Source organism: Streptomyces afghaniensis (assembly GCF_044327915.1).
Lineage (GTDB): Bacteria > Actinomycetota > Actinomycetes > Streptomycetales > Streptomycetaceae > Streptomyces > Streptomyces afghaniensis.
Genome location: NZ_JBIRGJ010000005.1, coordinates 422,149 through 478,099, shown reverse-complemented (window position 1 = coordinate 478,099; position 55,951 = coordinate 422,149). Strand labels below are relative to the sequence as shown.

The 55,951-nt window shown below is 71.5% G+C and carries 52 protein-coding genes (1 of these 52 cut by a window edge); 17 read left to right on the top strand and 35 right to left on the bottom strand.

The window, feature by feature from the left end:
* The first annotated feature begins 165 nt into the window (after nucleotides 1–165).
* Complete coding sequence (locus tag ACH4G3_RS20845; protein ID WP_397625892.1) at nucleotides 166–666, top strand: hypothetical protein; 501 nt, start codon at nucleotides 166–168, stop codon at nucleotides 664–666.
* Nucleotides 667–685: 19 nt separating this feature from the next.
* Here the strand turns inward: ACH4G3_RS20845 and ACH4G3_RS20840 are convergent, their stop codons facing one another.
* From ACH4G3_RS20840 to ACH4G3_RS20825, 4 genes are all read right to left on the bottom strand, one after another.
* Nucleotides 686–973: a DUF3040 domain-containing protein gene (locus ACH4G3_RS20840; protein ID WP_397625891.1), complete on the bottom strand. Its 288-nt coding sequence runs from the start codon at nucleotides 971–973 to the stop codon at nucleotides 686–688.
* Between the two features lie 276 nt (nucleotides 974–1,249).
* Nucleotides 1,250–2,542 (bottom strand): cation:proton antiporter, encoded by a 1,293-nt coding sequence (locus ACH4G3_RS20835; RefSeq protein ID WP_397625890.1) that lies wholly within the window; start codon nucleotides 2,540–2,542, stop codon nucleotides 1,250–1,252.
* A gap of 252 nt (nucleotides 2,543–2,794) precedes the next feature.
* Nucleotides 2,795–4,258, bottom strand: a complete 1,464-nt coding sequence (locus ACH4G3_RS20830) for an arabinose isomerase (RefSeq protein WP_397625889.1) — start codon at nucleotides 4,256–4,258, stop codon at nucleotides 2,795–2,797.
* Between the two features lie 31 nt (nucleotides 4,259–4,289).
* Nucleotides 4,290–5,549 (bottom strand): MFS transporter, encoded by a 1,260-nt coding sequence (locus ACH4G3_RS20825; RefSeq protein WP_397625888.1) that lies wholly within the window; start codon nucleotides 5,547–5,549, stop codon nucleotides 4,290–4,292.
* A 219-nt stretch (nucleotides 5,550–5,768) separates the two neighbouring features.
* Between ACH4G3_RS20825 and ACH4G3_RS20820 the strand changes: the two genes are divergently transcribed.
* Entirely contained in the window at nucleotides 5,769–9,740 is a 3,972-nt protein-coding gene (locus ACH4G3_RS20820) for a glycosyl hydrolase (RefSeq protein WP_397625887.1), read from the top strand.
* Between the two features lie 229 nt (nucleotides 9,741–9,969).
* Here ACH4G3_RS20820 and ACH4G3_RS20815 read toward each other — a convergent pair whose 3' ends face one another.
* From ACH4G3_RS20815 to ACH4G3_RS20795, 5 genes are all read right to left on the bottom strand, one after another.
* Nucleotides 9,970–10,989 carry a LacI family DNA-binding transcriptional regulator gene (locus ACH4G3_RS20815; protein ID WP_397625886.1) on the bottom strand — a complete coding sequence of 340 codons (1,020 nt, stop codon included), beginning with the start codon at nucleotides 10,987–10,989 and terminating at the stop codon, nucleotides 9,970–9,972.
* A gap of 114 nt (nucleotides 10,990–11,103) precedes the next feature.
* Nucleotides 11,104–11,880, bottom strand: a complete 777-nt coding sequence (locus ACH4G3_RS20810; RefSeq protein WP_397625885.1) for a carbonic anhydrase — start codon at nucleotides 11,878–11,880, stop codon at nucleotides 11,104–11,106.
* Between the two features lie 122 nt (nucleotides 11,881–12,002).
* Nucleotides 12,003–12,494: a pyridoxamine 5'-phosphate oxidase family protein gene (locus tag ACH4G3_RS20805; protein ID WP_397625884.1), complete on the bottom strand. Its 492-nt coding sequence runs from the start codon at nucleotides 12,492–12,494 to the stop codon at nucleotides 12,003–12,005.
* 108 nt (nucleotides 12,495–12,602) lie between these two features.
* Nucleotides 12,603–13,871, bottom strand: coding sequence for an MFS transporter (locus tag ACH4G3_RS20800; RefSeq protein WP_397625883.1), 1,269 nt, complete (start codon nucleotides 13,869–13,871; stop codon nucleotides 12,603–12,605).
* A gap of 117 nt (nucleotides 13,872–13,988) precedes the next feature.
* The gene (locus ACH4G3_RS20795; RefSeq protein WP_397625882.1) at nucleotides 13,989–14,453 is read right to left on the bottom strand and encodes a helix-turn-helix domain-containing protein; all 465 of its coding nucleotides are present in this window, start codon (nucleotides 14,451–14,453) and stop codon (nucleotides 13,989–13,991) included.
* Nucleotides 14,454–14,539: 86 nt separating this feature from the next.
* Between ACH4G3_RS20795 and ACH4G3_RS20790 the strand changes: the two genes are divergently transcribed.
* Genes ACH4G3_RS20790 through ACH4G3_RS20780 form a run of 3 tightly spaced genes read left to right on the top strand, consistent with a single transcriptional unit; the run spans nucleotide 14,540 to nucleotide 17,253 of the window.
* Nucleotides 14,540–15,400 (top strand): class I SAM-dependent methyltransferase, encoded by an 861-nt coding sequence (locus ACH4G3_RS20790; RefSeq protein ID WP_397625881.1) that lies wholly within the window; start codon nucleotides 14,540–14,542, stop codon nucleotides 15,398–15,400.
* Between the two features lie 51 nt (nucleotides 15,401–15,451).
* Nucleotides 15,452–16,162: a ThuA domain-containing protein gene (locus ACH4G3_RS20785; protein WP_397625880.1), complete on the top strand. Its 711-nt coding sequence runs from the start codon at nucleotides 15,452–15,454 to the stop codon at nucleotides 16,160–16,162.
* On the top strand, nucleotides 16,132–17,253 hold the full coding sequence (locus ACH4G3_RS20780) for a Gfo/Idh/MocA family protein (protein ID WP_397625879.1): 1,122 nt from the start codon (nucleotides 16,132–16,134) through the stop codon (nucleotides 17,251–17,253). The genes ACH4G3_RS20785 and ACH4G3_RS20780 overlap by 31 nt, the downstream gene beginning before the upstream one ends.
* Before the next feature lie 19 nt (nucleotides 17,254–17,272).
* Here the strand turns inward: ACH4G3_RS20780 and ACH4G3_RS20775 are convergent, their stop codons facing one another.
* Nucleotides 17,273–18,751 carry a glutamate-cysteine ligase family protein gene (locus ACH4G3_RS20775; RefSeq protein WP_397625878.1) on the bottom strand — a complete coding sequence of 493 codons (1,479 nt, stop codon included), beginning with the start codon at nucleotides 18,749–18,751 and terminating at the stop codon, nucleotides 17,273–17,275.
* Nucleotides 18,752–18,871: 120 nt separating this feature from the next.
* Here ACH4G3_RS20775 and ACH4G3_RS20770 point away from each other — a divergent pair, with 120 nt between their 5' ends.
* From ACH4G3_RS20770 to ACH4G3_RS20760, 3 genes are all read left to right on the top strand, one after another.
* Complete coding sequence (locus ACH4G3_RS20770; RefSeq protein ID WP_397625877.1) at nucleotides 18,872–20,041, top strand: MFS transporter; 1,170 nt, start codon at nucleotides 18,872–18,874, stop codon at nucleotides 20,039–20,041.
* Nucleotides 20,042–20,204: 163 nt separating this feature from the next.
* Entirely contained in the window at nucleotides 20,205–21,083 is an 879-nt protein-coding gene (locus ACH4G3_RS20765) for an SDR family oxidoreductase (RefSeq protein ID WP_397625876.1), read from the top strand.
* 88 nt (nucleotides 21,084–21,171) lie between these two features.
* Nucleotides 21,172–21,900 carry a maleylpyruvate isomerase family mycothiol-dependent enzyme gene (locus ACH4G3_RS20760; protein WP_397625875.1) on the top strand — a complete coding sequence of 243 codons (729 nt, stop codon included), beginning with the start codon at nucleotides 21,172–21,174 and terminating at the stop codon, nucleotides 21,898–21,900.
* A gap of 62 nt (nucleotides 21,901–21,962) precedes the next feature.
* On the opposite strand, the gene ACH4G3_RS20755 is transcribed toward ACH4G3_RS20760, so the two are convergent.
* Complete coding sequence (locus tag ACH4G3_RS20755) at nucleotides 21,963–22,358, bottom strand: MarR family winged helix-turn-helix transcriptional regulator (RefSeq protein WP_354740422.1); 396 nt, start codon at nucleotides 22,356–22,358, stop codon at nucleotides 21,963–21,965.
* A gap of 85 nt (nucleotides 22,359–22,443) precedes the next feature.
* Here ACH4G3_RS20755 and ACH4G3_RS20750 point away from each other — a divergent pair, with 85 nt between their 5' ends.
* Together ACH4G3_RS20750 and ACH4G3_RS20745 are read left to right on the top strand one after the other, a co-directional pair.
* On the top strand, nucleotides 22,444–23,925 hold the full coding sequence (locus ACH4G3_RS20750; RefSeq protein WP_397625874.1) for an MFS transporter: 1,482 nt from the start codon (nucleotides 22,444–22,446) through the stop codon (nucleotides 23,923–23,925).
* Nucleotides 23,926–24,060: 135 nt separating this feature from the next.
* Entirely contained in the window at nucleotides 24,061–25,308 is a 1,248-nt protein-coding gene (locus ACH4G3_RS20745; RefSeq protein WP_397625873.1) for an ABC transporter substrate-binding protein, read from the top strand.
* A gap of 16 nt (nucleotides 25,309–25,324) precedes the next feature.
* Here ACH4G3_RS20745 and ACH4G3_RS20740 read toward each other — a convergent pair whose 3' ends face one another.
* Genes ACH4G3_RS20740 through ACH4G3_RS20725 form a run of 4 tightly spaced genes read right to left on the bottom strand, consistent with a single transcriptional unit; the run spans nucleotide 25,325 to nucleotide 28,929 of the window.
* Nucleotides 25,325–26,065: an ABC transporter ATP-binding protein gene (locus tag ACH4G3_RS20740; protein WP_397625872.1), complete on the bottom strand. Its 741-nt coding sequence runs from the start codon at nucleotides 26,063–26,065 to the stop codon at nucleotides 25,325–25,327.
* Nucleotides 26,066–26,067: 2 nt separating this feature from the next.
* Nucleotides 26,068–26,940, bottom strand: coding sequence for an ABC transporter ATP-binding protein (locus ACH4G3_RS20735; protein ID WP_397625871.1), 873 nt, complete (start codon nucleotides 26,938–26,940; stop codon nucleotides 26,068–26,070).
* Nucleotides 26,930–27,922: a branched-chain amino acid ABC transporter permease gene (locus ACH4G3_RS20730; RefSeq protein WP_397625870.1), complete on the bottom strand. Its 993-nt coding sequence runs from the start codon at nucleotides 27,920–27,922 to the stop codon at nucleotides 26,930–26,932. Before ACH4G3_RS20730 ends, ACH4G3_RS20735 begins: the two co-directional genes overlap by 11 nt.
* Before the next feature lie 11 nt (nucleotides 27,923–27,933).
* Nucleotides 27,934–28,929: a branched-chain amino acid ABC transporter permease gene (locus ACH4G3_RS20725; protein ID WP_397625869.1), complete on the bottom strand. Its 996-nt coding sequence runs from the start codon at nucleotides 28,927–28,929 to the stop codon at nucleotides 27,934–27,936.
* 115 nt (nucleotides 28,930–29,044) lie between these two features.
* On the opposite strand from ACH4G3_RS20725, the gene ACH4G3_RS20720 reads away from it, so the two are divergent.
* Nucleotides 29,045–29,965 carry a class I SAM-dependent methyltransferase gene (locus ACH4G3_RS20720; protein WP_397625868.1) on the top strand — a complete coding sequence of 307 codons (921 nt, stop codon included), beginning with the start codon at nucleotides 29,045–29,047 and terminating at the stop codon, nucleotides 29,963–29,965.
* A gap of 39 nt (nucleotides 29,966–30,004) precedes the next feature.
* Entirely contained in the window at nucleotides 30,005–30,289 is a 285-nt protein-coding gene (locus tag ACH4G3_RS20715) for a DUF6332 family protein (protein WP_397625867.1), read from the top strand.
* Here the strand turns inward: ACH4G3_RS20715 and ACH4G3_RS20710 are convergent.
* The 4 genes from ACH4G3_RS20710 to ACH4G3_RS20695 form a co-directional block, all read right to left on the bottom strand.
* Complete coding sequence (locus tag ACH4G3_RS20710; protein ID WP_397625866.1) at nucleotides 30,250–30,915, bottom strand: response regulator; 666 nt, start codon at nucleotides 30,913–30,915, stop codon at nucleotides 30,250–30,252. The genes ACH4G3_RS20715 and ACH4G3_RS20710 overlap by 40 nt on opposite strands.
* Nucleotides 30,916–30,948: 33 nt before the next feature.
* On the bottom strand, nucleotides 30,949–32,172 hold the full coding sequence (locus ACH4G3_RS20705; RefSeq protein ID WP_397625865.1) for a sensor histidine kinase: 1,224 nt from the start codon (nucleotides 32,170–32,172) through the stop codon (nucleotides 30,949–30,951).
* A 53-nt stretch (nucleotides 32,173–32,225) separates the two neighbouring features.
* Nucleotides 32,226–32,399 (bottom strand): hypothetical protein, encoded by a 174-nt coding sequence (locus ACH4G3_RS20700; RefSeq protein WP_397625864.1) that lies wholly within the window; start codon nucleotides 32,397–32,399, stop codon nucleotides 32,226–32,228.
* A 67-nt stretch (nucleotides 32,400–32,466) separates the two neighbouring features.
* A complete protein-coding gene (locus tag ACH4G3_RS20695; protein ID WP_397625863.1) occupies nucleotides 32,467–33,168 on the bottom strand; it encodes a TetR/AcrR family transcriptional regulator in 702 nt (233 codons plus the stop codon).
* A gap of 182 nt (nucleotides 33,169–33,350) precedes the next feature.
* On the opposite strand from ACH4G3_RS20695, the gene ACH4G3_RS20690 reads away from it, so the two are divergent.
* The gene (locus tag ACH4G3_RS20690) at nucleotides 33,351–33,800 is read left to right on the top strand and encodes a nitroreductase family deazaflavin-dependent oxidoreductase (RefSeq protein ID WP_397625862.1); all 450 of its coding nucleotides are present in this window, start codon (nucleotides 33,351–33,353) and stop codon (nucleotides 33,798–33,800) included.
* Here the strand turns inward: ACH4G3_RS20690 and ACH4G3_RS20685 are convergent.
* Complete coding sequence (locus tag ACH4G3_RS20685; RefSeq protein WP_397625861.1) at nucleotides 33,784–35,028, bottom strand: geranylgeranyl reductase family protein; 1,245 nt, start codon at nucleotides 35,026–35,028, stop codon at nucleotides 33,784–33,786. The two genes, ACH4G3_RS20690 and ACH4G3_RS20685, sit on opposite strands and share 17 nt — an antisense overlap.
* 134 nt (nucleotides 35,029–35,162) lie before the next feature.
* Here ACH4G3_RS20685 and ACH4G3_RS20680 point away from each other — a divergent pair, with 134 nt between their 5' ends.
* The gene (locus ACH4G3_RS20680; RefSeq protein ID WP_397625860.1) at nucleotides 35,163–36,518 is read left to right on the top strand and encodes a dipeptidase; all 1,356 of its coding nucleotides are present in this window, start codon (nucleotides 35,163–35,165) and stop codon (nucleotides 36,516–36,518) included.
* 65 nt (nucleotides 36,519–36,583) lie between these two features.
* Here the strand turns inward: ACH4G3_RS20680 and ACH4G3_RS20675 are convergent, their stop codons facing one another.
* The 13 genes from ACH4G3_RS20675 to ACH4G3_RS20615 form a co-directional block, all read right to left on the bottom strand.
* Entirely contained in the window at nucleotides 36,584–37,669 is a 1,086-nt protein-coding gene (locus tag ACH4G3_RS20675; protein WP_397625859.1) for an ABC transporter ATP-binding protein, read from the bottom strand.
* 26 nt (nucleotides 37,670–37,695) lie between these two features.
* Nucleotides 37,696–38,796 (bottom strand): ABC transporter ATP-binding protein, encoded by a 1,101-nt coding sequence (locus ACH4G3_RS20670; RefSeq protein WP_397625858.1) that lies wholly within the window; start codon nucleotides 38,794–38,796, stop codon nucleotides 37,696–37,698.
* A 27-nt stretch (nucleotides 38,797–38,823) separates the two neighbouring features.
* A complete protein-coding gene (locus tag ACH4G3_RS20665; RefSeq protein WP_397625857.1) occupies nucleotides 38,824–39,816 on the bottom strand; it encodes an ABC transporter permease in 993 nt (330 codons plus the stop codon).
* 74 nt (nucleotides 39,817–39,890) lie between these two features.
* Complete coding sequence (locus tag ACH4G3_RS20660) at nucleotides 39,891–41,567, bottom strand: ABC transporter substrate-binding protein (protein WP_397625856.1); 1,677 nt, start codon at nucleotides 41,565–41,567, stop codon at nucleotides 39,891–39,893.
* A 76-nt stretch (nucleotides 41,568–41,643) separates the two neighbouring features.
* Nucleotides 41,644–42,675, bottom strand: a complete 1,032-nt coding sequence (locus ACH4G3_RS20655; protein WP_397625855.1) for an ABC transporter permease — start codon at nucleotides 42,673–42,675, stop codon at nucleotides 41,644–41,646.
* A 306-nt stretch (nucleotides 42,676–42,981) separates the two neighbouring features.
* On the bottom strand, nucleotides 42,982–44,025 hold the full coding sequence (locus tag ACH4G3_RS20650) for an NUDIX hydrolase (protein WP_397625854.1): 1,044 nt from the start codon (nucleotides 44,023–44,025) through the stop codon (nucleotides 42,982–42,984).
* A 147-nt stretch (nucleotides 44,026–44,172) separates the two neighbouring features.
* Nucleotides 44,173–44,403: a hypothetical protein gene (locus tag ACH4G3_RS20645; protein ID WP_397625853.1), complete on the bottom strand. Its 231-nt coding sequence runs from the start codon at nucleotides 44,401–44,403 to the stop codon at nucleotides 44,173–44,175.
* Between the two features lie 89 nt (nucleotides 44,404–44,492).
* On the bottom strand, nucleotides 44,493–44,717 hold the full coding sequence (locus ACH4G3_RS20640) for a hypothetical protein (protein WP_020276176.1): 225 nt from the start codon (nucleotides 44,715–44,717) through the stop codon (nucleotides 44,493–44,495).
* A 50-nt stretch (nucleotides 44,718–44,767) separates the two neighbouring features.
* On the bottom strand, nucleotides 44,768–45,043 hold the full coding sequence (locus ACH4G3_RS20635; protein WP_397625852.1) for a hypothetical protein: 276 nt from the start codon (nucleotides 45,041–45,043) through the stop codon (nucleotides 44,768–44,770).
* A 142-nt stretch (nucleotides 45,044–45,185) separates the two neighbouring features.
* Nucleotides 45,186–47,579, bottom strand: coding sequence for an ATP-binding cassette domain-containing protein (locus tag ACH4G3_RS20630; protein ID WP_397625851.1), 2,394 nt, complete (start codon nucleotides 47,577–47,579; stop codon nucleotides 45,186–45,188).
* A 117-nt stretch (nucleotides 47,580–47,696) separates the two neighbouring features.
* Complete coding sequence (locus ACH4G3_RS20625) at nucleotides 47,697–48,110, bottom strand: VOC family protein (RefSeq protein WP_397625850.1); 414 nt, start codon at nucleotides 48,108–48,110, stop codon at nucleotides 47,697–47,699.
* Nucleotides 48,111–48,120: 10 nt separating this feature from the next.
* Nucleotides 48,121–48,594: a helix-turn-helix transcriptional regulator gene (locus tag ACH4G3_RS20620; RefSeq protein WP_397625849.1), complete on the bottom strand. Its 474-nt coding sequence runs from the start codon at nucleotides 48,592–48,594 to the stop codon at nucleotides 48,121–48,123.
* A 324-nt stretch (nucleotides 48,595–48,918) separates the two neighbouring features.
* Complete coding sequence (locus tag ACH4G3_RS20615; RefSeq protein WP_397625848.1) at nucleotides 48,919–49,872, bottom strand: ROK family protein; 954 nt, start codon at nucleotides 49,870–49,872, stop codon at nucleotides 48,919–48,921.
* A 238-nt stretch (nucleotides 49,873–50,110) separates the two neighbouring features.
* On the opposite strand from ACH4G3_RS20615, the gene ACH4G3_RS20610 reads away from it, so the two are divergent.
* Together ACH4G3_RS20610 and ACH4G3_RS20605 are read left to right on the top strand one after the other, a co-directional pair.
* Nucleotides 50,111–51,097, top strand: coding sequence for a LacI family DNA-binding transcriptional regulator (locus ACH4G3_RS20610; protein ID WP_397626174.1), 987 nt, complete (start codon nucleotides 50,111–50,113; stop codon nucleotides 51,095–51,097).
* Nucleotides 51,098–51,134: 37 nt separating this feature from the next.
* Complete coding sequence (locus ACH4G3_RS20605) at nucleotides 51,135–51,950, top strand: hypothetical protein (protein ID WP_397625847.1); 816 nt, start codon at nucleotides 51,135–51,137, stop codon at nucleotides 51,948–51,950.
* On the opposite strand, the gene ACH4G3_RS20600 is transcribed toward ACH4G3_RS20605, so the two are convergent.
* Together ACH4G3_RS20600 and ACH4G3_RS20595 are read right to left on the bottom strand one after the other, a co-directional pair.
* Nucleotides 51,896–53,791 carry a serine/threonine-protein kinase gene (locus tag ACH4G3_RS20600; RefSeq protein ID WP_397625846.1) on the bottom strand — a complete coding sequence of 632 codons (1,896 nt, stop codon included), beginning with the start codon at nucleotides 53,789–53,791 and terminating at the stop codon, nucleotides 51,896–51,898. The two genes, ACH4G3_RS20605 and ACH4G3_RS20600, sit on opposite strands and share 55 nt — an antisense overlap.
* Nucleotides 53,792–53,930: 139 nt before the next feature.
* Nucleotides 53,931–55,232, bottom strand: a complete 1,302-nt coding sequence (locus ACH4G3_RS20595) for a DUF6986 family protein (protein ID WP_397625845.1) — start codon at nucleotides 55,230–55,232, stop codon at nucleotides 53,931–53,933.
* Between the two features lie 194 nt (nucleotides 55,233–55,426).
* On the opposite strand from ACH4G3_RS20595, the gene ACH4G3_RS20590 reads away from it, so the two are divergent.
* Nucleotides 55,427–55,951, top strand: partial view of an endonuclease/exonuclease/phosphatase family protein gene (locus tag ACH4G3_RS20590; RefSeq protein ID WP_397625844.1) — the 5' portion only. Its footprint extends 381 nt past the window's final position; only the first 525 of its 906 coding nucleotides appear in the window; the start codon lies at nucleotides 55,427–55,429; the stop codon falls past the right edge of the window.

The window sequence follows — 55,951 nt, the reverse complement described above, 5'->3', positions numbered from 1 at the left end:
CCACCATCCAGGGCGTTCACACGGGTTACAACCACACCCTGACGGCGGTACTCGCCCCGGCCGGTCCGGCCAGGAAGATCGCAACCTCTCGCCCGTCACACCCGTCTCCTACGGCGACACGGGGGGCGAGGTCCGCTCTCCCCCGACCAGCTGCGGGAGGCGTTCATGGCCATGGTCGGCCTGTTCTGGATCGGCGAGGACTCGGTGTACGTGGGTGCCGAGCCCGTGGGAGCCGCCTGCGGGGTGCGGCTGTCCGAGGACGGCGTCGAGACGCTGGGGGCCGGCCGGGGCAGGTTCTGGACGTGGGACGAGGTGGTCAGGGTCGAGCCGCACGACGTGCCCGTACGGTCCGGGGTGCGGAGACTGGCGTCCATGGCTTTCGACGCCGCGCTCGTCGTGGTCACGGGGGACGGCGAGCTGCCGCCCGCGTTCTGCGTGGAGGTGACGACGGCCGAGGAGACCGTCCGGGCGGATGTGCTCGCGGCTGTCGCGGGAGGGATCTACCTGCCCTCCGAGTACGAGCTCTCCGTCACCCTCCTCCAGCGGCTCGCCGACGGCGGCGCCGAGATCGGCGACCTCCTCGCCTGGGGCCGTGACCACGCGGCCGAGGGCACGCCGCCCCGCGAGGAACGCGAGGCGCTGCTGCGGAAGTGGGCCGGGGCGTAGGGCCTGCCTGCCGGGAGAGTCACCATCGCCTCTGCCGCTGACGGCTCAGGCGGCTCGGGTCCGGGTCGACCAGTTGGGCCGCCATGCCGACGAGGACCAGCCCGGTCGCGATGAGCAGCCCTTGTGCCAGGGCGATGCCGGAGCCCAGGACGGCCACGCCGAGGGCCAGGGCCCACCAGGCTCCGGTACGCCGGTACTCCCGGGGCCGGGCCGGGCGGCCGGCTCTCATGGCCCGGGTGAACCTGGGGTCCTCCCGCTCGAGTCGTGCTTCGAGGTCGACGAGAGGTGCGTCTTCGGACTGGGGCACGGCTTCTCCTTCCCGGAACCCGACAGCGCTTCGAGGCAGGGCACGGCCGAGGCCATGGCAAGTCCTGGGGTGTCGGACCGCGTGACGGTGCGGAGGGAGACAGCCCGCCGGCGCGCGGCGCGGCCGGTCTCACCAGGGCTTCGGCTCCTCCCCCCTCCAACGGCGTCCGCCATGGGGCCCACACCTCATCCTTCCCGGTGGCCGCACCGTACGAACGCCGTGCCGTAAGGCGGATGTTCGGTCCGGGGAACGAGAACCGCGCGTGCGGAGCATGCGTCAACGTGCCCTGCTCGCCGACGCCGGCCCGGGCGAGGGCCCCGCGGCGGTGGCGGACGACGGAGTGCTGTCGTCCGGGGAGCGCGGCTCGGTGTCGTACGACGGGGCCGTGCGGACGGGCAGCAGGTCCTGGGCCGCCCGGAGCGCGCGGGCGAGCAGGTGGGCCCGGCCGGCGGCGATGGGGCCGAGGATCGCGAGGACGAGGACGTACCCGGCGATGAACGGGGCGAGCCGGGTGTCGAGTCCCGCGCCCGCGGCCATGGCGGCCAGGATCAGCGCGAACTCCCCGCGGGCCACGAGGGTGGTGGCGATCTCGGCAGCGGGCTTGGTGCCGTAGCGGTACACGCGGGCGACGAGGAGGCCCGCGGCGACGTTCATGACGACGGTCAGGAGCGCCGCCGCGGTGACCGGGCCGACGACGGAGACGATGTCGCCTGGGTCGATGGAGAGCCCGAAGGCGAAGAAGAAGATCGCCGCGAAAGCGTCGCGCAGCGGATGCACGAGCTCCCGGATGCGCGGGCCGGAGGGCGTGCCGGCCAGGATCAGGCCGACCATGAACGCGCCGATGGCGTCGGCGACTCCGAGGACCTCGGCGACTCCCGCCACGAGGACGGCCGCGCCGAGGAAGCTGATGACGAGCAGTTCGTTGTCGCGGGTGGCGATCAGGCGGCCGGCCGGCTTCGTGCCGTAGCGGGCGGCCGCGGCCAGCACCAGCAGGAAGCCGAAGGCCTTGGCGCCCTGGAGGACCATGTCGCCGACGCCCTGGGCGCCGCTGATGACCGGCTGGAGCGCGGCGAGATAGAGGGCCAGGAAGATGTCCTCGACGACGATGACGCCCAGGATGAGACGTGTCTCGGGGCGGCCGATGCGGCCCTGGTCGATGAGGATCTTGGTGACGATGGCGGACGAGGAGATCCCCAGGACACCGGCGAGGACCAGCGCCTCCCGGACGCCCCAGCCCAGGGCGAACCCGAAGGCCAGGCCGGCGCCGACGTTGAGCAGGAGGTAGATGCCACCCGCCGTCAGCAGGCGTCGGCCGCCGCTCTTGAGGTCGTCGAGGTGGAACTCCAGGCCCAGATAGAACAGCAGCAGCACCAGTCCGAGTGCGGAGAGCATCTCGAAGTCGTGTGCGTCCTCGACGATGACCAGGCCCGGTGTGTGCGGGCCGAGCAGGATGCCCGCGAGCATGAACAGCGGGATCGTCGGGAGGCCGATCCTGCCGCCGAGGCGGGCGAGGAAGGCGGCGGCCAGGAAGGCCCCGCCCATGGCGAGGAGGCTGTCAGCGTGTCCCACGGGTCACCGCCTTCGCGGATGCGCGGCGGGCGGATCGTTTCACCGTGCGGGGATGGATAGGGGGTCCTCCTTCGTGGGGCCGGTTCGGACGGCGTCGTGCGCGTCTCGGCGCCGGCCGAGACCGCGGCCCTGACAACCGGCGCGAGCCTCGGCGACTCCGCCAGCCTCACACGGGCCCCGGGCCCGTCACCATCGGTGCCCGCACCCATCTCCGGGCGGGGGCGACACCCATGTCCGAGACCCGCCTCCCGGTCACACGTGGCGGTGGTCGATGCCCAGCAGGCTCGCCGCCGCCCTGAAGTCGGCCGCGTGGTGGCCGACCGCGAGGGACCAGTGGTGGCCGACACCCGTGGCGCTCCACGCGTCCACCCATTCGCCGGGATCGCGGCCGAAGTCGACGCGGCTGGTGGTGTTGCCGATCTCCAGCACGGGTCCCGGTACGACGGTGCCCTCGGAGGTGACGAAGGACAAGCTGCCGTCGGCGTCCTGGCCGAGGCCGAGCAGGGTGACGGGCCCGTGCTGGACGTCGAACTCGACGCTCACGCCCCAGCCGCGTTTGCCGTGGTAGACGCCGAGCCCGCGCAGCAGCGGGTCGCGGGCGCTGACGGCGAGGTGGGCGGGTCCGTCGTGGCCCATCTCCACGACGCCGTCCTCGAAGTTCAGGGCCTGGATCTCGGTGAAGGAGCCTCCGGCGCCGACGCTCTGGGAGGCGAGCTGGGCGACGCTGGTGCGCAGTTCGTACTCCCCGGCCGCCGGCACGCCCCGGGCCGTGAGCAGGGAGGCACCCAGGATCATGCCGGCGCCGAGCCGCTCGTGCAGCTCCCCGTCGAGGCCCCGGTGGTAGTACGCGAGGCTGTCGAGCTGGAAGTCCGCCACGAGCCGGTCGAGGGCGACCGACACGGTCGCGCCCCAGGCGAAGTCCTCCTCCACCACGCTGTCGTCGAGGGTGAAGACCTGCCGGGCGAGCGCCATTCGCTCCCGGGTCTCCTGCTCGGTCACGCGCTCCACCCGGTGGCGCAGGTCGTCGAACTCCAGCACTTCCACGTGGGAGCCGAACGTCGTGGACAGCAGCGTCGGATCGGTCTGCACGTCGAGCATGCCGGGGTACACGTGCCCCATGAGGCCGTGCCGGGCGTGCCGGAGCGCGGCGCGGATGTGCGCGGCCCGGATCCACTGTTCGATGCGCCGCCAGGCGGACTCCTGCCGCAGCCAGCCCGAGACCGACCGGAAGGGGATGCCGGCGCGCCGGAAGACGTTGCCGACTTCGGGGACAGGGCACTGGCCGCAGTAGGCGAGCCAGGCGCCGGTGTCGAAGGAGGCGTGGTCCATCTTCTCGGTGGGCTGGAGGTCGATGACCAGGACCGGCGTGTTCGAGCGCTGTGCGATCGGCAGCACCATCGAGGAGGTGAGGTACGTCGTCAGGAACAGCACGATCAGGTCGCAGTCGGCCTTGCGCAACTGCTCGGCGGCGCGCGCGCCTTCCCGGGCGTCGGAGACGAACCCGGCGTCGGTCACCTCCGCGTCCATCCCCCGGAAGCGCTCGGCGACATAGGCGGCCGACTCCTTCAGCTGCGGGAGGAGCCCGGGGAACTGCGGCCAGTACGTGCCGAGTCCGCCGGCGACCAGCCCGATCCGGGTGCGTCGCCGGGTCACCGGCGGGAGCAGGTCGTGCAGGGCGGCGGCCCGTACGGCGGCGCGGTCCGCGGTCGTTGCCATGGTCGGTGCTCCTTGTCGGGTGTGCTGCGGCTCAGGTGCTGGGGACGCGCAGGTCGGCTCTGTCCCGCGCGGCGCCGGTTGCACGGGGGACCAGGACGCGGATGATGAACACGCCCGCGACCGCGGCCGCCGTCATGCAGGCGGTGATCGTCCAGAGCAGGACGGCCGGGCTGTGGTCGGCCAGGGCGGGGGTGAAGAACGCGGCGACCGCGAAGACGCCGCGCGACAGGGCGTAGGTGAAGCCCTGGGTGGTGCCACGGGTGTCGGCGGGCAGCGTGAGCTGCGACCACACCTTGTAGTTCGCCTCTCCGGCGAAGGGGTTGGAGAGCTGGTAGAGCACGAAGAAGACGAGCATGCCGACGAGCGCGCCCGCGGTCAGGGACGCGATGACGAAGGCGAGGATCTGTACCACCGCGGCCACGTGGAACAGCCGGTCGCGCCACGGGCTGTCGGCGACGCGGACGAAGGCGAAGGTCAGCAGCACCCCGATCGGGATGAAGGCCAGGTTGATCCCGGTGGCAAGGCTTTGGGAGGCGTCGCTGACGGTGACGAGCAGATAGGTGCCGAACTGTCCGAAGGTGTTGGCCCCGAGGCCCCAGGTGACGTAGAAGACGAACGTCGCCGTCATGGGCAGCAGGGCGGCGCGCGTCCAGATGTTCTTCAGGGCGCTGCCGGGCGGGGCGGCCACCGTCTCCTCACCCGTGTCCTGTTCGGCGGACAGCTTCAGGCGGGAGCGGAGGGCCCAGGTGACGAGTGCGGCGACGGCGAGCTGTCCGGTGATGAGCCGGGCCCCGGTCATGCCCGTGGTGGACAGGACGAAGCCGAGGAAGATGGCGACGGCGATGCCCAGCATCCACATGACCTGTGTGAAGGCGACGAGCCTGCCCCGGGCCCAGGAGGGCGCCGCGTCCGAGACCACGGCCAGGGACGTCGGCAGGTCGGCGCCGGCCGCGAGTCCCGCGACGAGGACGCCGATCAGCAGCGTGATGTCGTCGGGCGCCAGCGTGATGACGATCGCCCCGAGCGCGAAGCAGAAGATGTCCCAGTTGTAGACGCGGCGGCGGCCGAAGAGGTCGGCGAGCCGGCCGCCGACGAGGGAGCCGACGGCGATGCAGCCGGTGACGATCGCGCTGATCGCACCGGCCATCCACACGCCCATGTCGTAACTGTCGCGGTAGATGGCCAGGTTGACGGAGATGCTCACGATCAGCCCGGCGTCGAGGTAGGAGGCCATGCCCGACAGGGCGGCGGCCTTCCAGAGGTGCTTGGGGATGGGGCGGGTACCGGCCATGATGCGACTCCGTCGTCTGGTGACATCGCGGTTCCGGGGGCCTGGTCGCAGCGAATATAGGGCGGGAAAAACGTTGCAACAAGGTGTCGCGCAGACATCGGTGGCGGCGTGTCGCTTCCGCCGTGCCGTCCGGGGATATGGCGTGACCGTTCCAGGTCGCCTACGGTGAAGGTGGCCTGAAAACGTTGCAAGGCTCTCCCTAGGGGAAGGACCGCGTCCGTGATCTCCCCCGCGCTCCGGCAGCTGTTCGAGGACCCGCCCCGCGATTTCGGCCCCGCTCCCCTGTGGTGGTGGTCGGGCGCGAAGGTCACCCGCGAGCGACTCGCCTGGCAGCTGCGGGCGTTCGCCGAGGGCGGTGTCCACAACCTCGTCGTGATCAACCTGGCCCCGGCCGGCCCGACGTTCGGCGCCCGGGCCGACGATCCGGCGTGGTTCGGCGAGGAGTGGTGGGCGCGCTTCACCGACACCTGCGAGATCGCCGCGGAGTTGGGCACCCGCCTGTGGTTCTACGACCAGATCGGGTTCTCCGGCGCCAATGTGCAGGGCGGTGTGACACGACGTCACCCCGAGGCCAGGGGCTGTGCGCTGCGCTGTCGCGACGTCACCGTCGCCCGGGGCAGGGTGGCCCTGCGGGACGCCGAGACCCCGCTCGCCGCCTACTCCCCGCAGGGCCGACGTCTCGACGTCGCCGCGGACGGCCCGGACGCCCTGGCCGTCGACGCCGCCGACGGAACCGCCGTGCGGCTCGTCACCACCGTGCCCACGGCGTTCGACTACCTGGACCCGCACGCCGTCGGGATGTTGATGGACGCCGTCCACCACGAGTACGACCGTCGCGTGCCCGAGTACCTGGGCACCGTCATCGCGGGCAGCTTCCAGGACGAGCTGCCGGGCACGAACGCCTGGAGCCACCGCTTCGCCGACGAGTTCCGCTCCCGGCGCGGCTACGACCTGCTCGACCACCTGCCGGCCCTGTTCGGCACGGACGCCGCAGTCCCGGAGACGAAGATCCGCGGCGACTACTACGCGGTCCGCGCGGAACTCACCGAAGAAGCCCTCTTCCGGCCGCTGGCCGCATGGCACCGCGAGCGCGGGATGCTGCTGGGCAGCGACCAGAGCCACCCCGCCCGCGCCGGCTACCCGGCCCAGTCGACGCAGATCTACACCGACTACTTCCGCACCCACCGCTGGTACGGCGCCGCCGGCAGCGACCACCACGGCGACGCCAAGGTGCACTCCTCCATGGCCCACCTCTACGGCCACGAGCGGGTGTGGATCGAGGCGTTCCACTCCTCCGGCTGGGGCGGCACGCTGGAGGACACCTACCACTGGCTGCTGCCGTTCCTGCGCAGCGGCGCCAACCTGTACAACCCGCATGCCAGTTACTTCGGCACGGCGGGCGGCTGGTTCGAGTGGGCGCCGCCGTCCACCGACTGGCGCCAGCCGTACTGGAAGCAGTACCCGGCGTTCTCCCGGGCCGTGGCCCGGATCTGCTCGATCATGTCCTGGGGCGGCTACGCCGCCGACGTGGCGGTCCTGTACCCGACCTCCACCATGCAGGCCCTCGTCCCGCTGGACGCGCCCGTCCGGCACTTCGGCGACGGCAGGCTCGGCGACGGCCACGCCGACGCCGACGAGACGCAGCGCCACTACCTGGACCTGTGCGGCACGAACAACTGGCTCGCCCCGCACGCCGGCGCCCTGGATCGGCACGGCATCTCCTTCGACGTCGTCGACGACGACTCGGTGCAGCGCGCCAAGGCCGTCGACGGCGCCCTGCGGATCAGGGACCTGGCCTACCGCGCGGTGCTGCTGCCCTCGGCGAGCGTGCTGGAGGAGGAGACGGCGCGGCGGCTGACCGAACTGCTCGACGCGGGCGGCCGCGTCGTCGTCGTGGGCCGTCCTCCTGCCACGGCCGCCGGCCGTTCCGGCGACGACTCGGTGGTGGCGGCCCTGCCGGCGCATCCCCGGCTGGAGCGGGTGCGCGACCCGGAGGCCGGCGCGGCGGCCGTGACCGACGCGGCCGGTCACGCCACGGGCGACGTGCCGCTGCTCGTCCGGCGGACGGGGAACGAGGCGGTGGCTCTGGTCACGGCGGCCTTCCCCGAGATCGGCGCGCATCCGCTGCGGACCGGGTCCTCCCCGAAGGGTGATGCCCGGGGCACCTCGTCGGTCACCGTGCGGGCCGCCGTGGCCGAGGCCGAAGTCTGGAACCCGGCGACCGGTTCCCGCGCCCCCGCGCACGTCACGGTCTCCGGCGACGGCAACGTCTCGACCATCGACGTGCCGCTGGACGGCGCACCCGCGGTCCTGGTCGTGTGGCGCGAGGGCCGACCGACGCCCACGAGCCCTCAACCGGAGGCGCCCGCCCAGGTGCTCGACGTCTCGACCGGCTGGCACGGCCGCCTGGTCCCCACCATGGACAACACCTGGGGCGATCTGGCCCTGCCCCCGGGGTCGCCGGTGGACGAGCCGCAGATCTGGACCATGGAGTGGACCGAGGGTGGCACTTGGGAGCGGACCCGGGTCACGTACGGCAACCGGGTCCGTGTCCTGCCGCCACGGCCGCCCGGTCAGGTGCCCGAGCCGCTGGACGCCGTGTCCGTGGAGCGGATCCTGGCCGGTGAACTGCCGCTCGTGCCGCCGGGCGCGGGCTGGGACGTCGCCGTGTACTCGTCGAGCCGAGGCATCCCGGACCCGGGCGGGCTGCTGGGCCTCAAGGGGCTGGTGAACGAGGAGTTCGTACGCGTCCCGGTGCCGGGCGACGCAACGGCCGCCCGGGTCCGGGGGATCGTGGAGACCGGCAACCTGGGGCCGGCCGAACTGCACGTCGGCGCGGAGTGCGTCAAGCGCGTGTGGTGGAACGGCGAGCTGCTGGAGCCGGAAGGCGCCGGCTATCTGGCCTCCGCCCGGGTCACGGTGGTCGGGGAACGCAACGTGCTCGAGTACGAACTGTCCGGCGCCCAGAGCCGCCCCTCGACGATCTCGGCCGCCGAGGGCACTCCCTTGGGCAGCTTCTTCTGTCTGTCGGAGCCGGGCGGGCTCGGGCCGCGTCCGCGGTTCATGCGGCCCCCGGACGGGGTGCGGCCGGACGGCCGCGTCGCCTACCGGGCGCGGCTCCAGGTGCCGGGCGGCGACGCCCGGGCGGTACTCGTCGTGGGTGCCGCCTCGGCGGTCACCGTGCTGCTCGACGAGGAAGTCGTGGCGCGGCAGGAGAAGGTGGAGTACTACGAGGCGGACTGGGGCGCCGTGCCGATGTTCTTCCGCCACGAACCGGAGCTCGGGGCGGGCGAGCACACGCTGGAGGTCGTGGCCGACGGTGCCGACGCCCGGGACGCGGTGTTCGTCGACCTGGTGGTGCGGTCCGGGGCCGGGGTGACGGCCCTGGTCAGCGGCGCCGGCTGGGAGGCCGAGTCGGGTGACTGGCGGGGGCGGACCGTCGAGGACGAGCGCAGGCGGGGCGAGATGCAGCACTGCCACGCCGTGGTACGGCCGCACCCGCTGCCGGGCTCCGGGTGGCTCACCGGCCGGCCGGTGCTCGGCGGCACCGTATGGCCGTCGCGGTCCACCGACGATGTCCACGCGATGCCGCAGCGCTTCCGGTTCACCGTGCCGGCGGGAACGGTGTCGCTCGCCCTGCCGTTGGCGCTCCGTGCGAGCCTGCGCGTCGGAGACGGGCCGGAACTGCCCCTGGACAGCGATCGGCTGACACTCGGTCAGCCACTCCAGGAGCCCACGCCTGTCGAGGTGGTCACGGAACCCACGGCGGTCCTGCGGGGCGGCTCCGCCTGGCGGGGGCCGGTGCGGGTGCGTGCCGTGCCGGCGCCGCTGCCCCTGGGGGACTGGCGGGAGCTGGGGCTGGGCAGTTGGAGCGGAGGCCTGACGTACGCGCGGGTTCTGGACGTGCCGTCGGGGCCCGATCCCGTGCTGGATCTCGGGCGGGTGCGGGGCAGCGTGGAGGTGTCGGTCGACGGGGAGCCGGCCGGTGAGGCGTTCTGCGCGCCGTACCGTTTCCCGTTGCGCGGTGCCGCCGGGCGTACCGTGCGGCTGGAGGTGACCGTCCGGGGCACGCTGGCACCGTATCTCGCGGAGGCCACGCCGACGGCCTGGGCGTTCGACTCCCAGCTGTCGTCGGGGCTGCTGGGGCCGGTGACACTGCGGATCCCGTCCGGCCCGGAGGGCGGACCCTAGGGCTCGTCCGGGTCGTGATCAATCTGGGGCCTGTGCCTTCGTGACACGGTCCGATCCGATGGACCGTCTTGTGTGACACGAGTGCAATCGTCGTTGGTGCCTCGTCACCCTCGCCGCAGCCGTGACAGCAACCGTCACCGCCCTTCTCACCTGAACACCCGGCGGTGCAGGGCTGCGGGAAGACTTCTCACCGGTCCCCCGTCGGGAGGATCACGACTCGATACGCGCCCTAGTCGTCGGCCGGCGGTCGGGTGGAGTCGCGCACGACGAGGCCGGGGGCGAAGACGCGGGTCTCGTGGACGTGGTCCGCGCGGGCCTCGATCTCGTCGAGGAGCATCTCCACGGCGGCCCGGCCGAGGTCCTCGACCGGCTGCCGCACCGTCGTGAGGGTGGTGGCGCCGAAGGTCGCGACGTCGAGGTCGCCGTAGCCGACCACCTGGACCTCCTCGGGGATGCGCACGCCCCGGTCGGTCAGCCCGCGGCACAGGCCCGCGGCGAGGAAGTCGTTGGTGCAGAAGACCCCGTCGGGCAGGTCCCCGAGGTCGTGCGCGATCCGGGTGCCGTACGCGACGGTCATCCGCTCGGCGACGACCTGGTCCAGCCGTGCCTCGCGCCGGCTGCGCACGGCCTGCCGGGCGCCCTGGTAGCGGTCGGCGCACTGGCGTATGCCGCGCTCGCCGTTGACGACGAGGATGTCGCGCGCCCCGCGGTCGAGGAGGTGCTGTACGGCGATCCGGCCGCCGGCGATGTCGTCGACGGAGGCCGAGCAGCCCTCCCGGTCGGGCATCGCGCGGTCGGCCAGGACGAGCGGGATGCCCCGCTCGCGCAGCCGGGCGAGCCGGCCCGGGTCGGCGCTGAGCGGCACGACGACGACGCCGACGGCCCGCTGCTCGACGAGCATGCTGAAGTAGCCCTGCTCCCGTTCCGGGTCGTCTCCGCTGTGGCAGAGGACGAGGGAGTAGCCGTGGTCGTAGGCCGCGTCCGCGGCGCCCCGGGCGATGCGCGCGTAGAAGGAGTTGGTCACGTCGGGCAGCACCAGGCCGATGGCCGAGGCGCGCCCGGTGCGCAGTCCGGCGGCACCGGGGTGGGGGACGTAGTCCAGCGCGGCGACGGCGATGCGGACGCGCTCGGCGGTCTGTGCGGTGACGCGCTCGGGCCGGTTGAGCACGTTCGACACGGTGGACACCGAGACGCCGGCGGCGGCCGCGACGTCCTGGATGCGGGCGGGGCGTGCCGGAACGGCGTCCACCCCCTCGCTGTTGCAGCCGTGCGACCAGGCACGACCGTGGTCTTCTCGGGCGCCGCAAGTATAACGTGACCGGGCGTGGAACGTTTTTCCCGCCCGGTCGTCGCGGTCTCCGGGTCAGGCGGAGGGCGCGCCGGTGAGGACCTCCACGCGGCCGGTGTCGAGCGAGTAGTAGGCGCTGACGACGGCCAGGTCGCCCTTCTTCACGAGCGGGGCGAGGTCCCGGTTGGTCCGCAGCTCCGCGGCGGTCTGCTTGATGTGGATCCGCACCATGGCGTCGACCGGGTCGGTGTGCTGCTGCCTGGTGGTCTCCCGGTAGGCCGGCCGCAGGGCGTCGGAGATCGCCTGGAGGTTGCCGGGGAGCTTCTTGCCGTCGCGCATCGCCTCGTAGGCCGCCTTGATCGCACCGCAGCGCTGGTGGCCGAGGACCACGATCAGCGGGGTGCCTGACGTCATCGGCCCGTACTCCACTGAGCCGACGACCACCGGCCCCACGACCTGCCCGCCGGTGCGCATCACGAACAGGTCGCCGAGGCCCGTGTCGAAGACCAGCTCCGGCGGGACGCGGGAGTCGATGCAGGAGAGGATGACGCCGTAGGGGTCCTGTGCCTCGGCGACGAACTCGCGCCGCTTCGGGTCGCGGTCGGGGTGCTGGAGCTTTCCGTCCACCCAGCGCTTGTTGCCGTCCATCAGCCGCGCGAACGCCGCCCAGGGCGAGTCCGGTCGAGGGCCGGCCGCGGATGAGGGTGAGGGGGTCTTCGCCGCGCCCACGGCCGACGTCTTCTCCCCGTTCGTGCTGTCCGAGCTCGACGAGCAGGCGGTGAGCATGGCTGCGGTGGCAGCCAGCCCGCCGGTGAGTATGGCCCTGCGCTGCGGTGTCCTGGCGGTACCCATGTGGCCGTCCCTTTCGGTCTCCGCTCTCCCGGGCGGGAGCGGTGATCCAACTGTCGTGGGCGGCCGGTTAGCGCTCGTACAACGCTGATGCAGTGCGGGAGAAGCGCTGTTCCAAGACTCGGTTACAGGACGACTGTGGTGCGGTGCTCGTAGTCCAGCCCGTGTTCGGCGCAACGCCCCGCACCGCGGGGGCAGATCATCGAGTACTCGCTGACCCGGGCCCGGTACACCCGCCACGGGGCGGGCGGGCGGACCTCCTCCGGGGCGAGGGGACGGCCGCCGCGGCCGGCGGGGCGGGGAATCACCCGCAGGCCCTCCAGGGCCGCCTCCCCGTGGAGTTCCTCCGCCATGGCCTTCAGGTACAGGGCGAGGGGACTCGCCGTGCCCACCGGGGCCCGGGAGTCGTGGAGGACGATGCCGATCCGGGGTTCGTGGGCGATGTTGCGGGAGTGCGTGACCTCGGGGGACGAGACCCAGTACAAGTCCCGCCCGTCCTCGGTGGAGTAGAAGACGGGCGAGGCCCAGGGGGCGCCGTCCGCGCCGACGGTGGCCAGCACCATGTACAGGTTCCGGTCGATGATCGCGCGCGCCGCGCTGCGGGTGTCCTCACTCATGCGTTCCCCGTGCTTGCCGTGCTTCCGATCCGATGCCTGTCACCCTAGGTCGTGTCCGCATCGTGGCGGCGGAGTAGACGGCTCGGCCCGACCGCCCCCACTGGTCCGTCAGGGCTGGGCCGTGCCCGTTGCCGCCGTGCTCGGGGCCTGTGGGCCGCTGGTTCCGAAGTGGATGCCCTTGGCCTCCTTGCCGATCGCGCTCAGCAGGATCACCACGGCCAGGGTGGGCACGACGGTCCACGCCATCGCCGACGGATATCCGTGGCGCTCGGCGATGGCCTCCTGGATCGGCAGGTTCAGCGCGGCGATCAGGTTGCCGAGCTGGTAGGTGACGCCCGGGTAGAAGCCCCGGACGGCGTCCGGGCTCATCTCGGTCAGGTGGGCCGGGATGACCCCCCAGGCTCCCTGGACGCACACCTGCATCAGGAACGACGACAGCATCAGCCAGCCGACGGTCGTGGACAGCACGAAGAACGGCACCACGACCAGGCCCCCGGCCGCCGCGATCATGATCGTCCGGCGGCGGCCCAGCCGCTCGGAGTACGCACCGAGCAGCACACCGCCGATCATGGCGCCGATGTTGTACACAACGGCGATCGCGATCGAGGTGTTCGCGGACAGCTCCAGGCCCTTCTTCACGAAGGTCGGGTAGATGTCCTGCGTGCCGTGCGACATCCAGTTGAAGGCGGTCATCAGCGCGACCAGGTAGACGAAGCGCCGCAGCACCGCCGGGTTCTTGAACACCTGGTGCGCGGGGGTGCGGTTGAGCCGGACGGTCTTCTCCCACACCTCGCTCTCCTCCACCCGGCTGCGCACCCACAGCGCGACCAGCGCGGGCAGCAGGCTGAAGGCGAACAGTCCCCGCCAGCCGAAGACCGGCTCGATGACGAAGAACGCCACGGCGGCCAGCAGGTACCCCAGCGAATAGCCGCTCTGCAACAGGCCCGACCAGAAGCCGCGCCTCGAGGCCGGGATCTTCTCCATGGCCAGGGCCGCTCCCAGACCCCACTCGCCGCCCATTCCGATGCCGTAGAGCAGGCGCAGCACCAGCAGCACGGTGTAGTTGGGCGCGAAGGCGCAGGCGAACCCGACGATCGAGTAGAAGACGACGTCCACCATGAGCGGGACGCGACGGCCGCGGCGGTCGGCCCACATGCCGAACAGCAGCGCGCCGATGGGCCGCATCACCAGCGTCGCGGTGGTGAGGAAGGCCATGTCGGTCAGGGAGACATGGAAATCGTCGGCTATCTCGCTGTAGACGAGCACGACCAGGAAGTAGTCGAACGCGTCCATCGCCCAGCCGAGATAAGCGGCCACGAAGGCGTTGCGCTGGTCTTTCGTCAGACCCGCTGCCTGCGCTTTCACGGTGTTCAGCACTGCGGCCTCCAGAAGTTCGCAGCAGAGGCTAGGCACGGAGCACCGGGAATCGGGCAAAGCACGAACCACGATTGGACCAAGAGCACCGACCGCCCGCTAGGGCCCATCAGAAGGGCCCTAGCGACCCGGAATCCGCCTTCCCGGCGCCGTTGCACCGCCGGAGGCCGCCGCGTCGAGGAGGCGGCGGAACTTGGGGCACTCCAGATGGCTGGGCGCGGGGCAGGCGGCGGCATGCCGCAGGGAGTCGCGCAGTACGCCCAGCTCGCGGATTCTGTGGTCGAGTTCGTCCGCCTTGGCCGCCAGCATCCGCCGGTCGATCCGCGGCCGCCCGTCCGGCGCGAACATGTGCCCGATCTCGTCGAGCGAGAACCCGGCTGTCCGCCCCAGCGCGATCAGCGCCAGCCGCTCCAGTACGCCGGGGTCGTACTGCCGGCGCAGGCCGCGCCGGCCCGTGGAGGAGATCAGCCCTTTCTCCTCGTAATAGCGCAAGGTCGATGCCGGAACCCCGGCGCGGTGCGACACTTCGGCGATGTCCAGCTCCGCCGCTTCTGTCGCGTCTGCTGCTTCTGTCGTTTCTGCCATGTCCGTCATTGCCTTGACTTCAAGTCGACTTGAAGTAGAACGCTGTCATCCCGGTACGCCGAGGGCAACCAGAAGGAGAGAAAGCCATGGACGCTGAACGCAGGGCCGACGACGAGCAGGCAGCCCGCTGGAAGGGGCGCGCCGGTCACGCCTGGGGCGATCTGAAGGGCGTGCTGGACGAGATGTTCAGGCCCTTCGAGGAGCTCCTCGTCGATGCCGTCGCCGCCGAACAGGCGCGGCACGTGCTCGAGGTGGGCTGCGGTACGGGCGGAGTCACGCTGGCCGTCGCACGACGGCTCGGCCCGGCCGGTCGCTGTGTCGGCGTCGACATCTCCGAGGCGATGATCACCACCGCCCGGGAGTACGCCGGACAGGAGAACGTACCGGCGTCCTTCCTCTGCGCCGACGCCCAGGACCACCCCTTCGAGCCGGGCACCTTCGACGCCGTCATCTCGCGGTTCGGCGTCATGTTCTTCCGCGATTCCGTCCGGGCCTTCGCCAACCTCCGGCGCGCGGCCCGGGACGAGGCCGCGCTGCGGTTCGTCGTCTGGCGCGATCCGGCCGAGAACCCGTTCATGACGACGGCCCAGCGCGCCGCCGCACCGCTGCTCCCGGACCTGCCTGTCCGCAGGCCGGACGAACCGGGACAGTTCGCCTTCGCGGACCCGGACAAGGTCCGGCGCATCCTGACCGAGAGCGGCTGGTCCGGGATCGACATCCAGCCGGTCGACGTGGCCTGCACCCTGCCCGAGAAGGAACTGGTCCACTACTTCACCCGGCTCGGCGCGGTCGGCATGCACCTGCCCGAGGTGGACGAGCAGACCCGCGACCGGGTCGTCGAAACGGTCCGTGCCGCCTTCGACCCCTTCGTGCACGGCTCGGAAGTCCGCTTCACCGCGGCCTGTTGGACGGTCGGCGCGCGGGCCTCGACAGCGAAATTTTCGTGAGGCCCGGCCCCCTTTCGTGAGCGCGGACGCCCACCGCATAGTGAGATCACGATGACGCAGAAGAGAGCACTGGTGGTCCGCGGCGGCTGGGAGGGGCACCAGCCGGTCGAGGCGACGGAACTGTTCCTGCCCTTCCTGCGGAGCAACGGATACGCCGTCCGGGTCGAGGAGTCGACCGACGTCTACGCCGACGCCGCCGAGTTGGCCGGCACCGACCTGATCGTGCAGTGCGTCACGATGTCGGAGATCACGCACGAGCAGCTCGCGGGACTGAGCTCCGCGGTCGTGGCCGGCACGGGGTTCACCGGCTGGCACGGCGGCATCGCTGACTCGTTCCGCGCCTCCTCCGACTATCTCCACCTGGTGGGAGGGCAGTTCGCCACGCACCCGGGCAAGGAGCCGTGCGAGCGCCGGGGCGGCCCGGAGGACAACTTCCTGCCGCACACCATCACCCTCACCGAGGCCGGCCGCGAGCACCCCGTCACCGCGGGCATCGAGGACTTCGAACTGCACACCGAGCAGTACTGGGTGCTCCACGACGACCTCATCGACGTCCTGGCCACCACCACGCACCCCACCCGGCCGTGGGAGCCCTGGCACCGGCCGGTCACCTCACCGGCGGTCTGGACCCGCCGGTGGGGCGCCGGCCGGATCGTGGTGACGACGCCGGGACACAGCGTCGACGTGCTCGAGAACCCCCACGTCCGCACCATCATCGAGAGGGGCATGCTGTGGGCGACGCGCACCGCATCGGCGTCGTAGGGCTCGGCGTCATCTCCCGCGCGTACCTGGACACGCTCGCCGGACGTTCCGCCGTACGGGTGACCGCGGTCGCCGACCTCGACGCCTCCCGGTCGGCCGCGGTGGCCGCCGACCTGCCCGGCGTCCGGGCGCTGACCGTCGAGGAGCTGCTGAGCAGCCCGGACGTGGACACGGTGCTGAACCTCACCACCCCCGGGGCGCACGCCGCGATCGCCCTCGGGGCCATCGGCCACGGCAAGAACGTCTACGGGGAGAAGCCGCTCGCCGCCACGCTTGCCGACGCCCACGCCGTCATGGCGGCCGCCGCGCGGGCGGGCGTCGGTGTGGGGTGCGCGCCGGACACCGTGCTGGGCACTGGGGTCCAGACGGCGCGGGCGGCCGTGGCGGCGGGGCGCATCGGGCGCCCCCTGTTCGCCTCGGCCGTGATGGTCACGGCGGGCCACGAACGCTGGCATCCGCACCCCGACTTCTACTACACCGAGGGCGGCGGCCCCCTGCTGGACATGGGGCCGTACTACCTGGCGTCCCTGATTCACCTGTTGGGTCCGGTGCGGGCCGTGACGGGGGCGTCCAGCCGGCTGCGCGCCGAACGGGTCATCGGTTCGGGTCCGCGTGCGGGCGAGCGGATACCGGTGGAGGTGGACAGCCACGTCTCCGGTGTGCTGGAGCACGCGGGCGGGACGCTGACGACGATCACGACGAGCTTCGACGGCGTGGCCACCACGGCGTCGCCGATCGAGGTCCACGGCGAGGCGGGAACCCTCGCCGTCCCGGACCCCAACCGCTTCGACGGCGACGTACGGCTCTTCGGACTCGGCGACACCCAGTGGCGCACGCTCCCGCCGTCCGCGGGCTACGTCGACGGCGCGCGGGGCGTCGGGCTGCTGGACTTCGTCGCCGCCGACGGGCAGCGGGCACCGCGCGCGAACGGCGAACTCGCCCTGCACGTACTGGAGACGATGACCGCGCTGCTGCGTTCGTCGGCCGAGGGACGGCGGATCGAGCTCACGACGTCGGCGCAGCCGCCCGTTCCCGTCCCGCTGACGGCCGCCGAGGAATGGGGCGGCCAGGCCGCCCCCAGCCCCGCGTGAGACGGCGATGTCACGGTGGTCAGTCCACGGGCCAGGTGTGCGCGGGCGCGTTCATGTGCATGTAGTCCATGTACGTGGCGGTCATCTGCCGCAGTGCCTCCCGCCGGTCGGAGACGCCGGCCTTCTCCAGATGATGGACCGTCTCGGCCTGCCACAGGGCGCCGTTGCGGGCGGTGACACAGCGCTGCTCCACGATGCCCAGCAGGGGCTCGCGCCAGGCGGCGTCCATGCCGGCCAGCTCCAGACCCCGGTGGGCCAGCGGCAGCAGACGCCGCAACACCAGTTCCGTGACCGGCACTTCGCCCACGCCGGGCCAGTACAGGCGGGCGTCGATGCCGTCGCGGGCCGCCGTGTGCAGGTTCTCCTCGGCGACCGCGAAGGACATCCGTGTCCACACCGGCCGGTCCTCGTCGACGAGGGCGCGGGTGAGGCCGTAGTAGAAGGCGCCGTTGGCGATGATGTCGGCCACGGTGGGGCCGGCGGGCAGCACCCGGTTCTCGATGCGCAGATGCGGGCCGCTCTCGGTGACGGCGTAGACGGGGCGGTTCCAGCGGTAGATCGTGCCGTTGTGCAGGGTCAGTTCGCCCAGTTGCGGAACGCCGCCGCGGTCGAGCTCCTGCTGCGGGTCCTCGTCCTCGCACAGTGGCAGCAGGGCCGGGAAGTAGCGGACGTTCTCCTCGAAGAGATCGAAGACGCTGGTGATCCACCGCTCCCCGAACCACACCCGGGGCCGTACGCCCTGGGCCTTGATCTCCTCCGGGCGGGTGTCGGTGGCCTGCTCGAACAAGGGGATGCGGGTCTCGCGCCACAGTTCCTTGCCGAACAGGAAGGGCGAGTTCGCCGCGAGGGCGATCTGCACGCCCGCGATGGCCTGGGCTGCGTTCCAGTAGTCCGCGAACTGCTTGGGGGCGACCTGGAGATGGAACTGGGTGCTGGTGCAGGCGGCCTCGGGAGTGATGGTGTCGGCGTACGTCGACAGGCGCTCCACGCCGTCGACCCTGATCCGCAGGTCCTCGCCGCGCGCCGCGAAGATCTGCTCGTTGAGCAGCCGGTAGCGCGGGTCGCCGGAGAGGGCGGACTCGCTGACGTCCGCCTCGTCCAGGGTGGGCAGGATGCCGACCATGATCAGGTGCGCGCCGACGGCCGCGGCCCGGTCCTCGGCGTGGTTCAGGGCGTCCCGGATCGTCTGCTCCCAGGCGCCGGGGCCGCCGGTCGTCAGCTCCCTGGGCGGGATGTCGATCTCCAGGTTGAAGCGGCCCAGCTCGCTCGACCAGGCGGGGTCGGCGATCGCCTTGAGGACGTCGGTGTTGCGCATCGCGGGCAGGCCGTGGTCGTCCACCAGGTTGAGCTCGATCTCCAGCCCGACCCGGGGGCGCTCGCTCTCGAAGCTGGACTCGCGCAGCATCCGGGCCAGCACTTCGAGGCCGGTCTGCATCTTGGCCCGGTACCTGCGGCGGTCCTCCCGGGTGAACACCAGGGCCGGCACGTCACGTCCCATGTACGCTCCCGAGTTCCCTCGGCGGATGGCTCTCGTCCAGCGTCGCACCTTGTGGCGGCGCCCGCACCCACCTAGCCTGAGTTTGTGCCGCAAATAAACAAACCCCGAACGCACAGTGCCGTGCCGGGCGACGGCAACTCCCTCACCACACTCCGTACCGCGATCACCGTCTTCTTCGCCCTCGACGGCTTCGTCTTCGCCGGCTGGGTCGTCCGCATCCCCGCCATCAAGGAGCAGACCGACGCCTCCGCCAGCGCCCTGGGCCTCGCCCTCCTGGGCGTCTCCGCCGGAGCCGTCGTCACCATGATCCTCACCGGCCGCCTGTGCCGCCGCTTCGGCAACCACCGGGTCACCGTCGCCTGCGCCGTCCTGCTCTCCCTCAGTGTGGCCCTGCCCCCGCTGACCCACTCGGCCCTCGCACTCGGCCTCGTCCTGCTGGTCTTCGGTGCCGCGTACGGCGGGATCAACGTCGCCTTCAACAGCGCCGCCGTGGACCTCGTGGCCGCGATGCGACGGCCGATCATGCCGAGTTTCCACGCCGCGTTCAGCCTGGGCGGCATGGTCGGCGCCGGGCTGGGCGCCCTGGTCGCGGGATCCCTCTCCCCCACCCGGCACCTGCTGCTGCTCACCGGCGTCGGACTGCTCGTGACCGCCGTGGCGGGGCCCGTCCTACTCCGGCACGAGCCGCCGACACCGCCGGAACGGGAGCGTCCCGCCGAGGACGCCCCGCGCCGCCTGGACGGCCGCACCCGGGGACTCGTGCTCGTCTTCGGCCTGATCGCGGGCTGCACCGCGTACGGCGAGGGGGCGCTGGCCGACTGGGGCGCCCTGCACCTGGAAGAGGACCTGGCCGCCTCGCCGGGTGCCGCGGCCATCGGCTACACCTGCTTCGCGCTCGCCATGACGGTGGGCCGGCTGACCGGCACGACGCTCCTGGAGCGCCTGGGGCGGACCCGTACCGTCGTGGCCGGCGGTGCCACCGCGGCGGCCGGGATGCTGCTCGGCTCGCTCGCCCCCGCCCTGTGGGCGGCCCTGCTCGGGTACGCGGTCACGGGCATCGGCCTCGCGAACCTCTTCCCCGTGGCCGTGGAACGCGCGGGCGCGCTCGCCGGTCCCAGCGGGGTCGCCACGGCCTCCACGCTGGGCTACGGCGGCATGCTGCTGGGGCCGCCCGCCATCGGGTTCATGGCGGACTGGTTCTCCCTCCCGGTTGCGCTCACCAGCGTGGCGATCCTGGCGGCCGTGGCCGCGCTCATCGGTTTCGCGACGCGGCGGGCCGCGGCGGGCTGACCCGGCGGACCGGCCTGCCGGACATCCGGACATCCGGACATCCGGACATCCGGACGGACAACGAGGTGATCGGCACCCCGCCATCGGGGTACCCGGGGCTCCGCCCCTTCTGATCACCGGCTGTGATCACCGGGACGTACACCATGGACAAGGAGGCAGACCCGTGACCGATCAGCAGCACCCCGGCGACCAGCACCCCACCCCGGAGTTTCCCTCCCAGGACCAGCCGCACCCGGGCTGGACCGGCCCCATGGACCCGCCCCCCGACCACGGCGAGGAGTCCTACCGGGGCAGCGGACGGCTGGACGGCCGCAAGGCCGTGATCACCGGCGGGGACTCCGGGATCGGTCGCGCGGTCGCCCTGGCGTTCGCCCGGGAGGGAGCCGACGTGCTCTTCACCCACCTGGACGACGAGAAGGACGACGCCGCCGAGACCGCCCGCCTGGTCGAGGAGGCCGGGCGGCGTGCCGTGCCCGTCTCGTGCGACGTACGGGAGGAGGAGAACTGCCGCGCGCTGATCGACCGTGCCGTCGCGGAGTTCGGCCGGATCGACGTCCTGGTGAACAACGCGGCGTACCAGATGTCGCAGCCCGACGGCATCGAGGCGATCTCCACCGAGCAGTTCGACCGGGTGCTGCGCACCAACCTGTACGGCATGTTCTGGCTGTGCAAGATGGCCCTGCCGCACATCCCGGAGGGCGGCAGCATCATCAACTCCACGTCGGTGCAGGCCTACAAGCCCAGTCCGCATCTGCTGGACTACGCCACGACCAAGGGCGCGATCGTCACCTTCACGCAGGGGCTGGCGCAGATGGTGATCGACAAGGGTGTCCGCGTCAACGCCGTGGCGCCCGGTCCGGTGTGGACGCCGCTGATCCCGGCGACGATGCCGGACACCCGGAAGTTCGGCAAGCAGGCGCCCATCGGGCGGCCCGCGCAGCCGGCCGAGATGGCACCGGCGTACGTCTTCCTCGCCTCTCAGGAGGCGTCATACATCACCGCCGAGATCGTCAACGCCACGGGCGGCACACCGCTGCCGTAAGGCCCGGGCTCGCTGCTCGGGCGTGCCGTGATCAGCCCTCGCGGAAATTCCGGCGCCTCGGGCACGCCCCGTACGGCAGACTCGCGGCATGGAGACCGCCGAGTTCCTTCAAGCGCTGGAGACAGAGGGCCGGTTGCTGGCCGCGGCCGCCGAGGAGGCCGGGACCGACGCGAAGGTGCCGACGTGCCCGGAGTGGCACGTGCGCGATCTGCTGCGGCACACGGGCGCGGTGCACCGCTGGGCCGCGTCGTACGTCGCCGAGGGGTACGCCGAGCGCCGTCCGCTGGGTGACGTCCCGGACCTCGACGGTGCCCGGCTCGTGGCGTGGTACCGCGACAGTCACCGTCACCTCGTCGACACGCTGGCCGGCGCGTCGCCCGACGTGGAGTGCTGGTTCTTCCTGCCCGCGCCGTCCCCGCTGGCCTTCTGGACCCGGCGGCAGGCGCACGAGACTGCCGTGCACCGGGTCGACGCGGAGTCCGCGCGCGGCGCCGGTATCACCGCCGTCACCCCGGACTTCGCGACCGACGGCATCGACGAACTGCTGCGCGGCTTCCACGCCCGCTCCAGGAGCCGGGTCCGCACCCCCGAGCCGCGTGTCCTGCGCGTGCGCACGGACGACACCGGCGCGGTGTGGACCGTACGGCTGTCGTCCGAGCCGCCCGTGACCACGCCGGGTGCCTCGGGGAACGCCGAATGCGAACTGTCCGGCACGGCCGAGCAGTTGTACCTGGCGCTGTGGAACCGGGCTCCCCTGCCGTCGGTCACGGGCGACCGGGCGCTCGCCGAGCTGTGGCGGGAGACAGCGGGAATCTGACCCAACTGAAAGGATCTGACCGGACCGAGAGGATCCGGCCGGGATCAGGGATCCGGCCGGGATCAGTCCTCCGCCAGCATCCGCGCCAGCACCGCACGCTGTACGGGCAGCACCTCACCGTGCAGCGTGCGCCCCTTCGCCGTGAGCGCGACGCGGACACCCCGCCGGTCCTCCGGGCACATGCAGCGCTCGACGAGCCCTTCCTTCTCCAGCCGGGCGATCAGCCGGGACAGCGCGCTCTGGCTCAGATGGACCCGCTCGGAGATCTCCTGGACGCGGTAGGAGGGTGCGCCCTTCGCCACCCGGCACCCCGCGAGGACGTCGAGCACCTCGAAGTCGCTGGCACACAGGCCGTGTTCGTGCAGAACCCGGTCGAGTTCACACTGTGTTCGCGCATGCAGCGCCAGGATGTCGCGCCACTGTTCCACGAGCGCCTGCTCGGCCTGCTTCGCCGCCATGCGCCGCACCGTAACAGAGAACCGGGATCGTTGCATCTGAATTAAATGCACTTGCATCGCATGCATGCGCATGTAATCTCTCGGCATGACCTCTCCGCTCACCTCCCCCACGTCCGACGGGCGTTGGACTCCCCGGCTCTGGGGCACCCTGCTGGTGCTCTGCGCCGCGATGTTCCTGGACGCCCTGGACGTATCCATGGTCGGCGTCGCGCTGCCCTCCATCGGTGCCGACCTCGGCCTGTCGACCTCGGCGCTGCAATGGATCGTCAGCGGCTACATCCTGGGCTACGGCGGCCTGCTGCTCCTCGGCGGACGCGCCGCCGACCTGCTGGGCCGGCGCCAGGTGTTCCTGGTGGCACTGGGCGTCTTCGCGCTGGCCTCGCTGCTCGGCGGTCTCGTCGACTCGGGTCCGCTGCTCATCGCCAGCCGCTTCATCAAGGGCCTGAGCGCGGCCTTCACGGCCCCCGCCGGCCTGTCGATCATCACCACGACGTTCCCCGAAGGCCCGTTGCGCAACCGCGCCCTGGCCATCTACACCACCTGCGGCGCCACCGGCTACTCGATGGGACTGGTCTTCTCCGGCCTGCTCACTGAGGCCAGCTGGCGGCTCACGATGCTCCTACCCGCCCCCATCGCGCTGATCGCCCTGCTCGTGGGCCTGAAGCTGCTGCCGCGCACGGAGCGCGAGCGCGGCCGGGGCGGCTACGACATCCCCGGCGCCGTCCTCGGCACCGCCTCGATGCTGCTGCTCGTCTTCACCGTCGTCGAGGCGCCCGAGGTGGGCTGGGGGACGGCCCGGACCGTGCTGTCCTTCGCCACCGTCGCCGTCCTGCTGGCCGCCTTCGTCGTCGTCGAGCGGCGCAGCCCCAGCCCGCTGATCCGGCTCGGCGTACTGCGTTCCGGGCCGCAAGTGCGGGCTCAGTTGGGCGCGTTGACGTTCGTCGGCAGTTACATCGGCTTCCAGTTCCTGGTGACCCTCTACATGCAGCAGCTGCTCGGCTGGTCGGCGCTGCACACGGCCCTGGCCTTCCTGCCGGCGGGCGCGCTGGTGGCGCTGTCCGCGACGAAGGTGGGGGCCGTCATCGACCGGTTCGGCACGGCCCGGCTGATGGTCCTGGGCTTCGCCCTGATGGTGACCGGCTACGTGCTGTTCCTGCGCATCGACCTCGACCCGGTCTACGCGGCGGTCATCCTGCCCACGATGCTGCTGGTCGGCTCCGGCTTCGCGCTGACCTTCCCGTCCCTCAACGTCCAGGCCACCAACGGCGTCGACGAGCACGAGCAGGGCATGGTCTCCGGGCTGCTCAACACCTCGGTCCAGGTGGGCGGCGCGATCTTCCTCGCCGTGGTGACGGCGGTGGTGACCGCGAACGCCCCCGAGCGGGGCGACGCCTCCCCGCAGGCCGTCCTCGACAGCTACCGGCCCGGCCTGCTGGTCGTGACCCTCATCGCCTTCGCCGGCCTGCTGATCACGCTCACGGGCCTGCGGACCCGCCGGGACCAGCCGTCCGTCGTGATCGCCAAGTCCGCCCCGCAGGAGACGGAGCGCGTCGCCGTGAGCGACTAGGGCGCATTCCCGACCCAATCGAAAAAGTGTACGTTTCATACTTTTCCGGACTCCGAAAGAGTTCTACGCTCATGTCAATGGCGGGCGGAGGGCCGGCCAGTCGTCCACCGCCGCCTGTAACGAGCGGAGGCGGAGATGAAAGCGTCGATACGGCGGTCCGCGATCTTCGCAAGCGCGGCTGCTCTTGTGATTGCCGTCTGCGGTGCGACGGGCACGGCCCGGGCCGAGCCGGGCGATGGTGAGCTCCAGTTCGGCTACGTCCTGCCGGAGACGGGACAGCTGGCCTACCTCGGCCCACCCCAGGTCGAGTCGTTGAAGTTCGCGATACAGAAGATCAACGACGCCGGCGGGGTCCTCGGCAAGCCCGTGCCGACCGTGGTCTCCAGCGACGAGGCGGGCCAGGAGGCCGTTGCCGCGCAGTCGGCGGACCGGGTCCTCGCGGCAGGCGTGGACGCGATCGTCGGCGCCGCGGCTTCGGGCATGTCGCTGGCGTTCATCGACCGGGTGACCGGGGCCGGCGTCGTGCAGTGTTCGGGGTCGAACACCGCGCCCACCTTCACCGACTACGAGGACGACGGCTACTACTTCCGTACCGTCCCGAGCGACGCCCTGCAGGGCCCCATCCTGGCGGATGTCGTCCGCGACGACGGCCACGACCGGGTGGCCCTGGTCGCACGGGCGGACGACTACGGGCGCGGCCTGATGGAGGCCACCCGCAAGACGCTGGAGGAGCGCGGTGCGACGGTGACGCTCGCCGAGACCTACGACCCGAAGGCGACCAACTTCGACCAGGTCGTCCAGCAGGTCGAGAACTCCAGGCCGGAGGCCGCCGTGGTGATCGCCTTCGAGGAAGGCACCCAGATCCTCCAGGGCATGATCGAGTCCGGACTCGGGCCCGACCGGATCGGCGTCTACGGCGCCGACGGACTGCGCAGTGAGGAACTGCCCTCACTGGTCGCCCCCGGCCAGCCGGAGAGGCTCTCCGGGATGAAGGGGACCGCGCCGGCATCGGCGTCGAACGAGCAGTACGTGAAGGACCTCAAGGAATTCGCGCCGGACCTGAAGGAGCTCCAGTTCGCACCGCAGGTGTTCGACTGCGTGACGACGATCGCGCTCGCCGCCGAGAAGGCGGAGACCGACGACCCGGGCGAATACGTGAAGGAGATGAACGGGATCACCAAGGACGGCGAGAAGTGCAACTCGTTCGCCGCCTGCAAGGAGCTGCTCGCCGACGGCAGGGACATCGACTACGAGGGTGTCAGCGGTCCGCTGAACTTCACCGACAAGGGCGAACCCGGCCAGGCCACGATCGAGGTGTACGGCTACAACGACGAAGGAAAGCTGCAGACCCTGCGCACCGAGACCAGCACGGCCGAGGAGTGAGGACCGACAGCGGGAGTCAACGGACGCGGGCGAGCGTGCCGAGGTAGAGCTCGATCACCTTCTCGTCCTGCAGCAGGGCCGTACCCGTGCCGGTGTACGCGTTGCGGCCCTGGTCGAGCACGTAGCCGCGGTCGCAGAACTGAAGGCATCTGCGGGCGTTCTGCTCGACCATGAGCACGGCGACGCCCGCGCTGTTGATCATTCTGCACCGGTCGAAGACGTGGTCCTGGTGGAGCGGCGACAGGCCGGCCGACGGCTCGTCGAGCAGCAGCAGCTGCGGCTCCATCATCAGGGCGCGGGCCATCGCGAGCATCTGGCGTTCGCCGCCGGACATCGCGCCGGCCTTCTGCCTGCGGCGGTCGGCCAGCACGGGGAAGAGCTCCTCGACCGCCGCGACCCGCCGCGCGTGGTCCTTGGGCCGCAGGTAGACCCCCATCCGCAGGTTCTCCTCGACGGTCAGCGTGGGAAACACGTTCTGCAGCTGCGGTACGTAGCCCACACCCCGCCGGACCAGCTCGTGCGCGGGCCGGCCGGTCACGTCCTCGCCGCGCAGCCGCACGGTCCCGCCGCGCACCCGCAGCAGCCCGAAGACGGCCTTGACCAGCGTCGACTTCCCGGCGCCGTTGGGGCCGATCACCCCGACCACCTCGCCCGGCCGCACCTCGACGCTGCATCCGCGCAGCACATCCACACCCGGGACGTAGCCGGCGACGATGCCGTCGGCCGCCAGCACCGGTGCCTGCTCCTGTGCGGACATCGCTACTCCTCCTCGCCCTTGTCCTCGCTCACCTCCGGCTCGTCGTGCCGTTTGCCCAGGTAGGCGTCCACGACGGCGGCGTTCCGGCCGATCGTGTGCGGTGGGCCCTCGGCCACCAGCCGGCCGTCGGCCATGACGGCCACCCAGTCGCTGATGCCCATCACCACGTCCATGTCGTGCTCGACGAAGCACACCGTGAGGCCCTCGTCCCGCAACTGCGTGATGTGTCCGAGCAGCGACTGGGTCAGCGCGGGGTTCACCCCGGCCATCGGCTCGTCGAGCAGGAGCATGACCGGCCGGGCCATCAGCGCGCGGGCCAGTTCCAGCAGTTTGCGCTGCCCCCCGGAGAGCGTGCCGGCGTGGTCGTCGCGCAGGGGCCCGAGCCGGAACCGGTCCAGCAGTTCGCCGGCCCGGCGCTCCAGCTCCCGCTCCTGCCCGCGCCACAGCGGTCGCAGCAGCGCGGGCAGCACCCGCTCGCCCCGTTGCCCGGGCGCGGCCAGCAGCAGGTTCTCCAGCACCGTGAGCCGCGCGAGCGTCCTCGTGAGCTGGAACGTACGGACCATGCCGCGCCGCGCCACCCGGTGCGCCGGGGCGCCGGTGAGCGACTGTCCGTCGAACGACCACCGGCCGCCGTCGGCCCGGTCGAACCCGCTCACCACGTTGAACAACGTGGTCTTGCCCGCGCCGTTGGGCCCGATGAGTGCCGTGATGGCCCCGCGCTGCACCTCCAGATGCTCGACCCGCACGGCGACCAGGCCGCCGAAGGTACGGGTCACCTGCTCCAGAACCAGGAGGGGGTCGGGCTTGCGCACCCCCGGCTCCGGATCGATCGCCGAGAGCCGGCCCGTACGGGACACGACAGGATCAACGGCCACTGAGCAGCATCTCCTTCCGGCTGCCGAGGAGGCCCTGCGGCCGGAACGCGACCAGCAGGATGAGGGCGATCCCGACCAGGGCGAAGCGCACCGCGCCGACCTCCGACGTGCTGATGAGGTCCGGTGAGATGTACTCGGCGTCGATGGCCTGGCGGAGCGCGCTGTCGAGGAAGCTGAGGACGAACCAGAACAGGATCGAGCCGACGACCGGCCCGAGGATCCGTCCGGCACCTCCGAGGACGAGCAGCGTGTACAGGAAGAACGTGACGCCCGGATCGTAGTTGTCCGGGTTCACGGACTGCACCTGGATCGCCTGCATCATGCCCGCGACCGCCCCGATGACGCCGCCGAGCACGAGGCTCTGCATCTTGTACGCGTAGACGTTCTTGCCGAGGCTGCGCGCGGCGACCTCGTCCTCACGGACCGACCGGATGACACGGCCCCACGGGCTGTGGATCAGCAGGGCCATCAGACCTCCGACCACGAGCACCAGCGCCCATCCGATGATCATCACCCAGAGGTCGCGGGAGCTGAACCGCACGAGCCACACGCCGTAGGTGCCGGGCTCGATGGGGTTCAGCTCGTAGAAGTCGTTGGCGAACCTCTGCAGCCCGAACACGCCACCGGTGACCGGCTCGGCCCAGCTGGACCGGTAGAACAGCCGTAGCGTCTCGCCCGCCGCGATCGTGGTGATCGCGAGGTAGTCGGCCCGCAGCCGCAGGGTGGGCAGGCCGAGCAGCAGCGCCAGCACGATCGCGCAGGCGATGCCGCCCAGGACGCCCAGCCACATCGGGCCGTCGTACGTCGACACCGTGATGGCGAGCCCGTAGCCGCCGACCAGCATGAACCCGACCTGGCCGAAGTTCAGCAGCCCCGTGTAGCCGAAGTGCAGGTTCAGGCCCATCGCGGCGAGCGCGTAGACGGCGGCGATGGGGCCGATTCCCGAGCGCAGGGCGTCGGAGACGATGGCCGAGAAGTCCATGGCGCGCCCCCTCACCCGACGCGTTCGGCCCGGCCGAGGATGCCCTGCGGCCGGACGAGCAGGACGACGATGAGGACGAGCAGCGCCCACGCGTACTGCAGGTCCACCGGGAACCACAGGGTGGACATCTGGGCGACGACGCCGATGACGAGGCTGCCGACCATCGCACCGTAGGCGGAGCCGAGGCCGCCCAGGATGATCCCCGCGAACATGAGCAGCAGGAGCTTGAAGCCCATGTCCCAGGTGACGATCTCCACCAGGCCGAAGAAGACCCCGCCGAGCGCGGCCAGAGCGCCGGCGAGCATCCACACGAACAGCACCACCCGCTGCACGTCGATGCCCGACGCCTCCGCGAGGTCGCGGTTGGCGGAGACGGCCCGCACGGCCGTGCCGATCCGCGTCTTCTGCAGGAGCGCGGCGATGCCGAGCAGCACCAGCACGGCGAGCACGGTGACGGCGAGATCCCGCGGGGTGATGCCGGCCGGCCCCAGGCCGATCGTGCTCTGGATGTCGTACTGCGCGTAGGAGGCGGGCCGGGTTCCGTACAGCACGAGCACCACGTGCCGCAGCAGCAGCGAGAGCCCGATGGTCACGATGAACATGTTGATCAGCCCGGTGCCTCTGGCCCGCAGCGGGCGCCAGAGGCCGCGCTCGACCGCCCCGCCCAGCAGGGCGCCGAGGACCACCGCGGCGAGGGCGGCGGGAATCAGGTGCCAGCCCGGACCGGCCGCGGAGACGTTGAGGAAGAACGCGAAGGTGGCGCCGATCGTCACGAACTCACCGTGCGCGAAGTTGATCAGGTGGATGGTGCCGAAGATCAGCGAGAGCCCGACCGAGGTGATCGCGATGATCACCCCGAACTGGATACCGTCGATCAGCGCCTGCAGAGCGCGTGCGGCGAAGGTGGGGCCGCGCGGAACTTCCTCACCCTGTGCCCGGGCTGAGATCGCGGGCACCGTCAGGAGGACCAGGGCGAGGGCCGGTACGAGCATCCGCTGAGAGCGCACGGCGATTCCGGTACGTCACGAACGTCCCTTATGGGCTCAGTGTAAGCGCAGGCCTGGGCGGTGACACGGACAGTGGGCCCGGTGTGAGCGGCCCTCGGAAAGGGGAGGCTGCGGGATGGGTGACGGCGGGGACCTCGCGAGTGCGTACAACGACGACAGCGTGCTCTTCCGGGTGCTGCGGCACCTCGGCTGGGACAGCCTGGTCGACATCGGCTACTTCACGCTGCCCACCCTGCCGCTCGTGGTCCTGGCCGGGCCGGCGCCCTTTCAGCGCCGGCTGGCCCGCCGGTCGCTGGCGTTACTGGACGCCCGGCCCGGACAGCTCGTCCTGGACGCCGCATGCGGTCTCGGCGACACCACGGCGCGGTTGGGCGCCACGGGATGCCGGGCGCTGGGGGTGGACATCCAGCCCGCGCAGATCGACCAGGCACGTCGCCGCTTCGGTGGCCTTCCCGGTGTGCGTTTCGCCGTCGCCGACGCCACGGCTCTGCCGCGGCAGGCCGCGCGGATCCCGCTGGCGGACGGTTCCTTCGACCGGGTGCACTGCCTGGAGGCCGCCTTCCACTTCGGCCATGAGGGCCGCAGGTCGTTCCTGAGCGAAAGCTTCCGGCTGCTCCGCCCAGGAGGCCGGCTCGTCCTCGTGGATGTCACGTCCCGTACGGACCAGCCGATCGGGGCTCTCGACGCGACCGGCCTCGTACGCGGGACCTGGCGCTTCGACGACATCGAACCGTACGAGCGGTACCCGCTGATGGCGTCCGCCGCCGGCTTCACCACGCGCCGGATCCTCGACTGGACCACTCCCGTACTCCACCGGGCAGCCCAACTCTGTGCCCTGTTCGCCGCCACCGCGTCCACCCGGGCCGGCCGACAGGCCCTGTGCGTGCGGTGGCCCGGCCTCAGGACGCTCGACGCACAGGACTGGGACGAGGTCGTCGCCGTCGTCCGGGCTCACCGGGCCATCGGACGCGTCACTCGCTACACGGCGTACGTCCTCGACAAACCGGCAGACGGCGTCGCCGGCGTCGCCCCGTAGTCGCTTGCCCACTGAAGCCCCTCCTGTTTGACTCGCCGTATGACCAGTCACGGGGGACGGCGCACGCAGGCCGAACGGGACGCGATCACCGTCGAGATCGGGTACGCGCTGTGCAGCGCGGCCTTCGCGGCGGCGGTCGTCTTCGGGGCCGTGGCCGGTCCCGCGCTGCTCTTCGACCTCCCGGACACGCCGGAGAGTCTCCTGCTGCGCGCCGGGCTGGTGCTCACGCCCGTCCTCTTCGTCGCCCGGGTCGTCAGTGTGCTGGCCCGGTTCCGCTCGGCGGATCAGCCCAGCCAGCCCGGCCGCACCAGCCCGGACTCGTAGGCGAGCACGACCAGTTGGGCCCGGTCGCGGGCGTGCAACTTCACCATCGTGCGGCTGACGTGGGTCTTCGCGGTGAGCGGGCTGACCACCAGGCGGCGGGCGATCTCCTCGTTGGACAGGCCGATGCCGACCAGGGCCATCACCTCCCGCTCCCGCTCGGTGAGCCGGGCCAGCGCGCCGGCCGCCGCGGGCTCCTTGGAGCGGGCCGCGAACTCGGCGATCAGGCGGCGTGTCACCCCCGGCGAGAGCAGCGCGTCGCCCGCGACCACCGCCCGCACGGCGCGCAGGAGTTCGTCCGGCTCGGTGTCCTTGACCAGGAATCCGGAGGCTCCCGAGCGGATCGCCTCGAAGACGTACTCGTCGAGTTCGAAGGTGGTGAGCATGACCACCTTGACGTCCTTCAGGTCCGGGTCCTCGGTGACCCGGCGGGTCGCGGCCAGGCCGTCGAGCGCGGGCATGCGGATGTCCATCAGGACGACGTCGGGCCGCAGTTCGCGGATGCCGCGCACGGCCTCCTCCCCGTCGGCGGCCTCCGCGGCCACCTCGATGTCGGGCTGCGCGTCGAGCAGCGCCCGGAACCCGGCCCGGACCAGTGACTGGTCGTCGGCGAGCAGTACGCGGATCACCGTCGTCCTCCTGACGTGGTTCTGGGGTACGGCTCAACGGCCGGCGGAAGCCCGCAACGGAAGTACGGCGAGCACCCGGAAACCGCCGTCCGGGCGGGGTCCCGCCTCGATGGTGCCACCCAGCGCGGCGGCCCGTTCCCGCATACCGGCCAGCCCGTTGCCGCTGCCGCCCGCGTCGGCGCCGGTCGCGGGCCCGTCGTCGTCGACGCGCAGCCGCAGCACGTCCGCGTCGTGCGCGAGGTGCACGCGCGCGTGCCGCGAGCCCGAGTGCCGTACGACGTTGGTCAGGGCCTCCTGGACGATCCGGAAAGCGGCGAGGTCCGTGCCGGGCGCGAGCCGGGGCGGTTCCCCCTCGACGTCCACCGTGAGGCCCGCGCTCGCCGCCTGCTCCACCAGCTCGGGCAGCCGGTCCAGCCCGGGCGCGGGGGCGCGCGGCGCGTCACCGGGCGCGCGCAGTGTGTCGAGCACCTGGCGGACCTCGCCGAGCGCCTCCTTGCTCTGGGCCTTGATCGTGATGAGTGCCGTACGGGCCTGTTCGGGATCGGAGTCGAGGAGCGCGAGGCCGACACCCGCCTGGACGTTGATCACGGAGATGCTGTGGGCGAGCACGTCGTGCAGCTCCCGCGCGATCCGCAGCCGCTCCTCGTCGGCCCGCCGCCGCGCGGCCTCGGCACGCTCGGCACGCTCCCGGGCCCACTGCTCGCGCCGGACCCGGAACAGCTCCGAGACCGCCGCGATCGCCACCACCCAGGTGGCGACCACCAGCTCCCCGCCCCAGGAGGCGGCGGAGTCCCCCGACGGCGGCAGCCACTGGTAGAGCCAGTGCGCCACCAGGACGTGCCCGGCCCAGAGCGTTCCCATCGCCGCCCACGCCGCCCGGCGGTGCCCGGCGACGATCGCGCTGAAGCACGCCAGCGCGACGGTGAAGAGCACCGGCCCGTACGGATACCCGGCCCCCAGGTAGACCATGACGGCACCCGCGGTGCAGAAGACCACGGCGACCGGATACCGCTTGCGCCACAGCAGCAGCCCCCCGGCCACCAGCAGCAGGACCCGCGCGAAGGGGTCCAGGGCCGCCCGCTCGCCCTCCTGGCCATGAGCGGCGAAGTTCGAGCCGGCCAGCACGAAGACCGTGACGGCGACGCTGGACCGCCAGGGCCAGCGGGGCGCACGCTCCCCCTCCCCCCACCGGTCCCACCAGGGAGGACCGTGCCGCCACCACTGAGGCGGACCGCCCCGCACCCGCTGCTCGTCCATACCCGTCACGCTAGACGCCGCCGGCCCGCGGCGGCGTCACCCGCGCGTGGTGATCACGCGTACTCCCCGCGGAGTACGTCGTCCGCCGGGACGGCCTCGCCCTCCCTGATCCGCAGCCGGCGCAGCCGCCGCGGCGCCCACCAGTTCGCCCGCCCGGACAGCCGCATGGTCACCGGCAGCAGCACGACCCGGCTCAGGGTGGCGTCGACGAGGATCGAGCCCTGCACGCCCGGGTCCTGCGCCAGGATCCGGCTGCTGCCCGGGCCGCCGGTTCCGGTGGCCCGAGAGTCCGGCTCACCCCTTCTGCGGATACACCAGCCCCACGCCGTGGGCGAGCTGCCCCACCGCGTACCGGAAGAACACCTCCCGGTCCTCCACCACCCGGTTGAACTGCCCGAACAGCTCGAACCCGACCAGCCCGTACAGCTGGGCCCAGGCCGCGACGAGCACCGTCACCACCTCCGGCGGGAGGTCCGGCGCGAGGTCGGCGGCCATCCGCTCGGCCTCCGGGCGCAGGTCCGCCGGGAGCGAGGGCCGGGCCAGGCCGAGACCGCGGTACGCGTCGCGCACGACGCCGATGAGCAGGAGACCGACTCGGGCGGCGGCCGGGACGGTGGTGTCGGGGGCGGTGTAGCCCGGGACGGGCGATCCGTAGATGAGGGCGTACTCGTGCGGATGGCCGAGCGCCCAGCGCCGCACCGCCTCGCACACCGCGATCCAGCGTTGCAGGGGGCCGGAGCCGGCGGCCCCGTCGTGGGCGGCCTCGGCGGCTTCGCCGAGGGAGTCGTAGGCGTCGATGATGAGGGCGGTCAGCAGGTCGTCACGGCTGGGGAAGTAGCGGTACAGCGCGGAGGAGACCATGCCGAGCTCGCGGGCGACGGCCCGCAGCGAGAGCCGGGCGGCGCCATCGGCCGCGAGCTGTCTGCGGGCCTCGTCCTTGATGGCCGCGGTGACTTCGATCCTGGCCCGGGCACGGGCGCCGTGTGCGGTGCTCATGCGTGTCATCGTGCCATGGAACCAGAGCAGTGCACACAAACGAGAGCAGTAATCAAAAACGAGAGCAGCGCTCTTGCCTTGGAGCGCCGACCTCGTGCAGACTGGCACCAGAGAGCGAGAGCAGCGCTCACAAAAGAGAGCGCCGCTCCACACCGCCGCTCCACATCGACCAGGGGGACCCCATGTCCGCACACGTCCGCAAGCCCGGCTGGTTCACCGTCAACGTCTTCAACCGGCTCGTCGCCTGGCTGACCCGCCGCGGCATCAGCGTCTGGGGCTCCCGCGTCCTCGCCGTCCGCGGCCGCAAGAGCGGCCAGTGGCGCACCACCCCGGTAAACCTGCTGACGCTGGACGGCAGGCAGTACCTGGTCGCACCCCGCGGCCACGTCCAGTGGACGCGCAACATGCGCGCGGCGGGCGGCGGCGAACTGCACCTCGGCAAGCACGTGGACACCTTCACCGCGACCGAGGTGGCCGACGACGACAAGACCCCGGTCCTGCGCGCCTACCTCAAGCGCTGGAAGGCGGAGGTCGGGGTCTTCTTCAACGGCGTCGGCCCCGACTCCCCGGACGACCAGCTGCGCCGGATCGCCCCCGACCACCCGGTCTTCGAGATCACTCTGAAGGGCTGATCTCCTCGCCCGTCGCGGCGGGACGGCGGTCCAGCGCGGTCAGGGCCCGCTGGGCCACCGGATACGTGCGGACGATCTCGCCCAGCGACGTCGCGCCCTGCGTGATCTCCTTGAACGCCCGCCAGGCCGGACGGAAGCTCGTCAGCGCCGCGTGGAACAGGCCGGGGCGGCGCTCGAACACGGTCAGCAGCCGCTTGCCGACGCTCATCTCCACACCGAGCCCGGCCTTGACCGCGAAGGCGTAGTTGAGGGCCTGCCGGCGCGTGTCCACGGCGTCGTGAGCCTCGGCGATCCGCACCGCCCACTCCCCCGCGAGCCGCCCGGACCGCAGCGCGAAGGAGATGCCCTCGCGGGTCCACGGTTCCAGCAGCCCCGCCGCGTCGCCGCACACCAGCACCCGCCCGCGTGAGAGCGGCGAGTCGTCGGCCCGGCAGCGGGTCAAGTGCCCGGAGGAGATGCTCGGTTCGAAGCCGGCCAGGCCCAGCCGCCCGACGAAGTCCTCCAAGTACCGCTTCGTCGCGGCGCCTTCGCCCCGCGCCGAGATCACCCCGACCGTCAGGGTGTCGCCCTTGGGGAAGACCCAGCCGTAACTGCCGGGCATGGGGCCCCAGTCGAGGAGCACCCGCCCCTTCCAGTCCTCGGCGACGGTCTCCGGCACCGGGATCTCCACCTCCAGGCCGAGGTCCACCTGGTCGACCTTGACCCCGACATGGGCCCCTATGCGGCTGGCGCTGCCGTCCGCGCCGACCACCGCCCGCGCGAGCAGAACCTCGCCGCCCTGGAGGAGCACGGCGACCGTGCGCCGGTCGGGCACCGACGAGCCGTGCTGCTCGACCCGCTGGACCGTGACACCCGTACGCAGCTCGGCGCCCGCCTTCTGCGCGTGCTCGACCAACTGCTGGTCGAACTCGGGCCGGTTGATCAGCCCGAACAGCATCTGCTTGGACCGGCGGGTGCGCGTGAAGCGGCCGTTGTTCGAGAACGTCACCGCGTGCACGCGGTCCCTGAGCGGCAGCTCGAAGCCGGGCGGGAGGGCGTCGCGCGAGGGGCCGATGATGCCGCCGCCGCACGTCTTGTACCGCGGCAGCTCCGCCTTCTCCAGCAACAGCACGCGTCTGCCGGCGACCGCCGCCGCGTACGCGGCCGAAGCGCCCGCGGGTCCCGCGCCCACCACGACGACGTCCCACACCTGCTGCACGTCGTCCGCCGAAGAGTTCTCGCTGCTCACGATGGTCTACTGCTCCCGATCAAGCCGCCTGCCCCTGCTGTCTCCCGCATCCTACGGCGGACCTGGCCGAAGGCCGCTGTGGGAGGATCTACGGCACTCACCGCTACAACGTCGCACCCACGAGGAGCGTGCCCATGTCGTCGAATCCGGTCGCCGAGACCGTCGCCTCGCTGATGCCCAGGGCGAAGGAAGAGCTCACCGAACTGGTGGCCTTCCGGTCGGTGGCGGACTTCGACCAGTTCCCGAGAAGCGAGAGCGAGGCAGCCGCCCGCTGGGTCGCGGACGCGCTCGCCGCCGAGGGTTTCCAGGACGTGGCCCTGCTCGACACCCCCGACGGCACGCAGTCGGTCTACGGCTGCCTGCCCGGCCCCGAGGGCGCGAAGACCGTCCTGCTGTACGCCCACTACGACGTGCAGCCGCCGCTGGACGAGGCCGGCTGGACGACCCCGCCGTTCGAACTGACCGAGCGGGACGGACGCTGGTACGGGCGCGGGGCCGCCGACTGCAAGGGCGGCGTCGTCATGCACCTGCTGGCGCTGCGCGCGCTGAAGGCCAACGGCGGCGTCCCGGTCCACGTGAAGGTGATCGCCGAGGGCTCGGAGGAGCAGGGCACGGGCGGCCTGGAGCGGTACGCGGAGGCGCACCCGGACCTGCTGGAGGCCGACACGATCGTCATCGGCGACGCGGGCAACTTCCGGGTCGGGCTGCCGACCGTCACGTCCACGCTGCGCGGTATGACTCTCGTCCGCGTGCGGATCGACACGCTCGCCGGAAACCTGCACTCGGGCCAGTTCGGCGGTGCCGCGCCCGACGCGCTGGCCGCCCTGATCCGGGTCCTGGACTCGCTGCGCGCCGAGGACGGTTCGACGACCGTCGACGGACTCACCGGGGACTCGGCCTGGGAGGGGCTCCAGTACGACGAGGAGCGGTTCCGGCAGGACGCCAAGGTGCTTGACGGCGTCGAGCTGATCGGCTCCGGTACGGTCGCCGACCGCATCTGGGCGCGGCCGGCCGTGACGGTCCTCGGCATCGACTGCCCGCCCGTCGTCGGTGCCACCCCGTCCGTGCAGGCGAGCGCCCGGGCGCTGATCAGCCTGCGGGTGCCGCCGGGTGTGGACGCGGCCGAGGCGACCAAGCTGCTCCAGGCTCACCTGGAGGCGCACACGCCGTGGGGTGCGCGGGTCAGCACCGAGCAGATCGGCCAGGGCCAGGCCTTCCGCGCCGACACCACCAGCCCGGCGTACCAGGCCATGGCGGACGCGATGGCGGTGGCGTACCCGGGGCAGGAGATGAGTTACGCCGGCCAGGGCGGCTCCATCCCGCTGTGCAACACGCTCGCCGCGCTCTATCCGCACGCGGAGATCCTGCTCATCGGGCTGAGCGAGCCGGAGGCCCAGATCCACGCGGTCAACGAGAGCGTCTCCCCCGAGGAGCTGGAGCGGCTGTCGGTGGCGGAGGCGCTGTTCCTGCGCAACTACGCGGCGAGCTGACCGCTCTGCCCCCGGCAGAAGGCCCTCGCCCGCGGACGAGGGCCTTTTCTCGACGCGGACACGACCTAGCCGAGCGCCGGATCGAGGACGATGTCCTCCTCGCGCGCCGCGACCGTCGGCTCCTCGGGGAAGTGGCAGGCGGTGAGATGGCCCGCGGGACTGCCCTCGGCACGTACCAGCCGCGGTTCCTCGGTGGCGCACTTGTCCTGGGCCTTCCAGCAGCGGGTGCGGAAGCGGCAGCCGGAAGGCGGGTCGATCGGCGAGGGCACGTCGCCGGCCAGCCGGATGCGCTCGCGTCGCTGCGTGGCGTCCGGGTCGGCCTCGGGCACGGCGGACAGCAGCGCGTGCGTGTAGGGGTGCCGTGGCCGGGTGTAGAGCGACTCCCGGTCGGCCACCTCGACGATCTTGCCGAGGTACATCACGGCGACGCGCTCCGAGAAGTGCCGTACGACGGCGAGGTCATGGGCGATGAAGACGAAGGCGATTCCGAACTCCCGCTGCAGGTCCTGGAGCAGGTTGACGACCTGGGCCTGGATGGAGACGTCCAGCGCGGAGACGGGCTCGTCGGCGACGATCAGCTTCGGCCGCAGGGCGAGGGCGCGGGCGATGCCGATGCGCTGGCGCTGGCCGCCGGAGAACTCGTTCGGGTAGCGGTTGTAGTGCTCGGGGTTGAGGCCCACCGTCTCCAGGAGTTCCTGGGCGCGCCGCTTGTGGCCCTGGGGCGGGTTGATGCCGTTGAGCCGCATCGGCGTCTCGATGATGGTGCCGACGGTGTGCCGGGGGTTCAGCGAGGAGTACGGGTCCTGGAAGATCATCTGGAGGTTGCGGCGGGCCTCCTCCATCCGTCCGGGAGGCCGGTGGGTGATGTCCTCGCCGTCGAACACGACGGACCCGCCGGTGGGTTCGAGCAGCCGGGTGATCAGGCGGCCGGTGGTCGACTTGCCGCAGCCGGACTCGCCGACCAGGCCCAGCGACTCGGCGGGCCCGACCGAGAAGTCGATGCCGTCGACGGCTCGCACGGCCCCGATCTGCCGCTGGAAGATGATGCCCTGCCGGAGGGGGAAGTGCTTCTGCAGACCGCGCACTTCGAGGAGGTTCTCGCCGGTGGGGCGGTCGGTGGTCGGCCCGGTGAGGGGCTGGGTGGTGCTCACGGCTTGCTCCCTTTCGTCCGCCGCCGTCACTGCGCGACCCGTACGGCGTCGGCGCCGCGGTCGTCCGGGCCGCTCCCGCCGCGGATCTCCTGCTTGGCCTCGTCGGTGAGATGGCACGCGGCGAGGTGCCCTCCGGTGCCGGGGACGAGGCGCAGCTCGGGCCGTTCCACGGTGCAACGCCCCTTTGGTGCCCAGCCCTTGTAGGCGCAGCGCGGGTGGAAGGAGCAGCCGTCCGGCAGGTTGATCAGGCTCGGCGGGGTGCCGGGGATCGGGTTCAGCCGTTCGCCGACGTCGCCGGTGAGGTGCGGCATGGACTGCAACAGGCCCCAGGTGTACGGATGCTGAGGCTGCTTGAGGACCTCGCGGGTGGTGCCGTACTCGATCCGGCGGCCGCCGTACATCACCAGGATGTCGTCGGCGATGTCGGAGACCACGCCGAGGTCGTGGGTGATGATGACGACGGCGGAGCCGAACTCCTCCTGGAGATCGCGGATCAGGTCCAGGATCTGCGCCTGGACGGTGACGTCCAGGGCGGTGGTGGGCTCGTCGGCGATGAGCAGGGCGGGGTCGCAGACCAGGGACATGGCGATCATGGCGCGCTGGCGCATGCCGCCGGAGAACTGGTGCGGGTAGTCCCTGACCCGGCGTTCGGGCTGCGGGATACCGACTCGCTTGAGCATCTCCACCGCGCGTTCCTTGGCCTCCTTCTTGGAGACCTTGTGGTGGACGCGGTAGGCCTCGGCGATTTGGGAGCCGACGGTGAAGAAGGGGTGCAGCGCGGAGAGCGGGTCCTGGAAGATCATGGAGACCGTGCGGCCGCGCAGTTCGCGCATCCCGGCCTCGGGCAGGGCGACGAGTTCCCTGCCCTCCAGCCAGATCTCGCCGGAGACCCGGGCGCGGGTGCCCTTGTGCAGTCCGAGCAGGGCCAGCGAGGTCACCGACTTGCCGGAGCCGGACTCGCCGACGATGCCGAGGGTCCTGCCCTTGTCCAGGGTGAAGGAGACGCCGTCGACGGACTTGACGAGGCCGTCCTCGGTCGGGAAGTGCACCCTCAGGTCGCGTACGTCGAGGAAGGGTGCGGGCGCGGGCGTGACGTCCGCGGGCTGCGGTGAGGTCGATACGGACACGGGTGTTCCTAAGGACGAAAGGGGGGCTCAGGCGAGGCGCACGCGCGGGTCGACGAGGCCGTACACCAGGTCGACGACCACGTTGGCGAGGACGACGAACGTCGCGGCGAAGAGCGTGGTGCCGAGGATGACGGGCAGGTCGGAGTTCTGGACGGAGTCGACCGCGAGCTTGCCGATGCCGTTGATGCCGAAGACGGACTCGGTGATGACCGCGGAGCCGCCGATCAGGGAGCCGACGTCCATGCCGAAGATGGTGATGATCGGGGTGATGGCGGCGCGCAGTCCGTGCTTGAGGACGACGGTGGCGGCCGGCAGGCCCTTGGCGCGGGCGGTGCGCATGTAGTCCTCGGCGAAGACCTCCAGCATGGAGGAGCGGGTGAGCCGGGTGTACATCGCGAGGTAGACGATGACCAGGGTGGCCCACGGCAGGATGAGGCCCTTGAACCAGCCGGCCGGGTCCTCGGTGATCGAGGTGTAGCCGGAGGTCGGCAGGATCTGGAACTTGTCGACGAAGAGGTACAGCAGGAGCAGGCCGATGAAGTAGATCTGCACCGACACGCCGAACAGGGCCAGTCCGACCGCCGCCTTGTCGGCGGCCCTGCCCCTGCGGACCGCGGCGACGGTGCCGAGGCCGACGCCCAGGATCAGGAAGGCCACGGCGGCACCGAGACCGAGGGAGAGGTCCGCCGGGAAGTCCTGCAGGAGCGTGGTCAGCACGGGGGTGTCGGTCTGGAAGGAGATGCCGAGGCAGGGCGCCGCGCAGTGGATGCGGACGCTCTGGTCGCCGTAGTCGCGGCCCGCGACGAGTCCCTTGATGAACTCCCAGTACTGCGTCAGGTAGCTCTGGTCCAGGCCCAGCGAGTGCTTGATCTCCGCGAGGCGGGAGGGCGAGCAGGTCTTTCCGCAGGCCAGGAGCGCGGGATTGGACGGCAGCGCGAAGAAGATGAAGAACGTGATCGTGGTGATCACCAGCATGATCACGGCCGCTGCCAGCAGGCGTCTGATGAGGTAACGAAACATGGGGTGCCGGGACCTGACGTGAGTGGGGTGCCCGCCGGCGGCCTGGGCCGCCGGCGGGGTTCAGATGAGGTGCGTCACTTCTTGATGTAGGCGTGCACCAGGCTGGGTTCGGCCATGATCGAGTCGTCGATGACACCGCCGACCTTCGAGCCGCTCACCTCGCTGAAGTTCATGTACATCAGCGGGACCACGGCGGCGTCCTTCAGGATCTGCTCGTCCAGGGCCCCGTAGGCGGCGTTGCGCTGCTTGATGTCGGTCATCTTGCCGATCTTGTCGATCTGCGCGTTGACCTTCGGGTCGTTCAGGTACGAGATGTCGTTGTTGGACTGCGGGAGCTTCTTGATCTGGCGGCCGTCGAAGAGGGTGGGCAGCACGGTGGAGGCGTTGGGCCAGTCCGCGATCCAGTCGCCCCACGTCAGGTCGTACTGGTTCTTCACGTTGTCGACGGTGCTGAAGTAGTTGTTCTTGTCGATCGGAGTGATGTTCACCGTGATGCCGATCTTCGCGAGCGCGGTCTTCACGGCGTCGGCGAAGTGCTCGTGCGTGGGGATGTTCTCCACCGCGAGCGACATGGTCGGCTTGGGGTTGCCGGCCTGCTTCATCAGGGCCTTGGCCTTGGTGAGGTCACCGGCGGGGTTGCTGCTGTAGAGGTTGAAGTCCTTGTGGCCGTCGATACCGGGGGCGAGCATCGTGGTGGCGTAGTTGCCGTAGGCGGAACCGCCGAAGGCGCCGCGTACGGTGGTCTTGTCGACGGCGTACTCGATCGCCTGACGGACCTTGATGTCCTTGACCCGGTTCATGTTGATGGCCATGTAGTTGATGCCCGGGGCCGGGATCTTGTAGTAGCGCGACTTGAGCGAGGGGTCGCTCGCCATCGTCGTCAGGTCGGAGCCGGCGATCGGCGTCTGCGTGATCGCGGTCTGGGCGGCGCCGCCGTCGGACTTGATCTGCTGGTCGATGGCGGCCTGGTCCTGGCCGAACTTCGCGTCGATCTCGTCGAGGTTCTGCTGACGGATCGGGTCGGTCGCCTGGCTCCAGTTCTTGTTCCGGACGAGGACCATTTCCTTGTTCTTGGCGTACGACTTGATCATGTAGGGCCCGTCGGACCAGACGTGCGTGTCGTACGTGGCGCCGGTGTCGTGGGCCTTGGGCACGGCCGACCACCCGGTCATGGCCGTCGTCTCGTTGAAGTCGGCGACGGGCTGGTTGAGATGGAAGACGAGGGTGTACTTGTCCGGCGTCTGGATCGAGGCCAGCTGCTTGCCCTTGTACGGACCCTTGTAGGAATCACCGCCGACCAGCCACTGACTGGCGTACGGCGGGCCGCCGTTGATGTCCGGGGAGAACGCTCGCTCGACGCCGTACTTGACGTCCTGCGCGGTGACTTCGCTGCCGTCCTGCCATTTGACACCGTGGCGCAGGTGGAACGTCCACACCGTGGCACCCTTGCTGGGCGTTCCGGTGTCGGTGGCCAGGTCGCCGACCAGCTTGGGCTCGGACGCCGTCTCGTCCCATCCGGTGAGGGTGCGGACGAGCTCGTAGTCCATGCTCGAACCCTCGGTGGTGTACGTCCGCTGAGGGTCGATGTGGTTGAAGTCGGCGTCGTCGAGGATCGTCAGCGTGCCGCCCTTCGACGGGGAGCCGCCGGCGCTGTTGCCGGAGGAGCCTCCGCATGCGGTGGCCCCCAGGGCGATCACCACGGCGGAGGCCGTGAGAGCGACCGTGCGCGATCTGCGCGTGCTGCGCGTCATTGAGGAAACTCCGTTCTTGCTACGGGCTCGGCGGCCGTTCGTGGGGCCGCCGGGCCGACACTCGGGGGGTGGCTTGTCAGCCGCGCCGGGCGCGGGGATCCAGGGCGTCCCGGACGCCGTCCCCGAGGAGATTGAGCGCCAGGACCAGGAGGAAGAGCAGGACGCCGGGTACGAAGAGGTACATCGGGTCCTGGAGGAAGAACTGGGAGGCGTCCGACAGCAGCGCTCCCCAGTCCGGGTTGGGCGGGATGACGCCGACGCCCAGGTACGACAGGGCCGCCTCGGTGGTGATGTTCTGCGGGACGGCGAGGGCGAAGGAGATCAGGATCGGCGCCCACAGGTTGGGCAGCAGCTGCCGGAAGAGGATGTGCCGCCGGCCGGCGCTCATCAGCCGCGCGGCGTCGACGAACTCGCGCTCGCGCAGGGACAGCACCTGTCCGCGCACCAGACGGGCGGTGTAGGCCCAGGCGAAGACGGCGATGTTGAGGACCAGGACGAGCAGCCGGAGGTTCTCGTCGGTGCCGCCGTGGCTGTTGGTCTGGAGGGCGTTCTGGATCACCGGGGTGAGCGCGATGATGAACAGCAGCTGCGGGAACGCCAGCATCACGTCCATGACCCGGGACAGCAGGGAGTCGACCCAGCCGCCGAAGTAGCCGGCCGCGAGCCCTGCCACGACACCGACCGCGGTGGACAGCGCGGCCGAGGCGAAACCCACGTAGAGGGAGGTGCGCAGACCGTAGACGATGCGGGCGAACAGGTCGTAGCCGGTGCCCGGTTCGACGCCGAGGAGGTGGTGGGCGCTGATGCCGCCCAGGGACCCGTAGGGGAAGTTGCCCGTGTCGGGGTTGATCGCCTTGTTGTCGGGGGTGATCGGTCCCCAGCTGGTCAGCGCGGTGAGGACCGGCGCGAGCAGTGCGATCGCGATGAACAGGAGGGTGGCCACCAAGGCGGCCATGGTGACCTTGTCCCGCCTGATCCGCTTCCAGGCCATGCGGGCCGGTGAGCGGCCGGCGACGACGGCGTCGGCGGGGCGGGGGTCCTGCGTCGACGGCTCGGTCAGCAGCGCGGTGCCGCCACCGGCGTCGGCCGGCTGGTGTTGCGTGGTCATCGTACGGACATCCCGGATCTGCCCCTGAGGCAAGGAAATTGAGTGGCGGCCGAAAGTGCCGCCGTGAGACTCTGCGGACTTTCGCAACGACGTGCGAGTCCGGTCAAGCCGAGCAGGGGCCGGAAAAGGGATTGTTTGCGGTCATGGAAAAGTGTTGACGAGCACGGGGAATGTGATTACCCGCCGCGTGAGGGAGTGCGGGAGATTCCTTGGGCAGCGATTGGCAGTGGCTGCCTGGACGTTTCCTTTTGCTTTTCCCTCGGAATCCCCCGCGCCGGGTAAAGGGCACTGGCGGAGAGCTCGGCGTCAGCCGACCGGTACTCCGGCTTCCAGATAGAACGCCGCTCCGCGTTCGCGTGCCCTCAGGGCCCAGCGCAGCCGCTCGTAGCGCACCGGCGGCAGCAGGTCGGCGGCCTCCTCCTCGGTGACGAACCGCCAGTCACGCAGCTCCGGCCCGGGCAGCAGCAGCCGTCGGGCCTCCGTGGAGTCGAGGAGGCCGCCGTCGAAGAGGAGCCGCAGTCCGCCGAACCCGGGGGGCGAGGGGCGCTCCCAGTCGACGACGAGGAGGCTCGGTACCTCGTCGAGGTGGATGCCGGTCTCCTCGGCGACCTCCCGCACACCGGCGCGCGCGGGCGCCTCACCGGGTTCGACGACCCCGCCGGGGAACTCCCAGCCGGCCTTGTAGGTGGGGTCGACGAGCAGCACCCGGTCCTGTTCGTCGAAGAGCAGCACTCCGGCGGCGAGCGTCTCGGCGGTGGGCTCGGGCGTCTGCACGATGTCACAGACGGGCACGGAGCCGCTGTTGACGGCCTCGGCGATCCGGGCGGCGGTCTCGCGGGGCGTGAGGTCGCTGGTGTCGACCGGGTGGGCGTCGGCGGTGAGCCAGGAGGCGAGCGCGGCGCGGTACGGCTCGATGTGGTCGAAGGACCACCGGCGTATTCGCATCTCGCCGTCGGGCAGGTCCGGCGGAACCTCGCGGCCCGCTATTCGCTCCCGCAGTATCGTTTCGGCCGGAGCGAGCAGGATGTGGCTGACCGGAATCCTCCGGGCGGCCAGGCCGCCGAAGATCTCGTCGCGGTACTCCTGGCGCAGCAGGGTCATGGGGACCACCAGGGTCCCGCCGAGCTCGGCGAGCATCGCGGCCGCCGTGTCGATCACGAGCCGTCGCCAGATCGGCAGGTCCTGGAAGTCGCCGACCTCGGCGAGGTGTTTGGGCGGTAGCAGGTACCGGAGCGCTCCGCCGATGACCTCGGGGTCGAAGAGCGTGCTGTTCGGGATCAGTTCGATCAGTTCCTGTGCGGTGGTGGTCTTCCCCGCACCGAACGCGCCGTTGATCCAGACGACGGTCACAGGTCCCCCTCTTCTGTTGGCCCCCTGAGGCTTGCCCGCTCCACCCTGCCACGGAAACCAGCCGCAGTTGAGGGCGCATGACGACGGCGCCGGCGCCCCCCGTACGCGGGGAGCGCCGGCGCCGTGGGCCGGGGCCTGAGCGGCTCGTCAGCCCTTCTTCTTCTGAGCGCCCTTCTTGTGGGCACCCTTGTTCTTCTGAACGCCATCCTTCCCGGCCACGGACAGGCCGTCCTTGCCGACGGCCTGGTCGAGCGTCTTGAGAGTCTCGTCCACGTTGATGGCGGGGAGCTTCTCTCCGACAGCGTGCGACGGAGTGACCGCGGCGACGACGAAGCCGGTGGCCAGGGAGGCGATGGCGAGCATGCTGCGCTTCTTCATGCCCGACACAACTGCCGGACCCGCTCCGGGGTCACGCCGCTGGGCCGTTCGGGGGAAGCATCGGCTGGCGCCGACCCGGCGCCGACGCTTCACCCGGGCCCCGTGCCCCAGGTGCCGGGGCCGCCGCCGCGCCACTCGATCAGGCCCGTCGCCGCCACGTATGCCTCGTCCGCATCCTCGATCCCCGCCCGGCGCAGGAACTCGGCGACGTCCAGCAGCCCGTACGCGATCCCGAGGAACTGGTCGTCGACGCGGACCCGCCGCCCACCGTCCGTGGCAGGCGGGTAGACCACGACGGGTTTCACGGACGCCATGGCACCAGGGTGCGCGGGAACGGCGCCGGACGCTCGCCGGAGCGGGCCGTTCAGCCGGCCTTCTGCGCCTGGCGGAACTCGTGGACGTCGGCCGTGAGCGTGCCGTCCTGCTGTTCGTAGTGGGACAGCGCGAGGCCGAGACCGAAGAACGTGGGCGCCCACTCGCCGACGAAGATGCCCCAGCGGTCGGCGCGGGCGACGTTGGTGCCGGGTTCGACCTTCAGGGAGCCCGCCCAGGCGACGACACTGAGGCCGATGGATGCCATGGCGGCCATGTAGGCGTGCTCGCTGCGGACGCCCATCTCGTGCATCTTCTGGATGATCATCAGCGGCTCCGTTCTGTGGAGGGTCAGGGGATGGAGTGCCCTCGAAGCGCGCCGATATTCACACTTTCGCCCGATATGTCAAAAATGGGGACCGTGAGACGAGTCTCGGGAGTACTCGCCTCACGGCCCCCGCGGAACGCCGTCAGGCGCCCACGTACGCCGCCAGGTGCTCCCCGGTCAGGGTGGAGCGGGCCGCGACGAGGTCGGCCGGTGTGCCCTCGAAGACGATCCGGCCGCCGTCGTGGCCCGCGCCGGGACCGAGGTCGATGATCCAGTCGGCGTGCGCCATGACCGCCTGGTGGTGCTCGATGACGACGACGGACTTGCCGGAGTCGACGAGCCGGTCGAGAAGGCCGAGCAGCTGCTCCACGTCCGCGAGGTGGAGACCGGTGGTCGGCTCGTCGAGGACGTAGACGCCGCCCTTGTCCGCCATGTGCGTGGCCAGCTTGAGGCGCTGCCGCTCGCCGCCGGAGAGCGTGGTGAGCGGCTGGCCGAGGGTGAGGTAGCCGAGGCCGACATCGGCGAGCCGCTCCAGGATCCTGTGCGCGGCCGGGGTGCGTGCCTCGCCGGCGCCGAAGAACTCCTCGGCCTCGGCCACCGACATCGCGAGCACCTCGCTGATGTCCCGGCCGCCGAGGTGGTACTCCAGCACCGAGGCCTGGAACCGCTTGCCCTCGCAGTCCTCGCAGGGGGTGTCGACGCCAGCCATCATGCCGAGGTCGAGGTAGATGACACCGGCGCCGTTGCAAGTGGGGCAGGCGCCCTCGGAGTTGGCGCTGAACAGGGCCGGCTTCACCCCGTTGACCTTGGCGAACGCCTTGCGGATCGGGTCGAGCAGCCCGGTGTACGTCGCGGGGTTGCTGCGCCGGGAGCCCTTGATCGGGCTCTGGTCCACCGAGACGACTCCCGCGTCGGCGGGGATCGACCCGTGCAGCAGGGAGCTCTTGCCGGAGCCGGCGACACCGGTGACGACGGTGAGCACCCCGAGCGGGATGTCGACGTCGACGTCCCGGAGGTTGTTCGCCGTCGCGCCCCGGATCTCCAGCGCGCCGGTGGCCTTGCGGACCGTCTCCTTGACGGCGGCCCGGTCGTCGAGATGACGGCCTGTGACGGTGTCCGCGGCCCGCAGCCCCTCGACCGTGCCCTCGAAGCAGACGGTGCCGCCCGCCGTGCCGGCGCCGGGGCCGAGGTCGACGACGTGGTCGGCGATCGCGATCGCCTCCGGCTTGTGCTCCACGACGAGCACCGTGTTGCCCTTGTCCCGCAGTCGCAGCAGCAGGTCGTTCATCCGCTGGATGTCATGCGGGTGCAGGCCGATGGTCGGCTCGTCGAAGACGTAGGTGACGTCCGTGAGCGAGGAGCCGAGGTGGCGGATCATCTTCACGCGCTGTGCCTCGCCGCCCGACAGCGTGCCCGCCGGCCGGTCGAGCGAGAGATAGCCCAGGCCGATCTCCACGAACGAGTCGAGCGTCCCCTGCAACGCGGTCAGCAGCGGCGCCACGGACGGCTCCGAGAGCTTCCGGACCCACTCGGCCAGGTCCCTGATCTCCATCGCGCAGGCGTCGGCGATGCTGATGTCGCCGATCTTCGAGGATCTGGCGCCCTCGCTCAGCCGGGTGCCGTCGCACTCGGGACAGACGGTGAAGGTGACCGCCCGCTCCACGAACGCCCGGATGTGCGGCTGCATCGCCTCCTTGTCCTTGGACAGGAACGACTTCTGGATCTTGGGGATCAGCCCCTCATAGGTGAGGTTGATGCCGTTGACCTTGATCTTGACCGGTTCCCCGTAGAGGAAGGCGTGCAGCTCCTTCTTGGTGTACTCGCGGATCGGCTTGTCCGGGTCGACGAAGCCCGACTGGGCGTAGAGCTGCACGGTCCACTGGCTGTCCGACTTCCAGCCGGGGATGGTGAACGCGCCCTCGGACAGCGACTTGGAGTCGTCGTAGAGCTGGGTGAGGTCGATGTCGGAGACCTTGCCGCGGCCCTCGCAGCGGTTGCACATGCCGCCGGTGCGCTCGAAGGTCGCCTTCTGGGCCTTGGTCTTGGCGCCGCGCTCGACGGTGATCGCGCCGCTCGCGCGGACCGAGGCGGTGTTGAAGGAGTACGCGCTGGGCGGGCCGATGTGCGGCTTGCCGAGCCGGCTGAAGAGGATGCGCAGCATCGCGTTGGCGTCCGTGGCGGTGCCGACCGTGGAACGGGGGTCGCCGCCCATCCGCTGCTGGTCCACGGCGATCGCGGTCGTCAGCCCGTCGAGCACGTCGACCTCGGGCCGGGCCCGGTTGGGCATGAAGCCCTGGAGGAAGGCGCTGTAGGTCTCGTTGATCAGCCGCTGGGACTCCGCGGCGATCGTGTCGAACACGAGCGAGCTCTTGCCCGAGCCGGAAACGCCGGTGAACACCGTCAGCCGGCGCTTGGGGATCTCGATGCTGACGTCCTTGAGGTTGTTCTCGCGCGCGCCGTGCACACGGATCACGTCGTGGCTGTCGGCGACGTGCGGTCCGGACGACTGTCTGTCCGTCCTCGTGGCCATGCTCATCGGTCTCCATCTGTCGGGCGGGGCTGCCGCGGTTGGAAGATCTGTGTCCCGCGCCGGCCCTGAGGCGCGGCGCGGGGGTGCTGCGTGTGGCTCGGTGGACCGGCTGCTACCGGTCCGTCACGGCGCGAGCTGCTGGATGCGGACCATGTTGCCCGCGGGGTCGCGGAAGGCGCAGTCGCGAACGCCGTACGGCTGGTCCACGGGCTCCTGGACGACCTCGGCGTCGCCCGCCTGCACCCGTTCGAAGACGGCGTCGACGTCGGGGGCGGCCAGGACGATGCTGGCGTAGGTGCCCTTGGCCATCATCTCGGCGATGGTCTTGCGCTCGTCCTCGGTGATGCCGGGGTCGGCGGCCGGCGGATGCAGCACGATGTTCGTGCCGGGCTGGCCGACGGGGCCGACCGTGATCCAGCGCATGCCCTGGTATCCGACGTCCTTGCGGACTTCGAAGCCGAGGGTGTCGCGGTAGAACGCCAGGGCGGCGTCCGGGTCGTCGTGCGGAAGGAAGCTGGCGTGAATGGTGAGGTCCATGGCCATCACGCTAGTTTCGGCCCGGGGCGGGCGCTTCTCGATTCCTGATCGGTCTGGTCACCTGCTTCGCCACGCACGACGGAATGCCCGCGGTGGCGAGGACCGCCTGGCGCCGGAAGGCGCTGGGCGGCATGCCGACCAGTTCCGTGAAACGGGTGCTGAAGGTGCCCAGCGACGAACAGCCGACCTCGAAGCACACCTCGGTGACACTGAGGTCCCCACGGCGCAGCAACGCCATGGCGCGCTCGATGCGGCGCGTCATGAGGTAGCTGTACGGCGACTCGCCGTAGGCGCGCTTGAACTCGCGGCTGAGATGCCCGGCCGACATGTGCACCCCCCGGGCCAGCGCCTCGACGTCCAGCGGCCGTGCGTACTCCCGGTCGATCCGGTCCTTGACCCGGCGCAGGAGGGCGAGATCGCGCAGGCGCTGCGCCGGGGCGGGTCTGCTGCTCACAAGCGCGATCGTGCCACATCGCACTGGCATTCGGGCGTTTTCCGCGGGAAAGCCCGGTATTCCGGACCGGCGTCCGTCAGGACCGGCGTCCGTCAGGACCGGCGTCCGTCAGGACCGGCGTCCGTCAGGACCGGCGTCCGTCAGGTGGAGCGCCGCGGGGTGTCCGTCAGGTGGAGCGCCGCGGGGTGTCCGCGGCGCTCCATCCAGTCCTCCGGCCGGACACGGACGAGCGTGACGACGGCGTACACCGGGGCACCGGCCGCCGCCCATCCGCCATGACGGCGAGGCCGAGGCACGACATGCCGATGCCCGTGCAGGGCCGGATGCCGCCCGCCTGAACGTTTCTGCCCGGTCTCACACCCCCGCCGCGGCCGCATCCGTCCGCTGCGCCAGTGCTGCCGCCGCCGCCCCCACCAGCCCGGCGTCGGTGCCCATCTGGGCCGGGGCCACGGTCAGGTGCCGGACGAAGGACAGCGTCGCGTAGGTGCTCAGCGCCTCGCGCAGGGGGGCGAACAGGACGTCGCCGGCCTTGCCCACTCCCCCGCCGATCACGGCGATGTCGATCTCCACGAGGGTCGCGGTCGCGGCGATCCCGGCGGCCAGGGCCTGGGCGGCCCGCTCGAAGGACGCGACGGCGACCGGATCGCCGGCCCGGGCCGCGGCGGCCACCGCGGCGGCGGAGGTGTCGCCGTCGGGGCCGGGCCGCCAGCCGTTCTCCAGGGCGCGCCGGGCGATGTTGGGGCCGCTGGCGATGCGCTCCACGCAGCCGTGCGAGCCGCACGGGCACAGGTCGCCGTCGAGGTCCACGCTGATGTGGCCGATGTGGCCGGCGTTACCGGTGGGCCCGGCATGCAGTCGGCCGCCGAGCACCAGGCCGCCGCCGACGCCCGTGGAGACGACCATGCACAGCGCGTTGTCGTGGCCACGGGCGGCGCCCTGCCAGTGTTCGGCCGCCGTGATCGCCACGCCGTCGCCGATCAGCTCGACGGGCAGGTCCCCGGCCGCGGACCGCACGCGCCCGACGAGCGGGTAGTCGCGCCAGCCGGGCACGTTCACCGGGCTCACCGTGCCCGCCGACCGGTCCACGGGACCGGCGCTGCCGATCCCGACGGCCGTGACCCGCTCCCAGAGCGGCGTCCCGGTGAGTTCGCCGAGCACCTGCTCCACCGCTCGCATCACGGTGTCGCCGTCCTCCCGGGCGGGCGTCGGCCGCTGCGCGCGGACCAGGATCCGTCCCTGGCCGTCCACGAGAGCGCCGGCGATCTTGGTGCCGCCGATGTCGAGCGCGGCCACGAGGTCGGTGTGCATGAGTGTCGGAACTCCCCGTCTACGGTGAAAGGACTGGCCGGCCAGCAGCGGAGCACGGTCCGGAGATTGCGGTGGACAGTCTCCCCCGAGCCTGACAACGTTGTCCAGGCTCTATGCTCGACGCCACATCCTCATACAAACCCAGGACCGACGCACCCCCGTGGACGACAGGACAGGACACCGCACCGTGCCCCAGACCAACCTCCGATCCGCCACGCGCTACGGCACCCGGCCGACCATGAAGGACGTCGCGGCCCGGGCCGGGGTCGGCCTCAAAACGGTCTCCCGCGTCGTGAACGGGGAGCCGGGCGTGACCCCGGAGACGGAGCAGCGTGTCCAGGAGGCGATCGAGGCGCTCGGTTTCCGCCGCAACGACAGCGCCCGGGTGCTGCGCAAGGGCCGGACGGCGAGCATCGGTCTGGTCCTGGAGGACCTCGCCGACCCGTTCTACGGGCCGCTGAGCCGGTCGGTCGAGGAGGTGGCCCGCGCGCACGGCGCCCTGCTGATCAACGGGTCCAGCGCGGAGGACCCGGAGCGCGAGCAGGAGCTGGTACTGGCCCTGTGCGCGCGGCGGGTGGACGGGCTGGTGGTGATCCCGGCCGGTGACGACCACCGGTATCTGGAGCCGGAGCTCAAGGCCGGTGTCGCCACGGTGTTCGTGGACCGGCCGGCCGGGCACATCGACGCCGACGTGGTCCTCTCGGACAACTTCGGCGGTGCCCGGGACGGCGTCGCCCACCTCATCGCGCACGGCCACCGCCGGATCGGCTTCATCGGCGACATGCCCCGCATCCACACCGCCGCCGAGCGGCTGCGCGGCTACCGGGCCGCCCTGGAGGACGCGGGCATACCGGTGGCGGACTCCTGGACGTCCCTCGGTGCCACCGACCCCGAGCGGGTGCGCAGGGCGGCCGAGGAGATGCTGTCCGGCCGGGACCCGGTCACCGCGATCTTCGCTGCGAACAACCGGGTGACGGTCACCGTGATCCGTGTGCTCGCCGAGCAGGCCCGCCGTGTCGCCCTGGTCGGCTTCGACGACATCGAGCTCGCCGACCTGCTCCAGCCGGGTGTCACCGTCGTCGCCCAGGACGCGGCGGCCATCGGCCGTACCGCCGCGGAACGCCTCTTCCGGCAGCTGGACGGTACCCTCGTCACCGCCGAGCGCATCGAGCTGCCGACCCGGCTGATCACCCGCGGCTCGGGCGAGCTGCCCCCGGCGGACTGAGCGGCCCATGGCACATCCCGCGGAACATACGGAGCGTATGGAGTACCTCACCGATCGCACCCTGCGAGCACTCGGCCTGGCCGAGGCGCCGCGCGAGCACCCCCTGCTCTACCCGGGCGCGTGGCCCGCCGACTCCGGGCTCCTCGACGGGGACTGCTTCCTGCCACTGGACCGGCTGGTGTACGAGGACCGCACCCCGCTGCTCGCCATCGGCTCGAACGCCTGCCCAGGGCAGCTTCGGCACAAGATGGAGGAGTTCGGGATCATGTCGCCGGTCCCGATGGTGAAGGCCCGGGTGACGGGCGTCGACGCCGGTGTGTCGGCGCATGTGAGCCGCATGGGGTATGTGTCGGCCTCGCCGATCAGCGCCCCGGACACCGTGCGGGAGTTGTTCGTCATCTGGCTCGACGCCGAGCAGCTCGCCGTGATCGACGCGAGCGAGGGCGTGCCGCTGCCGGCCGGCAACTACGACCGTGCCTGGCTGCCCTCGCCCGACGTGCGCATCGACCTCGCGGACGGCACCCGCCTGCCCGGCGCGTACGCGTACGTCAACCGGCACGGTGTCCTGCACGACGGCACCGGCGTGCCGCGCACCCACCCGGGCCAGCGGGTACTGCTCACCGAGCTGCTCGTCGGCCTGCCCCGCTTCCGGGAGCTGTTCGGCGTCGTGCCCGAGGAGTTCTGCGTACGGGCCCGCTCCGACCGGCGGCTGTGCGAACGGGGCACGCGGCTGTTCGTCGAGGAGAAACTGGTGACGGCCTCGGGGCTGGAGCGGTATGCGGCGGAGTCTCTGCGCGCTCAGCAGACCGGGAGCCCGGGGACGGGCGCGTCGTTGTCGCCGCCCTTGATGTAGACGTCGCTGACCCAGACGTCCGTGTTGCCGCTGTCGTCGTCCGTCTTCGCCCACCAGACGTTGGTCCACTGGCCGTCGGTCTCTCGCCGGCCCAGGTTCTGCTGGCAGTAGAAGTAGTTGGTGCCGGCGTTGAGGATGCCGACCTTGGTGCCGGAGGCGGTGTAGGAGTCCGCGGACTTCCAGACCGTGCAGTTGTACTTGCCGCCGCCGATGGCGTGGCAGACCGGTGCGGGCGTGGTGGAGCCGCCGCCCGTCGTGCCGCCGTCGCCGGAACCGCCGCCGGTGCCGCTGCCCCCGGAGGTGCCGCCGCCCGACGTCCCACCACTCGTGTCGCCGGTGGTGCCGCCGGAGGACTTCGCCGGGGCCGAGGTCGAGGGCCGCCCGGAGGACTCGGGCTCCTTCTCGCCCTCGGGCTTCTCGGAGGGGGACTTGCTCTTCTCGTCGCCCTGTGGGGTGGACCTCGGTTCGTTCGAGCCGTCCTCGGTGCGGCCTGGCTCGGATGAGGCCGCCGCGTCCACGCCGGCTGCGTCGGCCCGGTTGCCGGGGTCCGTGCCGTCCGAGTCCCTGAGCAGGGCGACCGTGGTGCCGGCCGCAGCGAGGACGACGGTGACGGCTGCGGCGGCGAGCAGGGCGCGGGTCTTGTTGCGGCGGGGGACGGGGCCGGCGTTCATCGGGCCGGTCGGGGAGGTGCCGCCCGGGCCGGCCGGGCCGAAACCCTGCGAGCCGCCGGGGCCTGCTTGCGCCGGCTGCCCCGTGCCCGGCCCGTCATGGTCCGCCGCTCCCGGTGCTCCGGCGGCCCCGAAGGCCGGCGCCGGGCCGAACCCGGGCGTGCCCTGGCTCTCGTGCGGCCCGGCAGCGCTGGGCTGCGCCTGCTGCAGCGGCCCGAATCCCGGAGGTACCGACGGGACCCCGCGCTCGGTCTCCGGGCGCGCGGGCGGTGCGGGCACCGGCCCTCGCAGCGATGACGTCGGCGTGTCCGTGCCGCCCGAATCCGCGACGGCCTGGAGCATCCGGCGGGCCTGGTCGGCCTCCGGGCGGCCCTCGGGACGCTTGTCCAGCAGCTGCTGGAGGACGGGGGCGAGGGGGCCGGCGCGGCGGGGCTCGGGCAGCGGCTCGGTGACGATCGCGGTGAGCGTCGAGAACGTGGACGTACGGCGGAAGGGCGACGCTCCCTCGACGGCCGCGTACAGCGTGGCGCCCAGGGCCCAGATGTCGGAGGCGGGACCCGGGTCGGCACCCTGGGCCCGCTCGGGGGCGAGGTAGTCGAGGGAGCCGACGAGTTCGCCGCTGCCGGTGAGGTGGGTGGCCGAACCGTCGCCCGGGTCGTCCATGGTGGCGATGCCGAAGTCGGTGAGGACGACCCGGCCCGAGCGGTCGAGCAGGATGTTGCCGGGCTTCACGTCGCGGTGCAGGACGCCCGCGCGGTGGGCGGCAGCCAGGGCGTCCATGACCTTGGCGCCGATCCCGGCCGCCTCGCGCGCGTCCAGCGTGCCGCGCTCGCGCAGGACGTCGTCCAGGGACGGCCCGTCGACCAGCTCCATGACGATGAGGGGGCGGCCGTCGACCTCGGCGATGTCGTGCACGGCGATGACGCCGGGGTGGCGCACGCGGGCCGCCGCACGCGCCTCGCGCTGCATCCGCAGTCGCAGACCGGCCAGTTCGGGGCCGGCCGCGTCGGTGTAGGTGCGCAGTTCCTTGACGGCCACCTCACGGCCGAGGACCTCGTCGACGGCCTTCCAGACGACGCCCATGCCGCCGCGCCCCAGCTGGGCCGTGACGCGATAACGGCCCGCCAGCAGCCGACCGGTCCCGTCGGCCTGCCCGTACTCCCCCGTTGACACCGCTGCCCCGTTCTCGTGACACCACTGGATCACTGACACGTCAGTGTGTGGCGTACAGAGTACGGGCCGGCGGTGACACGGACAGCCGGTGGTGACGGCTGTGACAGGGCCGGTACGTGGGGACGCTCAGGGAGGGCCGTCAGGCGGACGCCGTCAGATCCCCCCGCCGGGGCACCGCGAAGGCCTCCAGGTCGGCGCGGGTCAGGCCGGTCAGCCGGGCGACCTCCCCGATGTCCAGGGCGCCGCAGTCCAGGCCGCGCAGCAGATAGCCGCTGAGGGCCTTGGCGGTGGCGGGCTCGTCCATGACGTCGCCGCCGGTGCGGTTGGCGTAGCGGGCGAGGCGGGCGGCGGCCTGCTCGAAGCCCTCGCGGTAGAAGGCGAAGACGGCCGCGTACCGGGTGGGGATGTGTCCGGGGTGCATGTCCCAGCCCTGGTAGTAGGCGCGGGCCAGGGCGCGGCGGGTGAGGCCGTAGTGCAGTCGCCAGGCGGCGTGCACCTTCTCGGTCGGGCCGATGGGCAGGACGTTGGTGGAGCCGTCGCAGACACGGACGCCCGTACCGGCCGCGGCGACCTGCATGACGGCCTTGGCGTGGTCGGCGGCGGGGTGGTCGGCGGCCTGGTGGGCGGCGGAGACGCCGAGGCAGGCGCTGTAGTCGAAGGTGCCGTAGTGCAGGCCGGTGGCGCGACCCTCGGCGGCCTGGATCATGCGGGCGACGGTGGCGGTGCCGTCGGCGGCGAGGATGGACTGGCTGGTCTCGATCTGTATCTCGAAGCCGATCCGGCCGGGCTCCAGACCGTGCGTCTTCTCGAAGGCGTCCAGCAGCCGCGCCATGGCGGTGACCTGCTCGGCGTAGGTCACCTTCGGCAGGGTGAGCACCAGCCCGCCGGGCAGGCCGCCGGCCTCCATCAGGCCGGTGAGGAAGATGTCGAGCGTGCGGATGCCCCGGGCCCGTACGGGCGCCTCCATGCACTTCATGCGGATGCCCATGTACGGGGCCGCGGTGCCGTCCTCGTACGCCTCGGCGACGATCCGGGCGGCGCGGGCGGCGGCCTCGTCCTCCTCGGCGTCGGGGCGGTTGCCGTAGCCGTCCTCGAAGTCGACGCGCAGGTCCTCGATCGGCTCGCGCTCCAGCTTGGCGCGCACGCGCGCGTGGACCGGCTCGGCGAGTTCGTCGGCCAGGCCGAGGACGGCGGCGAAGGAGGCGGCGTCCGGGGCGTGTTCGTCGAGGGCGGCCAGGGCCCGGTCGCCCCAGGATCGGACGGTGTCGGCGGCGAAGACGTCCCCGGGGACGTAGACGGTGTGGACGGGCTGGCGGGTGCCGGGGTCTCCGGGGTAGCGGCGCTCCAGCTCGGCGTCGACCGGCGCGAGGGAGGCGCTGATCTCCTCGCTGACGGCGCCCGCGAGGCTCGTCGCCACCTTCTCCTGCTGGCCGTGACCCATTCCGAGACCCTCCTACTTTCCGCTGTACGGAATCAACAATCCGTAGAGCGAAGTTATCGGCCGACCTTCGGCCTGGTCAACACCGTCTTGAAGTGGAATTCCCCATCCTTCACCCTTGGTCACTGCCGACCCGCCGTCTTCTTCCGTATTCAGAAGGCAAGCTTCATCCTGACGTGCAAGGGGAGGGAGACCACGTGCCCAACGAGGCCGGAGTGACACGCCGCCACGGGCTCAAGGCGGCGGCCGCCGCCGCCATCGCAGGACCGCTGCTCACCACCGCGGACCCCACACGGCCCGCTTCCGCCGGCGAGCACCCGGGCGCCCTGAACGTCATGACGTTCAACGTGCGCTTCGGGACCGTCGTCGACACGACACCGCGCTGGGACGTGCGCCGACCGGTCATGCGAGAACTGCTGCGCCGCGAGCGACCGCACGTCATCGGCACCCAGGAAGGGCTCTACCGGCAAGTGCGCGCGATCGAGAAGGATCTCGGCGGGCACTACGACTGGATCGGCACCGGACGTGGGGGCGGCAGCAAGGACGAGTTCATGGCGGTCTTCTACGACACGCGAAGACTCGACCCGATCGAGTTCGATCACTTCTGGCTGTCCGACACCCCGTACACGATCGCTTCGAACACCTGGGGCGCGGACTGGCTGCGCATGGTGACCTGGGTCCGTTTCGCCGATCGCGCCGACGGGGGACGGGAGTTCTACGTC

Bases quoted from the DNA above. Each gene is read 5' to 3' on its own strand.
- ACH4G3_RS20845 (WP_397625892.1), top strand. From the start codon at position 166: ATGGCCATGGTCGGCCTGTTCTGGATCGGCGAGGACTCGGTGTACGTG.
- ACH4G3_RS20830 (WP_397625889.1), bottom strand. From the start codon at position 4,258: ATGGCAACGACCGCGGACCGCGCCGCCGTACGGGCCGCCGCCCTGCAC.
- ACH4G3_RS20825 (WP_397625888.1), bottom strand. From the start codon at position 5,549: ATGGCCGGTACCCGCCCCATCCCCAAGCACCTCTGGAAGGCCGCCGCC.
- ACH4G3_RS20810 (WP_397625885.1), bottom strand. From the start codon at position 11,880: ATGGGTACCGCCAGGACACCGCAGCGCAGGGCCATACTCACCGGCGGG.
- ACH4G3_RS20805 (WP_397625884.1), bottom strand. From the start codon at position 12,494: ATGAGTGAGGACACCCGCAGCGCGGCGCGCGCGATCATCGACCGGAAC.
- ACH4G3_RS20795 (WP_397625882.1), bottom strand. From the start codon at position 14,453: ATGGCAGAAACGACAGAAGCAGCAGACGCGACAGAAGCGGCGGAGCTG.
- ACH4G3_RS20790 (WP_397625881.1), top strand. From the start codon at position 14,540: ATGGACGCTGAACGCAGGGCCGACGACGAGCAGGCAGCCCGCTGGAAG.
- ACH4G3_RS20785 (WP_397625880.1), top strand. From the start codon at position 15,452: ATGACGCAGAAGAGAGCACTGGTGGTCCGCGGCGGCTGGGAGGGGCAC.
- ACH4G3_RS20775 (WP_397625878.1), bottom strand. From the start codon at position 18,751: ATGGGACGTGACGTGCCGGCCCTGGTGTTCACCCGGGAGGACCGCCGC.
- ACH4G3_RS20760 (WP_397625875.1), top strand. From the start codon at position 21,172: ATGGAGACCGCCGAGTTCCTTCAAGCGCTGGAGACAGAGGGCCGGTTG.
- ACH4G3_RS20755 (WP_354740422.1), bottom strand. From the start codon at position 22,358: ATGGCGGCGAAGCAGGCCGAGCAGGCGCTCGTGGAACAGTGGCGCGAC.
- ACH4G3_RS20750 (WP_397625874.1), top strand. From the start codon at position 22,444: ATGACCTCTCCGCTCACCTCCCCCACGTCCGACGGGCGTTGGACTCCC.
- ACH4G3_RS20745 (WP_397625873.1), top strand. From the start codon at position 24,061: ATGAAAGCGTCGATACGGCGGTCCGCGATCTTCGCAAGCGCGGCTGCT.
- ACH4G3_RS20740 (WP_397625872.1), bottom strand. From the start codon at position 26,065: ATGTCCGCACAGGAGCAGGCACCGGTGCTGGCGGCCGACGGCATCGTC.
- ACH4G3_RS20730 (WP_397625870.1), bottom strand. From the start codon at position 27,922: ATGGACTTCTCGGCCATCGTCTCCGACGCCCTGCGCTCGGGAATCGGC.
- ACH4G3_RS20720 (WP_397625868.1), top strand. From the start codon at position 29,045: ATGGGTGACGGCGGGGACCTCGCGAGTGCGTACAACGACGACAGCGTG.
- ACH4G3_RS20715 (WP_397625867.1), top strand. From the start codon at position 30,005: ATGACCAGTCACGGGGGACGGCGCACGCAGGCCGAACGGGACGCGATC.
- ACH4G3_RS20705 (WP_397625865.1), bottom strand. From the start codon at position 32,172: ATGGACGAGCAGCGGGTGCGGGGCGGTCCGCCTCAGTGGTGGCGGCAC.
- ACH4G3_RS20695 (WP_397625863.1), bottom strand. From the start codon at position 33,168: ATGAGCACCGCACACGGCGCCCGTGCCCGGGCCAGGATCGAAGTCACC.
- ACH4G3_RS20690 (WP_397625862.1), top strand. From the start codon at position 33,351: ATGTCCGCACACGTCCGCAAGCCCGGCTGGTTCACCGTCAACGTCTTC.
- ACH4G3_RS20680 (WP_397625860.1), top strand. From the start codon at position 35,163: ATGTCGTCGAATCCGGTCGCCGAGACCGTCGCCTCGCTGATGCCCAGG.
- ACH4G3_RS20665 (WP_397625857.1), bottom strand. From the start codon at position 39,816: ATGTTTCGTTACCTCATCAGACGCCTGCTGGCAGCGGCCGTGATCATG.
- ACH4G3_RS20660 (WP_397625856.1), bottom strand. From the start codon at position 41,567: ATGACGCGCAGCACGCGCAGATCGCGCACGGTCGCTCTCACGGCCTCC.
- ACH4G3_RS20655 (WP_397625855.1), bottom strand. From the start codon at position 42,675: ATGACCACGCAACACCAGCCGGCCGACGCCGGTGGCGGCACCGCGCTG.
- ACH4G3_RS20645 (WP_397625853.1), bottom strand. From the start codon at position 44,403: ATGAAGAAGCGCAGCATGCTCGCCATCGCCTCCCTGGCCACCGGCTTC.
- ACH4G3_RS20640 (WP_020276176.1), bottom strand. From the start codon at position 44,717: ATGGCGTCCGTGAAACCCGTCGTGGTCTACCCGCCTGCCACGGACGGT.
- ACH4G3_RS20635 (WP_397625852.1), bottom strand. From the start codon at position 45,043: ATGATCATCCAGAAGATGCACGAGATGGGCGTCCGCAGCGAGCACGCC.
- ACH4G3_RS20630 (WP_397625851.1), bottom strand. From the start codon at position 47,579: ATGAGCATGGCCACGAGGACGGACAGACAGTCGTCCGGACCGCACGTC.
- ACH4G3_RS20625 (WP_397625850.1), bottom strand. From the start codon at position 48,110: ATGGACCTCACCATTCACGCCAGCTTCCTTCCGCACGACGACCCGGAC.
- ACH4G3_RS20620 (WP_397625849.1), bottom strand. From the start codon at position 48,594: ATGCCAGTGCGATGTGGCACGATCGCGCTTGTGAGCAGCAGACCCGCC.
- ACH4G3_RS20615 (WP_397625848.1), bottom strand. From the start codon at position 49,872: ATGCACACCGACCTCGTGGCCGCGCTCGACATCGGCGGCACCAAGATC.
- ACH4G3_RS20610 (WP_397626174.1), top strand. From the start codon at position 50,111: ATGAAGGACGTCGCGGCCCGGGCCGGGGTCGGCCTCAAAACGGTCTCC.
- ACH4G3_RS20605 (WP_397625847.1), top strand. From the start codon at position 51,135: ATGGAGTACCTCACCGATCGCACCCTGCGAGCACTCGGCCTGGCCGAG.
- ACH4G3_RS20595 (WP_397625845.1), bottom strand. From the start codon at position 55,232: ATGGGTCACGGCCAGCAGGAGAAGGTGGCGACGAGCCTCGCGGGCGCC.